The organism is Novosphingobium sp. 1529, assembly GCF_040544855.1.
Classification (GTDB): Bacteria; Pseudomonadota; Alphaproteobacteria; order Sphingomonadales; family Sphingomonadaceae; genus Novosphingobium; species Novosphingobium capsulatum.
In genome coordinates this window covers 113,206-168,058 of record NZ_JBEPKW010000008.1, presented here as the reverse complement: position 1 = coordinate 168,058, position 54,853 = coordinate 113,206, and the positions used below count along the sequence as shown (strand labels likewise).

Here is a 54,853-nt window from a genome sequence, read left to right as displayed (position 1 = left end):
CGATGAGCGGGACGAAACTGCCCCGGGCGAAACCCCCGCGCTGGCCACATGATGCCATGGTGATCAAGCGCGTGGTTCAGGCCGGCGCGCTGTTCGTGGTGCTGGCCTTGCTGTGCCTGGGCGTGTTGCGCCAGTGCTCGGCAGAAATCTCGCGCTATGCCTTTGCGCCCATCCACGCGTTCGAGCCGGGCGCACCGCCAGCGCCCAATGCCTATGCCGATCCTGCGATGTGGCTGGCGCGGCCCGGCATGGCCAATGACCCGGCACAGTGGCTGCCGCCGGGCATACCCGCCCCGCCCAGCGGGGATACGGCAGTGTTCTTCGTGCATTCGACCACCTATCTCAGCCGCAACCACTGGAATGCGCCGCTGGCCGATATCGATTCGCAGCGGCGCGCCAACATTCTGGTGGCGGCCACGGCCAGCGCGTTCAACGCAGTGGGGCCAGTATGGGTGCCGCGCTATCGCCAGGCCGCGTTGGGTGCCTTCCTGACCGACGGTGCCGATCGCCAGCGAGCGATGGACCTGGCCTATGCAGACATTCACGCGGCCTTTGCCGCGTTCCTGGCGGCCCTGCCCCCGCAGACGCCGATCATCATCGCCGGCCACAGCCAGGGCGCCTGGGCCGTGGCCCGCCTGCTGCACGATAGCGTGCAGGGACGCCCGGTGGCCCGGCGCGTGGTGGCCGCCTATGCCATCGGCTGGCCCATCGTGGCGGCAACGGCTGCGGCGGAAACCGGCTTTGCCCCGTGTACGGCGCCCGATCAGGCAGGATGCCTGGTCGGCTGGCTCAGCTTTGCCGAACCGGCCGATCCCACCCTGCTGATCGGCGCCTATCACCGCTGGCCGGATCACGCGCCCGGCCAGGGCCCGCTGATCTGCGTCAATCCGCTGACCGGCACGCAAGGCGGCGTTGCCACGCGCAAGGCCAACCGCGGCACGCTGCTGCCCGATGCAAACGACAGCGAGACCGAGCGCGCCGGGCCGCTGGTGGCTGGCCTCGTGCCGGCGCGGTGCGATGCGCGCGGGCTGTTGCTGATCGGGCCGCCGCCGCACATCGGACTGTTCGTGCTGCCGGGCAACACCTACCATGTCTACGATATCCCGCTGTTCTGGGCCAATCTGCGCGCCGATGCCCTGCGTCGCAGCGCCGCCTGGCACCAGGCCCGGGACGGAGGAACCCAATGATCACCCAAAATGTCGCCGACCTGCGCGCCGCCCTGCCAATGGGCGGGGTGCTGATGGGATTAGACCCTGGCACCAAGACCATCGGCGTGGCGCTGTGTGATGCCGGCTGGCACTTTGCCACCGCCGGGCAGACCGTGATCCGCCGCAAGTTTGCCCAGGACAAGGCAGCCTTGGCTGACATCATCGCGCAGCGCGGAGTCAAGGGCCTGGTCATCGGCCTGCCGCTCAACATGGATGGCAGCAATGGCCCGCGCAGCCAATCGGCCCGGGCCATGGCGCGCAACCTGGAAGACCTGGGCCTGCCCATCCTGATGTGGGACGAGCGCTGGTCGACCCAGGCGGCCGAGCGCACGATGATCGAGCAGGATTTCAGCCGGGCCAAGCGCGCCCAGCGCATCGATTCGCATGCCGCCGCGCTGATCCTGCAGGCAGCGATCGATACGCTGGCCGGCGGGGTGCTGTGATTTAACCAATCGGTTGAACCCCGGTCGACATTGCGGCAAGGAACAGCGATGGCAGAACACGAACCTTTCACCTGGCGCAAGCAGGGCCCCTTTGATCCGGCAGTGGCGGGCGAACTGCTGAGCAAGCTGGGCCACGGCGGCTTTCTCGGCATGCGCTATGGCGACCATGGTCCCGACTGGTTCGAAGCCGAATTGCCCTGGCGCGAGGATCTGGTGGGGGCGGGCAACAATGGCGTGCTGGCCTCCGGCCCGATCATCAGCCTGTTCGACAATTGCACATCGATGGCGATCTGGACGCGGCGGGGATGCTTCGTCCCCCATGTCACGCTGGACTTGCGCATCGACTATGTCCGGGCAGCCGTACCGGGGCGCAGCGTGATCGCGCGCGCGGAATGCTATCAGTTGCGCGGCGACCTGGCATTCGTGCGGGCGCTGGCCCACGATGGGGATATGGCCGATCCGCTGGCCCACGCTGCCGCCATCTTCATGGTGCTGGGAGACAGCGAATGAGCGAGGGCCAACGCGATGGCAGCGTCCTGTTCACCCTGCCACCCTTTGCCCTGGCCATGGGCATGACCCTGGCGGCGGATGAAGACAGCAGCCCGATCGTCACCATGCAGTTTGGCGCGCATTCGGAAGGGCGCCCCGGATTTCTGCACGGCGGCGCGATTGGCGGGCTGCTGGAAATGGCCGGGTTTGCTGCCCTCTCTGCCCATCTGGCGCGGAACGGGGTGAACCAGCGGATGAAGCCGATCAACATCTCGATCGAATACCTGCGCGCCGGGCTGCCACAGCCGGTCTACGCCATAGGCCAGGTGGTGCGCGCCGGACGGCGCGTGGCGAATGTGCGGGTGGAAGCCTGGCAGAGCGACCGCGCCGTGCCGATCGCCAGCTGCTGGATGAACTTTCACCTGGCCGCGCCCAAGGGCTGATTAACGGGGCAGTGGTGATCAGCCGGGCAGGCGCAGTTCCACGGTCAGGCCGGAGGGCAACGCTGCACCGGGCGGCAGGCGTTGCGCATCGGCGCGTGCGCGCACCAGGATAGCCAGCGGCACGGCGGCATCGGCCACCACGGCATCGGCCATGCCCAGAAGGCGCGCCTCGCGCAGGGTAAGGTCTTCCGGATCGTCCGAGCGCAGCACGATGACATGGTGCGCTGCCGCTACTTCGGCCGCACCTGCCAGCCATTCCTCCACCGCGGCGGGTGCATGCTCCACCATCGGATCGAGCGGGCCGCCCTCCGCCAGCGCGCCATCAAGCGCGCGGCGCCGATCGGCGCCATCGGGAAAGCGCGCGCGCAAGGCATCGCGCGCGGCAAAGAGCGCATTGGCCAGCGCGCCCAGCCCCTGGGGCAGCGCGCGTTCCAGCCGCAGCCGCACGTGCTTGGCCAGCCCCGCCGACGCGCCCGCCGTGCCGACAGCCACCACCACCGGGCTGCGATCGATCAGCGACGGCGTGGTAAAATCGCACAGCGCCGGGCGATCCACCACATTGACCAGCAAGCCGGCGCCCCGCGCGCGCAGGGCATCGGCCATGCAGGCATCGGCACTGTCATGGGCGATGAACGCCAGCCGCGCGCCGATATCGATGCCCTGGGCAAGATCATCCACCACCTGGCCGCCAGCGCGCTCCACCAGCCGCGCCTTGGCCTGCGCCGCATCGCCATGGCCCAGCACGATCACCGGCTGGCCGGCGATACGGTGGAACAGGGGCAGCGCGGGCAAGCTCATGGCAGCGGCCTAGCGGGTCACAGGCATGGCGTCAGGCCAGCCATTCGGGCACGCGTTCGGCCGCCAGGATCGTGGCTGGCTCGATCCGGTCGGCCACCACCGCCCACTTCGTGCCATCCACCATCACTTCGGGCACGAGGGGGCGCGAATTGTAGGTGTTGGCCATCGTCGCGCCATAGGCACCAGCCGTGCGGAACACGGCCAGATCGCCGCGCCTGACCGCATCGATCGTACGGCCCATGGCAAAGGTGTCGCTCGATTCGCAGATCGGGCCAACGATATTGGCCTCCATCGTGTCGCCATTGGGAGAAACCGCCGCGAAATCGTGCCAGGCATCGTAGAGCGCCGGGCGCGCCAGATCGTTCATGGCCGCGTCGACCACCACCCACGGGGCGCCGACGCCTTCCTTCACCCGCACCACCCGCGTCATCAGCACGCCGGTGTTGCCGGTGATCACGCGGCCGGGTTCGAACATCGCGGTAATGTCCCAGCCCTGCGTTACGCGGGCCACCATCGCGGCATAGTCTTCGGGCTGGGGAAAGACTTCCCCGGCCTTGTAGGGCACGCCCACGCCGCCGCCGAAATCGATGTGCGTCACGGCATGGCCCGCCGCGCGGATCGCCTGCATCAGCTGGCCGATCTTGGTAAAGGCTGCCTCCAGCGGATCGAGCCGCGACAGCTGGCTGCCGATATGCAGCGCCAGGCCGCGCATGGTCAGGCCCGGCGTGGTCGCCAGCCGGGCATAGATCGCCGCAGCGCGATCATACGGCACGCCGAACTTGTTTTCCGCCTTGCCGGTGGAAATCTTGCCATGCGTGCCGGCATCGACATCCGGGTTGACGCGCAGCGCGCAGGCCGCGGTCTTGCCCAGGCGGACGGCGATTTCCGCCAGTTCCAGGCCCTCTTCCTCGCTTTCCAGGTTGAACTGGCCGATGCCCGCCTCCAGCGCGCGGGCCAGTTCGGCGTGGGTCTTGCCCACCCCGGAAAAGACGATGCCCTCGGCTGCCATGCCGGCTGCCAGGGCGCGCTCCATCTCACCGCCCGAAACCACGTCGGCGCCATAGCCTTCGGCGGCCAGGACCTTGAGCACGGCAAGGTTGGGATTGGACTTGACGGCAAAGGCCAGCTTGACGCGCGGCAGGACCGCCAGCGCATCGCGGAACACGCGGGCGTGGCGCGTCAGCGTGGCGCGCGAATAGACATAGAGCGGCGTGCCCACGGCTTCGGCCAGCATGGGCAGGGCAATATCTTCGGCGTGCAGCACGCCGTTCACCTGGTGAAAGTGGTCCATCGAAACTCTCGAGAATGATCGTTGAAAACGCGTTATTCTTCGGGCGGCAGATCGAACGGGTCGTCTTCGCGCTCTTGCGAGCGGCTGCGCAATTCCACGTTGCGATCGGGCTTGGCCTGGATCGGCGCTTTCAACAGCGCGTCCGCCCCGCGGCTCTGCTCCCGGCCATAGGGCGCGGGCGGCAGGCCGTGCCCCGGCGCCGGTTTCAGCTCGCGTTTGTTGCCGCACCCGGCAAGGGCCAGGACGGCAAGACCAACGAGCACAATGCCAGCGGCTTTGGGGGCAGTGGGGCGGATCAAGCGATTACTCCTCCAGGCCAAGCGCTGCACGCGCCTGGGCCACACGCTTCCTTACCTCGGCCGGGGCGGTTCCGCCATGGCTGCAACGCGCCGCCACCGATGCTTCGACCGAAAGCGCGGCATAGACGCGTTCATCGATACGCGCATCAATGGCCTTGAGATCCTCTAGCGGCAGCTGATCGAGGGCGATTCCCCGGCTTTCGGCCAGTTTCACCGCGCTGCCGGTGATGTGGTGCGCCTCACGGAAAGGAATATTGGCCTGACGCACCAGCCAGTCGGCCAGGTCCGTCGCCGTGGCATAGCCCAGTTCGGCAGCGCCCCGCATGCGATCGGTGCGGAAACGCGCCTCGGCCACCATGCCGGTCATCGCCGCGATCGACAGCGCCAGCAGGCTGGCTGCCTCGAACACCGGCGGCTTGTCGTCCTGCATGTCCTTGGAATAGGCGAGCGGCAGACCCTTCATGGTGATCATCAGCGCGGTGAGGCAGCCGACGATGCGGCCCGAATGGCCGCGCACCAGTTCGGCCGCATCGGGATTCTTCTTCTGCGGCATGATCGAGCTGCCGGTCGACAGGCTGTCGGGCAGGGCAACGAAGCCAAACGGCTGGCTGGCCCAGATGATGAATTCCTCGGCCAGGCGCGAGAGGTGCAGCGAGCACTGCGCGGCGGCCATCAGGTAATCCAGGGCGAAATCGCGGTCGGATACCGAATCGAGGCTGTTGTCGGTCGGTCCGTCGAAACCGAGCGCCTGCGCCGTGCGGAAACGGTCGATCGGAAAGCCGGTACCGGCGAGCGCCGCCGCGCCCAGCGGCGAGCGGTTCATGCGCGCGCGAGCATCGGCGAAGCGCGAGCGATCGCGGCCGATCATCTCGTAATAGGCCATGAGGTGGTGGCCCAGCGTTACCGGCTGCGCGGTCTGCAGATGGGTGAAGCCGGGCATGATCGAGCCGGCATGCTCGCCGGCGCGCGCCACCAGCGCGGTCTGCAAGGCGAGCAGGCCCGAATCGACCTGGTCGATCGCATCGCGCACCCACAGGCGAAAATCGGTGGCAACCTGATCGTTGCGGCTGCGCGCGGTATGCAGGCGGCCCGCCGCCGGGCCGATCAGTTCGGCCAGCCGGCTTTCGGTGGTCATGTGGATGTCTTCAAGGTCCCAGTCTTCGGGCACGCCATTGGCTTCGTATTCGCCCGCCACCTGGTCCAGCCCCTGGGCGATCAGCGCGGCATCCTGCGCTTCCACGATGCCTTGGGTGGCCAACATGTCCACATGGGCCTTTGACGCGGCGATATCCTGGCGCCACAGCGCCTTGTCGAACGGGATCGAGGCGTTAATCTCGCGCATGATGGCCGAAGGGCCGGCGGCGAAACGCCCGCCCCACATCTGGTTGGAGCCCGAATTGCCACTCATGTCCGCTCGTCCGCCCTATCTGCCGTTGATTCTGGGTGCGCTGGCCGCAGCCACGCTTGGCGGCTGCGATAGGCAAGCAAACCCGCCGGCGCAACCGTCCAGCGCCGCCGCCACCTCTGCTGACGGTGGCGAGGCAGCGCCGGCTGCCGGCAAGGTTGATCTCAGCCACAAGGGATCGGCCATGCCGGCCTTTGCCTTGGCCACGCCCGAAGGCGGCAAGATCAGCGCCAAAGACCTGGCCGGCAAGCCCGTGCTGATCAATCTGTGGGCCACCTGGTGCGGCCCCTGCGTGGTGGAAATGCCCACGCTGGACAAGCTGGCTGCCGGTGGCCTGCGCGTGCTGACCGTCTCGCAGGATACCACCGGGCAGGTCGACAAGGTCAAGGGCTTCAAGGCCGAGCATGGCCTGGCCCATGTGCAGATGCTGCTCGACCCCGACAACGACCTGTCGTTCCACTATGGCACCGGCGTCTTGCCCACGACCGTGGTCTATGACGCGAAAGGCAAGGAAGTGGGCCGCGTGGTGGGCGCCTTCGATTGGACCGGGGCAGATGCCGCCGCCCTGATCAAGGCCGCAACGCAGGGCGGCGCCTGAGCCACCAGCGCCACAGCCCGGTGACATAGAGCGCGGCCGGCACCAGCCCGGCCGCGACCACCAGCATGCGCAACGGCAGCCCGGCGGCAGAGCCGTCGTGCAACGGGTGCAGCCACTTGAGCAGCACGTCCATCGGCCCGCCCTGCGCTACATTGGCCAGGCCAAGCACGGCGCCGCCATGCCGGTCGATCACGGCCCAGCTATGCGGAAAGCGCGGGGACGGATCAGCCGCCTGGGCCAGGCGGACGCGATAGGCGCCCTGCCCCTGCCCCGGCAATTCGATCCAGACCGCCCGCGCGCCGGGCAAGACCGCCTGGGCCAGGGCCACCGCACGGGACACGGCGATATCGGGCGTGCCGGGGGCGCCATCGGCGATCTGGCCCGGCACGTCTTGCGCGCCGCCCAGCACGGGCCGCAGCAGGTGGCCGGTTTCCTGCGGCAGGGCCAGCATGACGCCGGTAAGCGTGAGCAGCAGGAGCAGCGGCGCACCGGCCAGGCCCGCCAGCTTGTGCCAGTCATAGAGCCGGCGCACCGGCGCGGCGCGCGGTTTCATGCGCAGCGCCTTGGCCCAGCCGCCGCGCGGCCACCATGCCCATAGTCCGCTGGCCAAAAGCACTGCCAGTGCCAGCCCGGCCCAGCCAAAGATCGTACCCCCGACCGGCCCCAGTTGCAGGCAATAGTGCAGGTCATAGATCCAGGTCATGCCACCATCGCCCCAGAATTCGACGCGCAGCACGCGGCGGCCATCGGGCGAAAGCCAGGCCAGCAGCGGCGCATGGCCGGCGCCAGAACGCTCCGCCGGGTGGTAGTAGCGCGCTGGAATGGCGCCCGCGCCAGCGGTCAGTTCCAGCCGCCATGGCCCGGTGCGGGCGGGAAAGGCAGTGTGCAGGGTGGCGGCGGCGCGGTCCCAATCGGCCGGGCCGGCGCGCCCTGTCACCTGCACGGCCGGGTGCAGCGCGCGGTCGATCTCGACATAGAAGACCAGCAGCGCGCCGGTGATCCCGGCCAGGACCATCAGCGCGCCGAGCGACAGCCCCAGCCACAGGTGAAGCCGCCGCACCCAGGCGCGCGGCGAAAGGGTGCGGCGGGCCACGATCAGAACCGCACGCGCGCGCTGCCGGTCAGCCCCAGCCCTTCGGCCGGGCTGTGCGCGGTGGGAGAGCGGCTTTGCGCTGCCGTGACGCTGGCATCGTACCAGACATATTCATAGCGCCGGTTGAGCAGGTTCTTGCCCGTGAGCGACAGTTCCAGCTTGTCGATCGGGCGGAAGGCCACCTCGGCATTGAACACGGCATATTGGCCGAACTTGCCCACCGCCGGATCGTTGGCCGCAGTCAGCCAATAGCTGGACTGGCCATTGCCCCAGAGCGACAGGCGCCAGCGCGCGGCCGGGGTGAGATCCACCCCGCCCGACCACAGCCAGTGCGGCACATGGTCGATCTCGTGCCCCAGATAGCCAGGCGTGACCGGATCGGCGACGCGGATGCGCGAGGTTTGCCACGACAGCGCGCCCCAGGCCGACACGCCGTTGACCGGCTTGAGGTTGACCTGCACATCCACCCCGCGCCGGCGGGTCGCCCCGACGTTTTCGCTATCGCCCAGCGGATCGTTGAGCTTGCGCTTGATCTCGCCACTGGCATCCTGAAGCCACAGCGCGACGCGGGTTTCCACCCCGGCCATGGGGCGCAGCTTGATCCCCGCCTCCCAGCCGGCGTTGATCGAGGGCGCCAGGTTGGTGGTGCGCGGCGGGATCAGGTATGCGCCCGATCCGGTGCCGATCTGGAAGCTCTTGCCATAGTTGCCATAGAGCGTGACCTGATCGACCGGCGTGATCGCCACCTGCAGCTTGGGCTGGCTGATCGTGCCATAGGCGTTGATCGGCGCACTGGTGCCGGCCAGCCGGTTGTGAAACGTGCCGCCCACCCAGTCGAGCCGCCAGGCCGGGCTGATCGTCAGCCACCGCGTCGGCGCGAGCGTAAGCATCCCATAGACCCCGCCGACATTGAGCGTGAAGGCCTGGTCGCGCGTTTGCGCCGAAACCACCCGCGCCACCGTATTGTAGCGGCGCGAGACATTGTCCTGCCACTGCATGTCGCCGCCCAGCTCGGCCATGACCGGCGTGCCGGCCACGTGCGTGTGCCAGTGCAAGGCGCCGCTGATCCCGTAGTGGTCCTCGTCCGTCATCCGCCGCTGCTGCGACGTGGTGGCCGAGAATTTGACATAGCGATCATCGCGCAGCCGGTTGGCATAGGCCTTGGCCGTAAGATCGAGGCTGTCGCTGAACGTGGCGTCGAGATGGATGCTGCCCTGGGCCACGGTGCGGGTATCGCCATCGGTCTGGTTGTAGGCATTGGTCATGCGCGGATGGGCCGCGGCGTTTTCCAGGGTGAGATAGCCCGGTTCATCGGCCGTGCCGCGATACCAGCGGGCGATCGCGCCCACGCGCAGGGTGTCATTGGGGCGGAAGAACCACTTGCCCGCCAGGCTGCCCCGCGTCAGGGCGCCATGATCGCGCCACCCGCCGGCCTGCCGCCAGGCCGCCAGATAGTTCTGGCTGAAGCCACCGCGCTCGATCCCGGCCACGGCCTGCGCCTCATAGGTATCGAAGCTGCCGCCTGAAACCTTGCCTTCCAGGTAATTGCCGCCGATCCGCGTCTGGATATTGGCGCTGCCGGCAATGGCGTGCAGGCCATAGCGCGGATCGGACGTGCCGCGCACCACCTCGATCCCGGCGATATCGAGCGGAAAGACGCTGTCGATATAGGGCATGTTGCCATCGTTGCTGTTGGCCGGCACGCCATCGATCAACAGCTTGACCGCGTTGATTTCTCCCTCGCCGTTGAAGCCGCGAAAGCTGAACTTGCCGCTGGTGGTGCCCTGGTTGAAGTTGGTCAGCATCACGCCCGGCAGGCGGCCGACCAGTTCCCAGGCATAGTTGACGTTGGCATTCTGCGCGACATCGCCGCCCATGCGATCGATCGAAGTAAGCACGTTGCGCGATGAGGCGGCCATCGATCGCGCCGACACCACGATCTGTTCACCAATCGAAAAGCCGGTATCGACGGTATCGCTGCCGACAACCGGGCCTGGCGCGGCGTTTGGCGCAGGCGCTGCGGCCTGCGCGGGCATGGCGAAGACAAGCGCGCACGGCAGCGCGCCCAACGAAATCTGCATGAAACTATCCCCCGTCCGGCGCCAGTGGCCGGCCTGAACCTGATGATTGCGCCCGATCGCGGGCGGCACGTGTGGATCAGGCGATCAGGGGTGGGCCACGCAGTGGCGGCCAGGCATGCGCGCGCCGGCGCGGCGCAGGCACGGGGGTGGCGGCAAAGCCCAGGGCGAGAATGAAGGCCAGCGCCGCGGCCAGCAGCACGGGATCGGCCCCGCCGAGCAGGGCATGGCCCAGCGCGCCATAGGGACAGGTGCCCTGCGCCTTGGCATGGCTGGCACCGCCCTTTTCCGCGCCATCCTTCACCGGCACCACCACCTGGCGCACCAGGTCATGGCGTCCGTCGATCCCTTCGGAACAGAGCTGGATGGTAAAGCTGCGCGTCTGGCTGCCGGGCATGTAGCCAGCCGGAACCAGCGCCTTCATCGCCAACGACAGCGCGACCAGCCACAGGGCCAGCGCGGAATGCCGAAACAGAAAGGCGCGAAGGGCAATCATGCGACACGCGGCATAAGCGGCCGCCCCGCGATTGTCATCAGGACAAAATGTCGCGCCGCAATGGCAGGCGGCATTGCGGCCGCCTGCCTGCACCGTCAGATCGCGTGTTCGTCGTCTGCCGTCAGGTTGGCCAGGTCGCCCTCGATCGGCTGCTTGCCGGGCTTGGCGCGGCGATAGGCGTCAAAGCTCTTGCGATCGGCGTCGAAGGCCATGTCCCAGGGGATGTTGTCGCCGCGGAAGATCGCCGGGGCATTGGCCGCCCACAGCAGAGAGCCGAACTTGAAGTCCCACGCGCGCGGCACCCAGGCATCGTCGAGATAATCGGTATCGGCGTGGTATTCGGCCTCGCCGGCGTGGCCAGGCATTTCGCAATAGTAATAGATCGCCGAGGAGATGCGGTGGCGCGAGATGCCGCCGCTAGTGTTCATCGTGGTGTTCTTCCAGCCGCGGTTGTCCATGATGTTGGCGCCGAGCATGACCTCGTCGATATCATCGCAGCCAAAGGCGATGTGCATGAACTTGAAATGGTCCGGCGCGATTGGCAGGTCGCAGTTCACCCAGAAGATCGAGTGATGCTCGAACGTGCCGCCGGCGCGGGCGAAGATGCCGGTGCCCTTTGAGTGATCGACATAGCGGAAGCCGAGGTGGCGTTCGTAGAATTCGAAGCTGCCGACATAGTCGGGCGAGAAAAAGACGACGTGGTTGATCGTCTTGGGAATGGCGCGCTTGCGCCAGATGCGGTGCTGGTTGAAGCGCGGCCAGCTCGACGGCGTATTGACCGGGCTCGCTTCCGACACGACGGCGCGCTTGGCCCAGACACGCAGCGCGATCGGCTGGCCATCGGGGCAGACGCAATGCACGGTGCCATCGGCATCGCGGGTCACGGCAACCTCGGTCGCGAGGCTGGCGGCGATGCGCTCGAGGTTTTCAGCCGTATCGACACCCCAGACGGTTTCCTTGATGCCGTCACCAGCAAACGGATCGGGCACAGGCAGGCGCGGATCGCCATGGCGCACCACGATCACGCGGCTGCCCGATTGCAGGCGGAAAACGCTTTCATGCTCGCCCGTGCTTTCGAGCGGCAGGCCGAAATCTGCCCAGAAGCGGGTGTGTTCGGCAAGATCGGCCACGCCGAAGATGACGCTTTCAACGCCAAGGATGGCGGATGTGGACGAAAGGGGGCTGGATGCGATCGGCATGGGGTCTCCGCAGAATCTGTCACTGACCTTCATGCCGTGGATAGCTGCGGCGCGGAAACCGATGTTTCGGCAACCAAGCTATTCACCGCACGGATGGATCAGTTGCGGCGGAACAGCAGGGTGAGCAGGAACAGCACCGTCCTGAGATCGAGCAGGCGCAGCGCGGCACGGGCTTCGGCCGGGGTGAGCCGGGCAACCATCGGCATCGCGCCGAAGATCTTGCCGCGGATCACCAGGGTGTTGCCATCCGCCTCGATCTTGCGGATGGCCATGAGTTCCTTATCATTGGCGTCAAGAATCCGGGCGACGCGCGCCTTGGCCGCGCCCTTGTTCGGCAAGTTGGTCATTGCACGGCCCTTCCGCAAATCCGGTCGTAGTCCATTCCCAGGTCATCCATCATCTGGATCGCCGTGGCGCGCCCGGCCCCGAACACGCCGCCGCCGGGGTGCATGAACGGGCCGACGAGGTAGAGGCCCTCCACCTCCGGCACGCGCAGCGCGCCCAAGTCAGGCGTGGGGCGGTGGCCGGCGGATTGGTAGAAGAACGGCGCGCAGCCGTGGATATCCCCGCGCACGAAGCTCGCGGGGCTGTCACGCTCGTGGTCGAGCGGCGAGCGCACGAGGCGGCCGGTGATGTTGTCATCGCTCAGGTTGGCGTAGAACTTGCGGTATTGCGCCAGCGCGCGGTCGGCCACCTCGTCCTTGCAGGTGTCCCACGATTGCGGGCCGCCGGGGTGCAGGTCATACGGCGCGAAGTTGACGCCATAGAACACCCCGGCCCCGGCCGGCGCGCGGCTGGGATCGAAGATAGTGTTGTCACCGCCCGCGATCAGGCGCGCGCTCACCTCGCCACGGCGCAGCTTGTCGTATTCCAGCTGCATGTCGCGCACGGTGTAGAAGTCCATCAGCTCGGTCATCATCGCGTTGCAATCATTGCCAACGCGCAGTTGCAGGCGTTCCTTCAGCGTCAGGTGCGTGAGGTTGATCGAGAAGGTGGACTGGGTAACGCGTTCGGCGCGCTGCAAGACCGGCTCGGGCGCTTCTGCCACGAACGTGCGCAGGACATGCGGGTGGATCGCGCCGATCACGCCATCGCGGGCCATCACGCATTCGCCGTCGCGCAGTTCGAGCCCGGTGGCCCTGCCGCCCGAGACGATCACACGACGCACCTCGGCGTTGCAGCGCACTTCGCCGCCAAAATGCTCGATGGCGCGCACCAGGGCGTGGCTGAGCTGGCCCGAGCCGCCTTTCGGCATCGAACAGCCGAAGCTGTGGACGATGCCGGGCATGACGAAAGCGCCCATGCCGGTGCCGAGCTCATCGGGCATCTGCAGGTTTTCGGTGACCATGCGCACGATGTGCAGCTTGAGCAATTCGCTATCAAAGTAATGATCGACGATATCGAGCGCGCTGCGCTGCATGAGATCGAGCAGGAAGCGGCCTTCGTCCGACTGATCCATCATCGCCACGAACGCGCCGAGCGGAAACGGCGGGGCATACATCCCGCTCATCAGCATGGGCAGTGCCGTGGTGCTCATGCCGACAAAGCGGCGATAGGCTTCGGCGTCCTTTTCGCCGGCGACGCGGGCGAGTTCCTCGCAGGTGCGATCGAGATCCTTGTAGGACCGGATCACGGTGCCGTCTTCCCAGATCGAGACGTGGACGAGATCGGGATAGATATATTCGAGCCCGAACTTCGCGAGCAGACCCAGCTCGTCTTCGCGCAGCATGGGGTTGCCCTGGATCATGATGTGCACGTTGGAATGTTCATCGTGCCAGAATCCGGGGTGCAGCAATTCCCGCGTGGACACGCCGCCGCCGTAGTGCGGCTTGCGTTCGAGCACGAGGACCTTCTTGCCGGCCTTGGCCATATAGGCCGCGGCGACGAGGCCGTTGTGCCCCGCCCCCATCACGACGATGTCATGCTGGCTCATGCCGGCTCCTCCCCCAGAAAGGCGCGGAACCCGGCAAGCCCGGGGACATGCGACGCGCTGCCGCCATCGCAGACCAGCACCTGGCCGGTAATGTTGCGCGCAGCCTCGCTGGCGAGGAAGGCCACGGCCTCGGCGATATCCTCTGGCTCGCCAAGGCGATCGCGCAGGGTTTCGTCCTCTACCAGTTGGCGCAAGGCCGGGGGAAACGCCTCGCGCAGCGCCGGCGTCATCGTCATGCCGGGCGCCACCGCGTTGCAGCGCACGCCGGCGCGGCCATGGCTGGCAGCAATCGCGCGGGTCAGCTGGATCACGGCCGCCTTGCTGCTGGAATAGGCCGCCTGGATGATATGGCCCTGCAGCGCCAGGTTGCTGACGGTGTTGACGATGCAGCCGCGGCTTTCGCGCAGCGCGGGCAGCGCGGCGCGGCAGGCCATCATGGTACCGCGCACGTTGACCGCATAGGTGCGGTCCCACAAGTCTGTGTCCATGCGTTCCACGTCGCCATCGTTGCGCGCCACCTCGGGCCCCAGCAGCGCGGCATTGTTGTGCAGCACATCGAGCCGGCCAAAGTGGGCGACAACCTGCCCGACCATCGCCTGGATCGATGCTTCGTCGGCCAGGTCGAGCGGCACCGCAATGGCACCGGGCAATTGCGCAGCGAGCGCGGTGGCGCGCGCAACGGCAATGTCGGCCAGCGCCACGCGGGCGCCGCGCGCGGTCAGGAGGCGGGCAGTCGCCTCGCCGATTCCGCCAGCCCCGCCGGTGATGATGGCAACCTTGCCGTCCATGGCAATGGCATCTGCGGTCATGCGCATTCTCTCCCTGTTCGGTTGTGTCAGGCCGTTTTATGGTGATGGTGACAAAGCGGAAGACGGCACTTTTTTGTGCCCATGACAGGCGGGGGAGGCCGAGTTGGACAGCGCGCCATTGCACCAGGCCATCGCGCGGCTGGCCGCCGAGATGACCGCGCATGGCAAGCATCGCGATGACCCCGCGCGCGAAGTGATGGGCTTGCTGGGCGACCGCTGGTCCACGCTGATCCTGCTGGTCTTGGAAACGGGCGAATGGCGCCATGCCGACCTGCGCCGAACGCTGGGCCAGCTGTCAGCCGAGCAGGCGATATCGCAGCGCGTGCTGACCCTGAAGCTGCGCACGCTGGAGCGTGACGGCTTTGTGGCGCGCACGATTACTGGCTCGGTCCCGCCGAAAGTGAGCTATCGCCTCACGCCACTGGGCCGCGACCTCCACGGCCAGGCGCGCGCCCTGATCGACTGGATCAACACCCGCGCGGACAATATCCGGCTGGCGCGCGAAAGGTTCGACGCCACAGACAGTTAGCCTGAATCAGTGCTGGGGATGGTTCATCCGGTATTGCACTTCGATTTCATCAAGAGCGATCTTCGCGGCGCTGGGCAGTGGCACGACATTGTCCGCCACATCTGCCTTCGCACCCGCAGCCGCCTGGAGGCGTTCGACCACCCAGCGCAAGGCGCGGTCGTTGTTGTTGGCGATGTTCCACTGGATCGCTTCGCGGATCGGCGGGATGTCGAACGGAACTTCCCGCATGACCAGGGGCATCGCGCCAACGACGATTTCCGCCATGCGGCGGTGCATGGTGGCGATGCGCTTGGTGCCGAGGATAAGGCCGGGCAACGACAGGAACGAGGGCGCGATGACCTCTACCCGCCGCTGCTGCTTCTGGCGCCGCATGAACCAATCCTCGAACGCGGAAACCCGCGACTTGCCGAAACGGGGCGTGACGTGGCCCAGTTCGAGATACAGGTCACGCGTCATCGGCTGCGCCATGGCCGGATTGGCGGCATCGCCCACCACGACGTAATCGTCTTCGAACAGGACCTGGCTGGGATGATCGGCCGAGATCGCGATATCGATGGTAAGCAACAGGTCGATGTGTCCGCGCTCGATCGCTTCGATCGGGCTGTCGTTCATCGGCTGGATCTCGAAACGCAGATGCGGCGCATCCTTTTCGAGATCGGCCAGCACGCGGGTGAGCAGCACTTCGGTGGAATAGTCCGAGGCCATCATGCGGATGGTGCGGTCGGCAGTGGCAGGATCGAAGGGCGGCGCGACCGCCACGGTGGTGCGGATCTGTTCGAGCACGGCGCGCACCGGCTCGATCAGTTCTTCCGCCCGCGCAGTGAGGATCATCGCCCTGCCCTTCACCACCAGCAGTTCGTCCTCGAAATACTCGCGCAGGCGGCCCAGCGCGCTGGAGGTGGCGGATTGCGACAGGCACAGCCGATCGGCCGCCAGGCTGACGCTGCGTTCGGTCAACAGCACGTCGAGCGCCACGAGCAGGTTGAGATCGAGCCTTCCGTAGCGCATCGCCATCTCCCTCGCCCCTCAGATCATTGCGAGGGCGTTGGAGACGAGTGTAGCAGCATCGCCATCGTGTGCAAAACCGGCGCGGTCCGCCGCTGCCGTGGTCAGCGGGGGCTGCGCGGCAAAGGCTGCTTCGAGCGATGGATCGGGCTGGTAACTGACCAGATCGGCCGCCACCCCGCACTGACGGGCGATTTCCCCGGCCAGATCGCCCATGGCAACGCGCAATGCCGGAAGCGTCACCGCGCGGGTGTTCGGCATCAGCCCACTGTCGAGGTTGAGGGCATGGACCAGGTTGTCGACGCAGCGCGTCACCGATTGCGCCCAGATCGTTCCCTCGGCCGAGACCGGGCAGACAAAGCGCTCGCCGGCCTTTAGCGCATGGAACAGGTTGGAAATGAAGGCCGATTTCAATCCTGACGGTCCCTTGGGACGGGCCAGAATGCCCGACAGGCGAACAGTGACGCCATCGATCAGGCCGCGGTTGGAAAACATCGCGACGGCATGCTCCATCATCGCCTTGTGCCCGCCGTAGATCATCTTGGGGCTGAGCGGCGTGCCATCGTCCACCTGTGCCGGGAACGGATCGCCGAACACCGCGATCGAACTGGCATAGACCACGCGCAGGCCGGGATTGAGCGCAGCCGCCTCGAGCAGCAGGTCATACATCGCATCGACGTTGATGCGCCGCGACAGCGCGGGATCGGCTTCTGCCGCACCGCCGGGCACCGTGGCGAGGTGGACCAGCGCATCGCACCCCTGCGCCAGTGCCGCCCCCCGCACGGCAGCATCGCCCATGTCCCCCACGATCAGCCGCGCCGGCGCGGGCAGATCGGCGGGCATGGTATCGAGCCCGGTAACCTCGTGGCCGGCGCCGACCAGCCTGCCGACCAATGCCCGACCGACAAAACCGCCAGCGCCCGTCACCACGATATGCATTGCGAAACGCTCCTTAGAAATTGCCGGAAAGACGCAGGCCCCAGGTCCGCGGGGCGGAAAAGTGCCCGACGGCCATGCCGAGCGGCGAAGCCTGCGGCGCAAGGTCGCGGCGCTTGTTCTCGATGTTGCGAACAAAGCCGGTAAGCGCCAGGCTTCCGTTGGCGGCGCGCACCGTCAGCGACGCGTCGGTCGTCCAGTATGCGGGAATGCGCTCAAAATCGAGATATTCGAAAGCGCCCCACTGGCTGTCGCGCCAGGCAGTGTTGACGTTGGCCACCAGTTCGACGTCGGCGTTGAGCGGCACCACCTGCTCGGCGCCGAGGTTGACCGTCCACTTCGGGCTGAACAGCAACGGATTGCCCGAGCAGTTGAAGTCCTTGACCGGCGCACCGCCAGCGACGGCCCCGGTATAGGTGAACGGGCAACCGATGTTGTCACGCGGCGAGGCGGTATAGAGGTGGAGGTCGTTGTACTTGGTATCGAGGTACTGGACCTTGGCGCTGAGCGTGGTGCCACGGGTGGGCTTGACCACGAGATCGGCGTCGAAGCCCTTGATCGTGGAACGACCGGCGTTCTCGTTCGAGCTGATCAGGGTGCCGCTGGTGTCAACGGTGAAATAGGTGATCTGCTGGTCGCGGTACTTCCACAGGAAGCCCTCGAGATTGAGCTGGACGTGATTGTCAAAGAACCGGTTCTTTGATCCGATGGTGTAGGCGGTGATGAACTCGGGCAGATACGAGGTCTTGCTCTCGGTCATCTGCAGGCCGCCGGCGCGATAACCGGATTCCGCTGTGGCGTAGAGCAGGCTGGTGGGCGTGACATCGAATTCGGCCGAGGCCTTCCACGTTACGCGCGAATAGGTCCTGCTATCGACGACGGGGTTGTAGGTCTTGAGAATGGCGCCGACGCCATTGACCAGCGGAAATACCTGGTAGCCGGGCTGGTTGGTGCTGTTGCCAGCGATCCAGCCGTTCGACTTGAGCCAGTTGATCGTGTCGCCGGTGTTCAGGAAATTGGGATAATAGGGCATGTTGCCCGGCGTGGCGCAGCCAGCGCCGAACGAGGCCGGCGGCGTGATCAACGCGGGGGGCGGCCCACCGCAGAACGTGATAAAGTTGTTGATCAACCCATCGATCGACTTCTTGTCGTGGGTATAGCGCGCGCCGCCGATCAACCGGAACCGGTCGGACACATGGGCGGTCAACTGGCCGAACGCGGCATAGCTGTCGGTCTTGTGGCGATAATCCACGATCGGCAGCACGAATTCCTGGTTATACTCGTCGTTGGCCTTGATCTTTTCATTGAAGTAGTAGGCGCCCAGCACATAGTCGAGCATCCCGGTCTTGCCGGAAAGGCGGGCTTCCAGGCTGGTCTGCTTCACCTTTTCGACGGTGTGGGCCACGTTGAAAGCCGGACCATAGAAGAAGGAATTGTCGCTGCTTTCGCGATAGGCCGGGATCACCGTCAGCTTGCCGATGCCGGTCTTCCAGTTGATTTCGGCATTGACGCCCCAATAGGTGCTGTCCTGCCGCTGATCCTGGTTCATTGCGCTCAGGAAGCCGAAAGCCGGCGCGCCGATGTTCTGCGCACGGAAAGCGTTGGCGGCAGGGGTGTTGAAACCCTCGCTCGAATCCAGGTTGGCGGGGAAGAAGCTATAGCCCGTGGGGCCAGGAATATACCCGCCGATATAGCTGCCGCCCGCGCCACGGCCGCCCAGGTGGGTGTAATCGGCGCCGATGCGCACCGACAGGTCGCTGCTCGGCTCGACCAGGAACTGCGCGCGCAGCGAGCCGCGCTTGGCATCGTCGGTGCCATCGCGGTTGTAGCCATCGTGGGTGGAATAGGCTCCGCTTACGCGCAATGCGGAATTGGCGCTGGTGGCCAGGTTGACGTGGGCATCGGCATCCACGGCATTGTAATTGCCGGCAGAGATGTTGAAGCCCATCGAATTGCGGCCGATTTCGGGATGGGCCGGAATGATGTTGACCGCGCCGCCGGTCGCGTTGCGACCATAGAGGATGCCCTGCGGCCCCTTGAGCACTTCCACGCGCTGCAGGTCATAGAACGCCGCGCCGAACACGCCGCCGCCGCGGCCGAGCACCACGCCATCATAGCTGGGGGTGACCGCCGGATCGTTGTAGCTGCTGGTGGTGATGTTGCCGACGCCGCGAATGAAGATCGAGGCGATATTGCCGCCGGGCTGCGGGATCGAAAGCGAGGGCACCGCCTTGGTGATGTCGGCCGACGAGGTGATGCCGCGCTGGGCCAGATCGTTGCCGGTGACGGCATCGATCGCGAGCCCAGCCTTTTGCAGCGATTCCTCGCGGCGCTGGGCGGTGACGATGATTTCGCCGATCCCGCCATTGTCCGCCGGAGCCGCGGCGGTAGCCGTGGTCGTGGCCGCTGCAGGCTGGTCCTGGGCGGGCGTTTCGGCCGCGAATGCCGGCGTGGCGACAATGGCCAGGGCGCTCGTGGCGAGCAGAAGGGTGCGCATGGTTTTTCCTCCCCGTAAATGTGGCGCTTGAATTGCTTGATCTTGCGGTTAGCCCGGCCCGCCGCAAATATCTTACCGATTGAATCGATAGATCCCTATCCACAGTTCGGATTTGTACAGTGTGTCCGCTTCGTTAGGTCATGCCCCCTATGAACCGGGAGACAATCAGCAGCATCGCAACGGCGCTTGTCGTTGGCGGCGGTATTGGCGGCATGGCAACGGCGATCAGCCTGGCCGAGCGGGGAGTGAAGGTCGACCTGATCGATCTCGACCCGGAATGGCGGGTCTATGGCGCCGGGATCACCATCACCGGCCCCACCCTGCGCGCGTACCGCCAGCTTGGCCTGCTCGAACAGATCAAACAGCAGGGCGCCATCACCAGCAAGACGCGCCTGTTCCGCTATGACGGGCACCACATCCTCGACCTGGAAGAGCCGGTAATCGAGGAAGGCTTGCCCGCAACCGGCGGGATCATGCGGCCGATCCTGCACCACATCATGCAGCGCCGGGTTACCGAACTGCAGATCCCGGTCCAGCTGGGCCTGACCGTGTCCGCGCTGGAGAACCGCGACGATGGGGTCGACGTGCGCTTTTCCAACGGAACGGAAGGCCGCTATGACCTGGTAGTGGGGGCAGACAGCGTGGCTTCGGGCGTGCGCAGCATCGCCTTTCCGCACATGGGCCCGGCACAGCCGACCGGCCAGGGATGCTGGCGCATCTCGATCGCCAAGCCGCCGGGGCTCAACGCCAGCGAGTTCTTTCTGGGCCATGCCAATCCGGCGGGAATCACCCCCTGCGCGCCCGACAAGATCTATCTGTGGATGCTTACCCCGCATGTGGAGCGCGAGCAGCACATGGACGAGGAAGAGCTGTTCGTCACGCTCAAGGAGCTGCTGCGCGACTTCGGCGGCAATGCCGGGTGGATCCGCGACACGATGACGCGCGAGGACTGGATCAACTATCGCCCGCTCGCCGCCGTGCTGCAGCCGCGCGACTGGTTCAACGGGCGGATCGTGCTGGTGGGCGATGCCGTGCACGCGACCACGCCGCACCTGGCATCAGGCGCCGGGATGGCGGTGGAAAGTGGCATCGTGCTGGCCGAAGAGCTGGCGCGGACGCCGGACGTGGCCAGCGGGCTGCGCGCCTATCAGGAACGGCGCTTTGACCGTTGCCGCGACGTGATCGAGACCAGCGTGGCCGTGGGCCAGTTGCAACTGGAAAACGGTGACCCGCAAATCCACGCCAAGATGCTGGAAGGCGCGCTGCACCGGCTGAACGCGCCCTACTGATCCCGAAGCGTAAAAAGTCAGGTGGCGGCGCGGCGTGACACCACGAGCGCCGCCACGGCAACGCCCAGCCCGGCCAGGGCCGCATGGCCAAGCACGGCAAAGGCTGGCATCAATCCACCCCAGTGCAGCGACAAGGCCGTCACCACCAGTGGGCTGAGCCATTGGCCCAGCGCAAAGGACGATTGCCACACGCCCGTGCCCCGCGCCCGCACCTCATAGGGCAGCAGGCTGATCGACCAGACCAGCAGCGTGGGCAGCAGCATGCCCCCACCGACCTGGTTGACGAAGCAACCCGCCAGGAACATCGGCACGCTCGTGCTGTGCCCCATGATGGCAAAGCCTGCCGCGATCAGCGCAAATTCGGCACAGAGCAGGCGCAGCGGCCCCTGCCCCGCGATACGCGTGTAGACGAACGTGCCCAGCGGCACGCCCAGGCTGGCGAGCGAGGTGAACAGGCCGATGCGCGCGGCGCTGACAAGGCCAAGCTGGACCAGACCCGACGAAGCCTGGATCTGCACGGTGTAAAAGAACACCGAGCCATAGATGGTAATCGCCACGATGACCGCGAGGCGGCCCCAGGGGCTGGACGCCGCCGCCGGCGCGGAAGATGCCTTGGGCGTAGCGGCAGCGGGCTCGGTATCCCAAGTATAGCGCCAGACCAGCGCGAACATGACCAGCGCGGCGCCATAGACCCAGAACGAGGTGCGCCAGCCGAAATCGCCGAGCACGCCGCCAAGATTGAAGAACAGCAAGGCAGAGACCGAGGCAAAGGCGGTTTGCCCGGCCAGCCAGCGATCGCGCGCCGGGCCGGTAAAGTAATCGCCGATCATGGTGGTCGAGAGCACGTAGATCAGCGCTTCGGCGATCCCGACCGCCACGCGCGAGGCGAGAATGGCCCAGAGGCTGGTCAAGACCAGCGGCGCCATGCCGACCACCGCATAGAGCACGAACGCTATCAGCAGCAGGCGACGCCGGCCAAAGCGATCGCCCAGCAGCCCTGCGACCGGGCACAAAAAGGCGACGCACAGCGACGGCAGGGTCAGGACCATGGGCACAAGATAATCGTGGCCCGGAACATGGGCATATTCCGCCATGAGGCGCGGCAGGACCGGCGCGAGCAGAACCACCGCCATGGTCGTGAGGGTAATCGGCAACAGCAGGGATATTCCCGTCATCGTACCGGCTTGCTGTTGTCTCTCCACGCGCATGCTCTTTCCTGGCTTATGAGCCCGAGACCATTCCCGGCAGCGTAGAGCGCGTCCAATTGATAGCGCAGGGCCCAATCGATCGGTCTTGTCGATAGGCACGACAGGACCGATGGCAAGGCATCCAAAAAGCGAAATCCATGCGCAGAACAGGGGATGCTAGGATCGGGCAACGGCAGGGCCACACCTGCGATGGAGAGGAAAAAGACCATGACCCTTGCCGAAACGCCCTTTTCGGATCTGGCCCACGGACAGCAGCGGTTGGCAGGGCGCGTGGCCGTGGTGACCGGCGCGGGCGCCGGCATTGGACGCGGGATCGCGCGGATGTTTGCGGCGCAAGGGGCAACCGTGCACGCGCTGGATATCGATGCGGCAGGCATTGGCGCGCTGGCCGAAGAAACCGGCAGGGCCGTACGGGCCTGGCCGATAGACCTGCTGGACGAGGCAGCGGTGCAGCAGGCGATCACGACGATCGGCAGCGAGGCGGGACGGATCGATGCGCTGGTACCGGCAGCGGCGATGGCTGTGTTCAACTGGATCGACACGATGACCTATGCGCAGTGGCAGCATACCCTGCGCGGCGAACTCGACATCGTGTTTCTCTGCACGCACGCGGCCTGGCCCTGGCTGAAGGCGAGCGGACGCGCGGCGATCGTCAATTTCGCCTCGGCCAATGCGCACGTGGCGCTCAACGGCTCCCCGGCGCTGGCGCACTGCGCGGGCAAGGGCGGCGTGATGGCGATGACGCGCCAGTTGGCGATGGAAGGCGCGCCCCACGGCATCCGCGCCAACACGATCTCGCCCGGCCTGATCCTGACCCAGCAAACCGCGCGGCACATGGCATCAGATCCCGGGTTCGAAGCGTTTGCGCTGGAAAAGATGATGATCAAGCGCATCGGCCAGCCCGAGGATATCGCCTGGACGGCGACGTTCCTGTGTTCGGACGAGGCAGGCTATATCACCGGGGCGGATTTCCGCGTGGATGCCGGCTCGACCGCATGGTGAGGCAGCGCGACTGACCCTTCCCGGCAGATCGCGCGGTGTCAGCTGCCGTCGCTGATCAGGGTGCCGCCATCGGCGACGAGATTGTGGCCGGTGACGAACCCGGCAGCGGAGCTGGCAAGGAAGGCAACCGCGCCGGCAATCTCTGCCGGAGTGCCGGGGCGGCGCAGCGGCGTCATGGCCATGCGGCGGGCCATGAAATCAGCGTTGTCGAGCAAGGGCTGCGACAGCTCGGTGGCGACAAAGCCAGGCGATACGGCGTTGACGCGCACACCGCGCGGCCCCCATTCCACCGCCAGGTTGCGCGCCAGCTGCGCCACCCCGGCTTTGGCCAAGGCATAGGCATTGATCCGCCCATTGCCGCGCAAGCCGGCAAGGCTGGCGACCAGCACCGCTGCACCAGCGCCGCCCGGCGCTGCGGCAATATGCGGCAGCGCCAGGTTGCACAACACGACCTGGCTGCGCAGGTTGATCGCCATGACCTGGGCGTAATTATCCATGGCCAAATCGGCAAAGGTGCCGGGGCGGCCAGTGATCCCGGCATTGCACACCAGAATGTCGAGCCGACCGCATCGGGCCAGCGCGAAATCGACCAGCGCCGCCTGCGCGGCATCGTCGGTAACATCGCAAGCCATGCCGGGCATGCCAAGATCGGCAGCAACGCGGGCCGTGTCGGCCGCGCTTTCGCTGGAGATGACGACCTGCGCCCCTAGCGCGATCAGCGCCTGGGCAATCGCCAGGCCGATGCCCCGGGTAGAGCCGGTGACGATCGCGCATTTGCCCGACAGATCGAACATGGCCTCAGTCCGGCTTGTCTTCGGGCAGCGGCTGGCCGTTGTGGAGATAGGCCGGGGCCTCGATCAGGATGAAGGCAATACGGCAGGGCTTGTCGGTGGTGTTGCGCCACAGGTGATTGGTGCCGCGCTGGACGATGATGCCGCCCTGGCCGATCGTGCGCTTCGCGCCGTCGTCCAGTTCCAGCTCGATCTCACCCTCCAGCACGATGCCATAGTCGATCGAGTTGGTGCGGTGCATCGGGCTTTCCTTGCCCGGCAGCATGTCGACGATGCGGATGACCGAGCCGCCGTTGAGCGTGAGGCCCGCCGGACGATGGCGCCCATCGGTTTCGTCATTGTTGTCGGCCGGCACCGTCGCCGTGGTCCACACCAGCAGGAACGCCCCATCGCCCGAAGGGATCAGCTTGGTGGGCGACACGTCCTCTGACTTGAACACCGCCCGGCCGTTGGCATCATGGCCGGTAACAACGCGCTGCACAGGGGGAAGACCGGAATCGGAGATTGGCGAATTCATGGGCATGTTCCGTAGTTAATCAGATGAAACGGACGGGTTCAACCAGCAGGTGGCGCGTTGCCGCAGGAGCCAGCACCGGCTCCGCCAGATCGGCAAGAACGCCGGCAATCACGGTGGGATCGGCCCCGGCGGCAAGGCCGATTTCATCGAACTGGGTGAACGGAAAATCGCCTTCGACGACGCGGGCGAGATTGGTGACCACGCCGTGGACGTCGTCCCGCGCGGCGATCGCTGCCAGGGCCAAGGCCCACCGCTCGATATCCACGCCGCGCGCCGCACGAAATACCAGAAGCTTGGCCAGCGCATCATCAGCGCCGGGCGCCACGACGCGTTCGGCAGCGAAAAGCGCGATCGAGCCATCCCGTTCGCGGAAGTTGTCTTCATCGGGCCCAACGCGCAGGCGATAGGCTTCGCTTGCCTTGGACGCGGCCATGGCGGCGGGTTCGGCAAAGCGGATCACGGTGACCGCATCGCGATCGTCGAGCAGCGGCAGGCCCGCAAGGTCTTGCGCATAGTGGTGGACATAGCCGGTGAAACCGCCCGACACCGCGGGCTCTGCCACCACCATCGGGCCATGCACGGTTTCGAGATGACGACGCAACCCCCCGCGGCCAAGCCCCAGCCGCGTGCGCGGCAGGATGACCAGCTTGACCGGGCCGACGGGAGCGGCGTCAGCCACGGACCACGGTCTGGTTAAGCACGCCGAATGGCGCGCGGCCGGCTGCATCGACTGCTTCCATGCGCACGCTGTCGCCAAAGCGCATGAATGCCGTCTTGGCTTCGCCCAGATCGAGCATTTCGATGCCGCGCCGCTCGGCAATGCAGGAAGAACCGATCTCGCGGAAGTTGGGGTTGGACACGGTGCCCGAGCCGATGATCGTGCCCGCCACCAGATCGCGCGTGCGCGCCGCATGGGCGACGAGTTCGTGGAAGCCGTGGCCCATCGGCTCGCCATTGGCCGCGCCAAACCGTTGGCCGTTCCAGTCCACGCGAAGATCGAGGCAGACGCGCCCGTCGCGCCAGGCATCGCCCAGTTCATCGGGCGTGACGGCATAAGGCGCCATGCCGCACGGGGGCTTGGCCTGGACCCAGCCGAACCCGGTCTTCATTTCTGGCCCGGCGAGCGTGCGCAGCGACCAATCGTTGACCTGCACGACAAGCCGGATGTGGTTCATCGCCTCTGCAGCAGATGTGCCCATCGGCACGGCATCGACGATTACGCCGAATTCGCCCTCGAAATCGATGCCGAGCGCCTCGTCGGGGAACTTCACCTCGCTGATCGGGGCGTAGAAGCGATCCGACGTGCCCTGGTACATCAGCGGCGCGCCGGTCTTGATCGGCGTAATGCCGAGCACGGCATCCATCAGATCGCCATGAGACTGGAAGGCCGAGCCATCGAGCCATTGCCAGGCGCGCGGCAGGGGCGCGAGCACCTGCGCCGGATCTAGCGGCTCAGAAAACGTGGTGATCGCCGCGAGTTGCGGCGCAACATCGGTCCATTGCTCCAGTGCGGCCTGCAAGGTGCCCACCGGCGCGGGCGCGTGGGACCGGCCATCTGGCGATACGACCACGAGCCGTCCATCCGGCGTTCCATCCTGCAAGGTGGCAAGGCGCATCGATCGTGTCTCTCCAAGTTCTCGTTTCGCAACGACTATGCGGGAGGCGGGCCACGCACAACGGCATCTCATCGATAGCTTCGCATCGAAACTATGCGATGGTTCGGCCCCAAGGCGGCTGGCAGGGCACTGCAAAGACAAGCCGACATGGAGAGTTTGGTGGCGATTTACCTCAAGCGCGGTGCGACGGCGGAAGCCAAGGCGGACGCGGACCGCAAGGTGCGCGATACGGTGGAAGCGGCGCTCGCCGCGATCGAAGCCCGTGGCGACGCGGCCGTGCGCGAGATGAGCATTCGCTTCGACGGATGGGACCGCGATGATTACCGCCTGAGCCAGGCCGAAATCGACGCCGCGGTGGACAGCCTGACCGCGCAGGAGCGCAAGGATATCGAGTTTGCGCAGACCCAGGTGCGCAACTTTGCCCAGGTACAGCGCGAGTCCATGAAGGACGTGGAAGTGGAAACCATGCCCGGCGTGGTGCTGGGCCACAAGAACGTGCCGATCAACGCCGCCGGCTGCTATGTTCCGGGCGGCAAGTATCCGCTGCTCGCCTCGGCGCACATGTCGGTGATCACCGCCAAGGTGGCCGGCGTGAAGCGCGTTGTCACCTGCGCCCCGCCTTTCCAGGGCAAGGCAGCGCGGCATATCGTGGCAGCACAGGCACTGGCCGGGGCCGACGCGATCTATGCGCTGGGCGGCATCCAGGCGATCGGCGCCATGGCCATCGGCACGCAGAGCATCGACCCGGTCGATATCCTGGTTGGCCCCGGCAATGCATTTGTCGCGGAAGCCAAGCGCCAGCTGTTCGGCCGCGTCGGCATCGATCTCTTTGCCGGGCCGACCGAGACGCTGATCATCGCCGACGAAGTGGGCTGCGATGCCGAACTGGCCGCCACCGATATCCTGGGCCAGGTCGAACACGGGCCCGACAGCCCCGGCGTGCTGCTGACCAATTCAGAGAAGCTGGCGCGCGAGACGATGGCCGAGATCGAGCGGCTGCTGCAGATCCTGCCCACCGCCGACCACGCACGCAAGGCGTGGGAAACCTACGGCGAAGTGATCGTGGCGGAAAGTTACGAGGAGATGGTGCGCATCGCCGACGACATCGCCAGCGAACATGTGCAGGTGATGACCGCCGATCCCGATTACTTCCTGAACAACATGACCAACTATGGCGCGCTGTTCCTGGGCCCGCGCACCAACGTTTCGTTCGGTGACAAGGTGATCGGCACCAACCACACCCTGCCGACGCGCAAGGCCGCGCGCTATACCGGCGGCCTGTGGGTGGGCAAGTTCCTCAAGACCTGCACCTACCAAAAGGTGCTGACCGACGAGGCATCGGCACTGGTGGGCGAATATTGCAGCCGGCTGTGCGCACTGGAAGGCTTTGCCGGCCATGGCGAGCAGGCCAACGTGCGGGTGCGCCGTTATGGCGGGCGAAACGTGCCCTATGCCGGGCAAGCCGCCCCCAGCGAGCTGACGCGGGCATGACGGAGCGGCCGGTGTTGCCGACCACGCCATCGTTCCGGCTGGACGGGCGGCGCGCGCTGGTTACCGGTGCGGGCCGCGGGATCGGCCTGGCGATGGCCGCCGCGCTTGCCGATGCAGGCGCGGCGGTCACGCTGGCGGCACGCAGCGCCGACGAGATCGCGGCAGCCGCAGCGGCCATCCGCGATGCCGGTGGGGCTGCCGAGGCCGTGGTCCTCGACGTGGCCGACCATGCAGCGGTTGCGGCATTCTTCGCCGGCCGCCCGGCCTTTCACGTGCTGGTCAACAACGCCGGAACCAATCGCCCCATGCCGATGTGGCAAGTGGGCGAAGCCGATTACGATGCGGTGATGGATCTCAACGTGAAGGCGGCGTTCTTCGTGGCGCAGGCCTGCGTACAGGCGATGATCGCCCAGGGCGTGCGCGGCAGCCTGATCCACATCGGCAGCCAGATGGGCCATGTCGGTGGGCCCAACCGCAGCCTCTACTGCGCGAGCAAGTGGGCGCTGGAAGGCATGAACAAGGCCTTTGCGCTGGACCTTGCCCCCCACGGCATCCGCAGCAACACCATCGCCCCCACGTTCATCGAAACCCCGATGACGCGCCCGTTCTTTGCCGACGAAAGCTTCAGGGCGAGCGTGCTGGGCAAGATCAAGCTGGGGCGGCTGGGCACGGTGGAAGACCTGATGGGTGCGGTGCTGTTCCTGGCGGGCGACGCCAGCGCGCTGATGACCGGGACCAGCCTCGTGGTCGACGGCGGCTGGACCGCAGACTGATTTTTCACAAGGAATTTGCACATGTTCGAGCCGTTTCCCGGAAACTACATCTGGAACCTGGGGATCAACCTGGCGCTGATCGCCGGGGGCAACCATGGCGAACTGGACGAGGTATGCCGCCCGGTGCGCGAGGCCGCCAAGGCCGGCGCCGATGCCGGATCGGCACAACTGTTCGACAGCTGGATCGCGGTGGCAGACCAGGTGACGCGCAATGCGCAAGCCGACGAAGCGGAAGGCTTCCTGCTGTCCGCCGGAACCAAGTATCTGCGGGCATCGGGCTATTACCTGGGGGCAGAGCGACTGCAGAGCCGTGACTACGCCCCGCGCTGGGCGGCCTATGACAAGGGCCTCGAACTCTATCTAAAGGGTACCCGGCTGCGCGGGCAGCATGTCGAAAAGGTCGAGATTCCCTACGAGGGATCAAGCTATACCGCGCTGTTCTACCACGATGGCTCGGGCACGCCGCGGCCCACGCTGGTGTCGGTCAACGGGCTCGATTCGATGAAGGAACAGGTGGCCATGGCCGGCCACGCCGCAGTGAACCTGGAGCGCGGGATGAACACCCTGTTCGTCGACCAGCCCGGCACCGGCGAGGCGATCCGCAAGCGGGGCCTGCCGGCGGTCTATGACGCGGAGCGCTGGGGCAGCCCGGCGCTGGACTATCTGCTGACACGCAGCGACGTGATCCACGATCGCATCGGCATTTTCGGGCTCTCGTTCGGCGGCTATCACGCCCCGCGCATAGCCGCCAATGATCCGCGCTATGCCCTGTGCGCGGTCATGGGGGCAAACCACGTGTGGGGCCAGCGCCAGCGCGAGCGCGTGGCCAACGAGGGCGAGAACCCGGTGCCGCACTACTGGGACCACGTCATGTGGGTGTTCGGGATCGACGACCGGGATGCCTTCCTGAACTATGCCGACAGCATCACCCTTGACGGGCAGGTGGAAAAGATCCGGGTGCCATTCCTCGTCACCCATGGCGAAAACGACCGCCAGATTCCCGCCTTCAACGCCCAGCGCAGCTATGACCAGGCGGTCAACAGCCCGAAGCGCACGCTGCGGGTGTTCACCAAGGCTGACTTCGAGGTGGAGCACTGCGGCGCGGACAATGGCACGGGGATGCGCGACTACATCGCCGATTGGTGCGCACAGACGTTTGCGGAGATGGGATGATGGCAGCCAAAGCAGCAGCGCACTGATGGCCGACTTCGCCTTTCACCACGCCGGGGTCTCGGTGCCCGATCTGGATGCCGCGATCGACTGGTATCACCGGGTGCTGGGCTTCACCCTCGAAAAGCGCTTCTACATCGAAGCCGCGCGCAGCCACACCGCGATGGTGCGCAAAGGCCCGCTGCGCTTTGAAATCTTCGAGGTGGAAGGCGCGGCCCCCCTGCCCGAAGACCGGCGCCACCCGCCGCGCGATGTGAAGACCCACGGCAACAAGCATGCGGCGTTTCAGGTGCCAGACCTCGACGCGTTCCTGGCGGAGATGGAGCAAAAAGGCGCCGACATCGCCTTTGTCGTGCGCGAAAGCTTTGGCAAAGGATGTTTCATCCGCGATTGCGCCGGCAACCTGATCGAGTTCGTGGAAGAGCCCGAAGCCTGACGGACGTACCGCAGGCCCGCGCTGGGAAAGCAAACATCGCCAAGCGCAGGCTGCGGGGCAAGGAATATCGGCAATTTTACGCAAGCGGCCACGTGAGTTACCACTGTTAATCAGTGATTGAATCGGGTTGACCCTCACTCCATGCGACCCTACTGATCGCCGCTCGATAACGGGCTGCGACCGGCGGCGAATGGAGAGATGACGTGGCAGGCTTCCGCTTCAGCGTATCGCGCTATGGTATCGTACCTCTCCCTGCTGCGCGCCGCGCCGCCATGAAATGGCGTGCGCGTGGCGTGGCGGCCACCTCGGCTTTGCTGGCGGTGACGGCACTCCTGCCTGCTGGCCCCGCTGTTGCGCAGTCCGGGATTTCCACCGAAGCCGTGGCGACCCCCGCCCAACCCGACACCGTGCTGCTGCCCACGGCGGAACGCGTCGACCGCGAGGTCTGGCACAAGAGCGACGGCGGCAGGCTGGCGGTGCGCAATGTCAACCGGGCAACGCTGACCCTGTTTCGCCCGGCAGAGCCGCGCACGCGCGCGGCCGTCATCATTGCCCCGGGCGGCGCGTTCCTCGGCCTCGAAATGGACAAGGAGGGCTGGCTGATCGCCCGCTGGTTCGCCAGCCACGGGGTCACGGCGCTTGTTCTCAAGTACCGGACATTGCCGACGCCGCCAGACCAGAAAGTGTTTGTCGCCGAACTCGACAAGATGATTGCAGGGCAGCCCAGTGTTCTCGCACCGCCTGCCGATACGCCACCAGCAGCGCTGGCCGATGGCCTGGCCGCACTGCGCTATGTGCGCGGGCATGCGGCCGAACTTGGCATCGACGCAAAGCGCGTCGGTTTCATGGGCTTTTCAGCCGGCGGCTTCCTCACCCGCAGCGTGATCGAGCACGGCGGCGCCGACAAGCCCGATTTCGCCGCGCCGATCTATCCCAACATGGGGCCGATGCAGGTCCCGGCCGATGCGCCACCGATGTTCGTGGCGATCGCCGCTGATGACTTTTTGCTCGCCCGGCAGCAGGGCCTGCCGTTGCTGGAAAGCTATCGTGCCGCGGGGCGATCGATCGAGTTCCACCTCTTCTCGAAAGGCGGCCATGGCTTTGCCGCCGCAGCGGCCGGATCGCCGGAAGAGGGCTGGCTGGACCTGATGCTCCGCTGGATGCGCACCCAAGGCCTGCTGGCCGAACGAGGAGACAAGTGATGCAAACCGATCGTCGCAGCCTGCTCGCTTCGGCCATGGCACTCGGCGCTGCCGCCGGCACGCCGGTGCTGGCCCGGGCGGCGCAGGGCGCACCGCTCAACCCGGCTTTCCCGTCCGGCTTCCTGTGGGGCGCCTCGACCGCCGCGCACCAGGTGGAAGGCAACAACCTCAATGCCGACCTGTGGGTGATCGAGAATCTGCCCAACACCATGTTCGCCGATCGTTCGGGCGACGCGGCCAACAGTCTGGAGCTGTGGCCGGTGGACCTCGACTTGGTGAAGGGCCTTGGCCTCAACACCTATCGCTTCAGCCTGGAATGGGCCCGGATCGAGCCTGACAAAGGGCATTTCTCCAATGCCATGCTCGATCACTACAAGGCGATGATCGCCGGGTGCCGCGCACGCGGGATCAAGCCGGTCGTCACCTTCAATCATTTCACCACCCCGCGCTGGTTCGCCGCGCAGGGCGGCTGGGGCAACCCGGAATCGGTCACGCTGTTTGCCCGCTTCTGTGATCGGGCAGTGCGCCATCTTGGCGCCGGCATCGAGCTGGCCTTGACCTTGAACGAGCCCAACCTGGCCGGCTTGCTGGGCGAATTGCTGCCCGCCCAGCTGGTTGCCGGCGACAAGGCCATGCAGGAGGCCGCCGCCCGCCAGTTGGGCGTGGCGCGGTATGCGCCCGGCGTGGCGATCTGGGTGGAAGAGCCGGCCACCTATCGCGCCCACATGATGGAAGCCCATCGCCGCGGCGTGGCCGCCATCAAGAGCGTGCGGCCCGACCTGCCGGTCGGCGTCAGCCTTGCCATCATCGACGACCAGGCGATCGGACGCCATTCGCTGCGCGATCGCATGCGCGAACGCTACTATGGCGAATGGCTGCGCCTGGCCGCCCAGACCTGCGACTTTGTCGGGGTGCAGAACTACGAACGCAAAGTCTGGAACGACCGTGGCGTGGTCCCCCCACCGGTCGACGCGCGCAAGAATTTCACCGGCGCCGAGGTCTGGGCGGGATCACTGGCCGGCGCGGTGCGCTATGCCTGGGAAGCAACCAAGCTGCCGGTCTATGTGACCGAGCACGGCGTCAACACCACCGACGATTCCCTGCGCCAATGGCTGATCCCCGCCGCGCTGGCCGAACTCAAGCGCGCGATCGACGATGGCGTCCCGGTCCGCGGCTACATGCACTGGTCGCTGCTCGACAATTTCGAATGGGGTTTCGGCTACGCCCACCGCTTCGGCTTGCACAGCGTCGACCCAGCCACTTTCGCTCGCACCGCCAAGCCGAGCGCTGCCGTGCTGGGCGCCATCGCCCAACGGAACAGCCTGTAATCGCCGATATCTGGGGGACGCTCTGGAGCGTGGTCCTGGTGGGCGGTGACGGGCTCGAACCGCCGACCCTCTCGGTGTAAACGAGATGCTCTACCAACTGAGCTAACCGCCCCCGTGCGGGGAGGCCGGCCTTTGCGGGATTTGGTGGGCAAGGTCAATGGGTTTCACGCGCGCTCGGTTATCCGGAAAGCCAGGCGCGCGGTGCCGTGGGCGGGGACGGTTACGCGCCACAGCGGCTGGCCGTTCTTGCGGGTGAGCGGGCGCGATGGGCTGATCAGGCGCTGACCTTGGCCAAGCGGGATGGCCAGTTCCACGATTACCGGCTGATTGCGGCCATTGGTGACGGTAGCGGTGTGATCGTGCCCACGCGCGTCATCGTGCTGACGACCATCGGCCTCGGCCAGGTACACGGCGGTGGCCTCGCCCAGTTCGATGTCGATCTCTTCGCCCACGGCCTTGTCGTCGATACGGCCCTCGCCCACCGGCAGCGTCGACGCGCCGTGCGGTTCGAGGACTACGACGTGGCCCGCCGGCAGGGCCAGGCCCAGCCCCGCCGCCTTGCGATTGTTCAGCCGTAGCGCCTGGCGCAGAGGCTGGTCTTCGTGTTCGTCCAGTTGCAGCGTGCCTTTGTAGAATGGCTGCACCTTGACGGCGCGGCGATCGGCAAAGGCCACCTGCTTTTGCGCGCGCGGGGCGATCATGGTCGGCAATGGCAGGCGATAGAGCTTGAGATCACCCAGTGCCTCTTGCTGCGCCATGACCGGGGCGCGGCGCTGGGCAGTGACGACGATATACTCCTTCGCTGCTACCGGGGCGGGGGCCATGAACTCCACCATCGGTGGAGGTGGCGGCGGAGGAGGTGGCGGCAGCGCCGTCTCGCATGTAAACGACAGCGATTGGTCATCGTCGAACCGGTTTTCCCAGCCGCGCGCCTGCTTTTCGGGCTTGCCGGCGACCACCGCTGCGGCGGCCCCGGCAAATGCCGTATCGTCGCTGCTCGCCAGCGTGATCCAGGCGGCCAGATCAAGGTGGCGCCCGTCGCGCGCCATGGTCAGGACATAATCCGCCCGCCAATCGAATCCCCAGGCGAGATAGCTGAGCGTGACCCGGCCATGCATTGCGGCAGGCGCCCTGGTCTGCACCGACAGCGTGGGCTTGGCCACCAGCCCGGCGGGCAGATCGGCATAGCTGATATATTCATCGGGCCAGGCGCAGCGCGCGCTGCGGAAACCATCGCGCGTCTGGATCACGGCAGCGCCATCAGGGCCGGAGCGGATCACAGCCTGCTCTTCCACCACCGCGCCACTGCGCGGATCGGTATGGCGCAGGGTCACCGGGCGGCCGAAGCTGCGGGCATAGAGATTGCGGGCGCCGATCAGATCAGCATCGAGGTTCTGTTCGGCCACCCCCGCCGGCAAGCCACGGACCAGCGCGGTTTCCGCCAGCATGCCTGCCGCCACGCCCTCAAAGCGCACCGTGGCCGGCCCGGCGGGCAGGTCCACATCGCGGGTTTCGGTGACGAGGGCATAGCCGCGCAGCCAGCCGCGATCGAATGCAGCGTCCGGGCTGCGCCCCGGTTCGCGATAGATGGTGACGGCCACGCTAGCCGGCGCCGCGGACGTCACGGCCTGCTGCGCCAAGGCCAGGCCGGGCCACAGGGCCATGGCCGCGATCAGAGTGCGCATGATCGCGCCGCTCAATAGCGGGTGTCGATCGCGGCGGTCAGCGTTACCGCGCCGCGCGCCGGCACGGTGACGTGCCAGACCCGGCTATCAAGCGAAAGCTGGCGGCCAGGCAGGCTCTCGGCCGATACGCGCGTATCGTGCCAGCCCTCGTCCAGGCCGTCCTGGATCACGTCGACCTCAACCGGCACGGCGCGGGCGTTGGTAACCTTCCACGCCATCTGCGTGCGCCAATATGTGGGATGCTGCTCAATCGTGTAGGTGACCGGCGGGGCATCATTGCGTGTGATGCGCCATTGCGCGGTGCGTTCCCACTCGTCCGCCGTGATCCTTTCGCGCTTTTCGACAGTCGGCTGCACCTTTACATCAAAGGCAGTGCCGGTTTTCAGCGCCAAGTCCGATCCCATTGGCGTGTGCGGCAGCGGGCTTTCGCCCACGAACTGCGGATTGCCGCGCGCATCGCGCATATAGACGCGCATCGTGCCAGCCGGCAGGGCATCGCCGAGGCCGCCATCCTTGGCCGACGTAAAGGCGAGCACGGTATCGACGCTTTCGCCCTCTTCCGCGCTGTGCTGCCAGCCGTTGCAATATTGATAGACCTTGCGCGCCGGCACCCCGGCCACATTGAGGAAACTCACCTGCTTGGTCTGGGCATTGGCGACGGTGGTGCGCCCGGCCAGCGGATAGACATGGAAATCGCCCAGCGTCTCGCGCCCGTCGGCCCCGCCGGTGCCCGTGCGATTGCCGATGGGGCGGCGCGGTGGGCGGACATAGCGATTGCCATGGTCAGCCGCGTTGCCGCCCGGCTGCCCCGCCACCAGCATGACGCGGGCGTTGGGAAAGCCCGTGCCGGTCGTGTTGTTGAGCGTGATCCAGCCTTGGACATCGAGCTTGCCCGCAGTTTCATCGAACAGCGCCACATAATCGGCCTTCCAGCCGAACCCGCCCGACAGATAGCGCAAGCCCACCGCGCGCGTGCCGGCGCTGGCGGCATCGAGCGTGACTGACAGCGTCGGCCGGGCGCGCAGGCCAGCAGGCAGGCCCGGGTAGACCACGCGGCCGGGCATATCGCGCAGGATCTCGATCCGGTTGCCGACCTGGACCACGGCGCCATCGTTGTTGGCCAGCACATGCGCGCGCGTGACCACTTCCTGGCCATCGGGCGCGTTGCGCACCACGCTCACATCCTGGCCGACCGACTTGTCGAGCAGCTTATCGGGCGTCAGCAGGTCATAATCGAAATTCTGTTCCACCACGGCAGCGCCGGGCGCCGAAAGGGTGACGGTCTCGGGCCGGATCTGGGCAGACACATCGGGAAATTCCTGGCGGCTGATGCCCTTGGGCAGATCGATGCGCCGCACGTCTTCGACCAGGGCCATGTCGGCATAGATCGTGAGCGCCACATCACCCTGCGCGCTTGCGGCCTCCACCCCATTGGCGTCAGCCATCGCTGGCGCGGCGCCGAGCGCTGACGCCAGAGCCACGCCCAGCGTCGAAACCGTCAACCGTGGCCGCATCGCATTCTCTCCCGCATGGTCCGTGATGGCACGATAACCGATTGTTTCGCTTATACCATCGCCGATCGCACCAGCGCGGCGCAAAACGACGGCCATGCCTCTGCCGCCGCGCTTGAGCCAAAAGGCATGCGCGCCTAAAACCCCGGCATGGCCGATGCAGCGCATATCAAGATCAAGCTACAGCTCTATTGCGGCGAGGCGATCGCCATGGGGCCGGGCAAGGCCGACCTGCTCGATGCCATCGCGCGCGAAGGCTCGATCTCGGCCGGCGGGCGCGCCATGGGGATGAGCTATCGCCGCGCCTGGCAACTGGTGGATGTGATGAACCGCTGCTGGCACGGGCCGCTGGTGGAAACCTTTCCCGGCAGCGCCCATGGTGGCGGGGCCAAGGTAAGCGATCTGGGGCAGCGCGTGCTGGCGCATTATCGCGCGCTTCAGGCGCGGCTGGCCGGCGATGCCACCTGCGCCGATGCGCAGGCGCTTGCCGGCCTACTGCGGGCCGAGCCGCTGGAACGGCAGGACGAGCGCGCGGGTTAAGGAGGTAAACGCCCCCTCCGACGGCCTGCGGCCGCCACCTCCCCCACGGTGTGGGGGAGGATCTTTTGGGTTCAGCCTTCGCGGCGGCGCGGCGGGCCCTTGCGGTGCGTGCGGGGGCCATCGTTGCGCGGGCCATCACCGCGCGGCGGGAAGCCTTCGCGCGGGCGGTTGGGGCCATTGCCCTGGCGGCGGTTGGTGCGGGCCATTTCGCGCGGCGGTTCGCTCGGTTCGATGCGGATGCCGGTTTCATCCTCGGCGCCTTCGCGCGCGGTGCGCTGCAACGCGGCGCGGAAACGATCTTCCATCGCCTTGGGCACCTGGAAGTAGGTTTCGCTCGGGCCGATGCGGATCGCACCGATCTCGTTGCGGGTGATGTGGCCACGGCGGCACAACAGCGGCAGCAGCCAGCGCGGATCGGCGTTCTGGCGGCGGCCGATATCCATGCGGAACCACGACACGTCGTCAAAGCCCGTGCGGTGCGTGGCCTTGCGGCCTTCCTCGGTCGACAGGTCGATGAGGTCTTCGGGCTGCGGCATGGCCGAGCGATAGCTACGCACCAGCGCCAGCGCGATATCGCGCACTTCCATGCGTTCCATCAGCGTGTCGGCCAGGGCCACGTCATCTTCGAGCACGTCTTCGGCGTCGACCGGGGCCAGCAGCTTTTCGAGCAGGCGCTCGCGGTCACGCTCGCGAATCTGGGCAGCGCCGGGGGCCGGCATCCATTCCGCCTCGATCCGCGCGCGGCGCAGCATTTCTTCCAGGCGGCGGCGGCGCGGATAGGGCACCACCAACACGGCCGTGCCCTTGCGACCGGCGCGGCCGGTGCGGCCCGAACGGTGCTGCAGGGTTTCCGCGTCACGCGGCACTTCCACGTGGACCACGAGGCTGAGCGAGGGAATGTCGATCCCGCGTGCGGCCACGTCGGTGGCCACGCAGATGCGGGCGCGCCCGTCACGCAAGGCCTGGATCGCCTGGTTGCGCTCGTTCTGGCTGTGCTCGCCCGACAGCGCCACGGCGGCGAAGCCGCGCTCGACCAGCGTGGCATGCAGGCGGCGCACGTTGTCACGCGTGGCGCAGAACAGCATGGCCGTTTCCGCCTCGTGGAAGCGCAGCAGGTTGATCACCGCGTTCTCGATGTCGTTGGGCGAGACGGCGACAGCCTGGTAGCTGATGTCGCCATGGCCCTGGCGATCGTCGATCGTGGAGATGCGCAGCGCGTCGCGCTGATACTGCTTGGCCAGCACCGCGATCGGACGCGGCATGGTGGCCGAGAACAGCAGCGTGCGGCGCTGAGCCGGGGTGGCGTCGAGCAGTTCTTCCAGGTCTTCGCGGAAGCCCATGTCGAGCATTTCGTCGGCTTCATCGAGGACGACGAAGCGCAGGGCCGAAAGATCGAGCGCGCCGCGTTCGAGATGGTCGCGCAGGCGGCCGGGCGTGCCGACCACGATGTGCGCACCATGGTTGAGCTGGCGGCGTTCCTTTGACGGGTCCATCCCGCCAACACAGGTCGCGATGCGCAGGCCGGCCTTTTCATAAAGCCAGGCGAGTTCGCGGCTGACCTGAAGGGCCAGTTCACGCGTGGGGGCAATGGCCAGGGCCAGCGGCGCGCCGGCCGGCGGCACGCCATCGCCAAGGAGATCGGAAGCCATGGCCACGCCAAAGGCAACGGTCTTGCCAGAGCCGGTCTGGGCAGAAACCAGAAGGTCGCGGCCGGCCGCTTCCGCTTCGAGCACGGCGGCCTGGACCGGAGTCGGTTCGGCATAGCCACGGGCGGCAAGGGATTCGGCAACGGCAGCAGGGAGAGATGAAAAGGGCATGAAACTCAACGGGTCTGGGCCGGGCCGCAACGTGGGCAGGGACCGGCTGGGGATATTACACGGGTGTTTATAAGGCCAGACGACAGTGCCACGGCCTCACCACGCGAAGCCCGATATACCATCTCTCGGCCCCCGCCCCCTAGCGGGTTGTTCCTTTCGCCGCCATGACCAAATGCGAAAAATCGCCCTGATCGCGGCAATTCTTCGAAAAACTGCCTATTTCGGCACAATGGTCAGCGGTGGCAGCGGGTGCCAACCCCACGGATTGGGGGAAAACCCGGTCACGCGGCTGCGCACCAGCGACCAGCGCAACGGCCGCGCGATCGGGATGAAGCTGTTGGCCGCCGTGACGGCGGTTTCGGCCTGCGCCAGCAGGGCCATGCGCGCCTGCGGATCGCGCTCTGCCCGGGCCTGCGCGGCCAGGGCATCGCCTTGCGGGCTGCACCCCGCCGGGCTGACCGGACAGGCCACCTGATTGAGGAACCAGGCAGCGCGGGTATAGCGCGCCACGCTGTCGACCAGACGCAGATCGGCCGAGGCGCTGGCGTCAACCCGTTCCAGTGTCACGCCAATCGTGGCAAAATCGGCCGCCAGGTGCGCCAGGGCCAGCCGCGTGCCCGGACCATCGGGCGCGGCCACGCGCAGGCGCGGCGCGCCCTGCCCGGTTGCCAGCCAGGCCATGACCCGTTGGCGCGCCAGCGCGCGGCGCTGGTCGAGCGTGGTGCCGACCCAGCGCTCACCCACGCTGCCATCGCTATCGGGCACTTCGGGAGAGACCAGCCGCGTCGTGCCGCTCCACCCGCCGATGGCAAAGGCGCCGACCAGGCCATCGCGGTCGATCGCCAGGGCCAATGCCTCGCGCCGCAGCGGATCGGCCAGGAAGCCCTGCGCGCGCACCACCTGGAGGCCGAACAGCCCCATGACCGGATCGAGTTGCACGTTCCCGCGCGAGAGCATGGTGGTGCCGGCCAGTGGTAGCGAATCGATCGTGCCGCCCAGCGCCACGTCGACCAGCCCATCGTTGAAGCGCTGGGCGGCCACGGACATGCTTTCCACTTCCACGCGCAACGGCCGCACGCTGCGTGAAAAGCCGTCCTGCGCCGGCAGCCCGCGGCGCTCGGGCGGGATGGGAGACAGGCGCGCGACCAGGCCTTCGCGGCGCAGGCCGAGTGGGCCAGATCCGATCCGCGCCCGCGGCAGCCCCAGTTCGGGCTGGGCGAGCAGGGTCAGGAGATCAGGCAGCGGGGCGGAAAGATCCACTTCCACCACCCGATCGGTCATCACCCGGATTTCATCGATCGGGGCAAGATCGAGCCCCAGCGCGGTGCCGGCCAGCGCCTTTTGCGCGCGGCGCAGCGCGGCGGCAACGCTGGGCGCATCGATCGCGGTGCCATCGGGCCAGGTGCCATCGCGCAGGCGAAAGATATAGCTCAACCCGTCATCGGTCACGATCCAGCGTTCGGCAATGGCGGGCACCACGCGGCCTTGCGCATCAAAGCCCACCAGCCCTTCGACCGTGGCGGCACGCAAGACCTGCGCGGCCGGCGTGGGACGCAGCGCGGCGGTTTGAAAGGCGCTGTCGTCACCCGCCAGGGCCACCGGCAGGGCGCCGCGCCGATCGCCCCCGCAACTGGCCAGCATAAGGGCGACACCGGGCAAAAGCACCGCCGCAGCGCGGCGCAGATGGCAAGACGGGGGAGCCATGTCCCTTGCCTAGCAGATCAGCCGTGGCAGGCCAGCAAAGATGCCGGCGCCGGCGATTTCAGTATTTCAGCAGCAGCGGCAAGCCGAACGCGTCACAGCTTGCGCAGGCGCTTGCCCTCTGGCTGGGCGAGCGGCGGCCGGACATAGCGCGGCGCGTAATCGTCAGACGGCTGCGTGGCCACTGGCTCGCGTGCCAGCTTGGGATCGATCTGCTCGACAAAGGCGATGCCGAAGCGGGTATCCTGCACCCAGGCCACCACACCTTCGACCCAGCCGATATGGCGCAGGTTGGCCTCAAGCCGCATGCCGCGCACCACGCGCAGCGCGCCTTCGGCCATCATCCCGCCGGCCGAAAGATTGCGCACGCGCACGCGATGCTCACCGTCCTGGCCGTCTAGGCGCAGGTCGGCCATCAGGAAAAGGCTGTCACGCCCCAATTGCCGATGGTCGATATCAGTCACCGTCAGGTTCCGTTTCCAGCGTGGTGGGCCAAGCGGCATGGGCCCGGCGCTATGTGGCTGCCAGCGAGCAGCTTGCGCCCGCACCTGCCACCTTTCGCACCGATCCATGTGCAAAGGGATAAACGAAAACGGCAAAGAAATCTTTAAATTTCCCGCTCGCAGCGGCAAAAAGCCCCGTGCCATCGGGGGACAGCGGCCTTGGTGGTATTTACCGCAATGCCGATGGTACGCCTGTGCGGCCATCATGGGCTGGGCAGGACCACCTTGGCCCTGCCGGCGCCATCACATATCGCGCGAGATCTTTTCGCGACGCTCGTGCGCCTGCTGCGCTTCCACCGTCATCGTCGCGATCGGGCGGGCAATCAGACGCCCCAGGCCGATCGGCTCACCCGTCACTTCGCAGAAACCGTATTCGCCCTCGTCGATGCGGCGCATGGCCGAATCGATCTTGGCAATCAGCTTGCGCTGGCGATCGCGGGTGCGCAGTTCGATGCCCCAGTCGGTTTCGCTTGATGCGCGATCGTTGAGATCGGGTTCACGCAGCGGACCATCCTGCAAGGCCGACAGGGTGCCGGCCGAGGCCGACAGGATCGACTTCTTCCACTCGAGCAAAAGGCGCCTAAAATAGTCGAGCTGCTGCTCGCTCATATAGGGTTCGTCGTCATTCGGAACGTAATCACCCGGCATGGCCCGGCGGGCCTTTGCCAACACGTCAATTTCGTCACCCAGAACCCCAGCCATCCGGCCCTCCGTGTTGCGCCTTCCGACCACCAGGGCCAAAACGCGCCGCGATCGGCGCGACCAGCCCCCGGCTTGCCGCGCCTATAGGCAGGCAGGAAAGGGCGCACAAGCACTTCCTCAACGCTATGTCACATTGCAGCTGAACCTTTGTGAAACAGCGGCATCGTACATTTCGCGGATAAAGCGGCGCACGCGCGGGCACGGCCGCGATCATGCTTAACGGTTTGTTGACCTTAATTGGCGAGCCTTGCCCTGCCACCCGATGGGGAAAGGCAGATTCGCACAGGGGGAACCAAGGACCATGCCGCACGCGCCATCACCGATCACGCTGGTGCCATCCGCACCACTTCATGCCGGCCATGCCGCAGCAGACCGCGCCGACAGCCTGATCGCCGCCTGCCTCGCCGCTGCGGCACAAGGGGACAGCCACGCCTTTTTCGATCTGGGCGTGGCCTTTTCCACCGGCAGCTATGGCGCGGATTGCGATCTGGTCGAAGCGCACAAGTGGTTCAACCTCGCGGCCGTGGCCGGCCATGACGATGCTACCCGCGCCCGCGCCGATGTGGCCGAGGAAATGAGCGCGCGCGATATCGCCGAAGCCCAGCGCCGCGCCCGCGAATGGATGCGCGCCGCAACCCGCCACGCCGCCTAAATTTCAGGCTGCCTGATCGCGGCGCCTAGCCCTTGCGATAGGGCGTATGCCCGGCCAGTTCGAACTGGCCCTGCTCTATCCCGGCGCGCTCGCGCACCAGGAATTCGGCCACTGCGGCGCGAAATCCGCGATCGGCGATATAGTGCGCCGACCATGTCTGCACCGGTTCATAGCCGCGTGCCAGCTTGTGCTGTCCCTGCGCCCCAGCTTCCACCCGGCGCAGCCCCATGGCGATGGCGGCATCAATCGCCTGGTAATAGCACAGCTCGAAATGCAGGAACGGCTTTTCCACCACGGCGCCCCAATAGCGGCCGTAGAGCGTATCGCGCCCGATGAAATTGAGCGCGCCGGCGACCGGCTCGCCATCCTCCAGCGCCAGCACCAGCAAGACCTTGTCGGCCATGGTCTGCCCGATCAGGTCGAACGCGGCGCGGGTCAGATACGGCCGCCCCCACTTGCGCGCGCCGGTGTCCTGATAGAACACCCAGAACGCGTCCCAGTGGTCGGCCGTGATGGCAGCGCCGGTCAGCGTCACGATCTCCACCCCGGCCTGGGCAGCGGCGCGTTCCTTGCGCAGGTTCTTGCGCTTGGCCGAAGACAGCGCGCCAAGAAAATCGTCGAACGTGGCATAGCCGCGATTTTCCCAGTGGAATTGCAGGTCTGAGCGCAAGAGCCAGCCGGCTTCCTCGAACAGCGGCACCTGTTCGGGTGCAAGGAACGTGGCATGGGCCGATGACAGGCCGTTCTGGTCCACCAGCGCCTCGGCCGCGCGCAACAGGGGGAGCGCCAGATCGGGGCGGCCGGCACACAACAGGCGCGGGCCAGTCGCCGGCGTGAACGGCGCGGCGATCTGCAGCTTGGGATAATAGTCCCCGCCCGCGCGCTGCCAGGCATCGGCCCAGGCGTGATCGAACACATATTCGCCCTGGCTGTGCTGCTTCAGATAGGCTGGCAGCGCCGCCGCCGGGCGGCCATCGGCGTCGTCGATCAGCAGCGGCAGCGGCGTCCATCCGCTGCGCCCGCCGACCGAGCCGGATTCCTCAAGGAGGGAGAGGAATGCGTGTGACATGAAGGGATTGCCATCCCCGATCAGGCGATCCCAATCCGCCGCCGGGATATTGCCCACCGCTCCTTCGACGCGTGCGGTCAGCGTCATGGCGCCGCCCGCCTCACGCCGCTGGCGCCGCCAGCAGAACCGGGCCTTCGGCAATCGGCGCATCGGCATAGGTTGCCGCCCGGCTGGCATCATCGGGGGTGCGCACGGTCCAGGTCAGCACCGGAACGCCCCGGCGCCGGGCGAGGCGCACCACAGGATTGGCAATATCGGCAATGTCATAGGCCAGGAATTGGGGACGCGCGCGCCACAGCGCAAGATGCCTCTTGAGGCGGGCGAGCAAGGTGCGCCGCCCCGCCTCGGTCACTACCAGGCCATGCACCACGTGCGGGGAATAGCGGCGAAACCAGGCGGCAACGCGCGGATCGAAGCTCATTACCGCCACGGGCCCGCGATAGCCTTCAAGCAGGCGGCGCACCGCGAGGCACAGCGGCGCGATGCGCTGCGTGGGCGCGGATTTCACTTCGATCAGGAGGGGCACGCGGCCATCGATGCGGTCGAGCAACTGGCGCAGGCCAAGGATCGTTTCACCGCCCACCACCATGCCGGTTTCATCCAGCAGGGTCATGCCAGCAAGTTCTGCGGCGGTGTGGTCGGCCAGGTTGCCGGCCTGCCCGGTCAAGCGATCGAGCGCGCGGTCGTGGAATACCACGACCTGCCCATCGCGGCTGCGCTGCACGTCGCATTCGATGCCAAAGCCGCGCGCAATGGCGGCCTCGGCCGCGGCGAGCGAGTTTTCCGGCACACCCGGGCCATGCAGCCCGCGATGCGCATAGATGGCCTCGCGCAGCCAGCCGGCGCGGGCCGCTGCCCGCGCCGGCAGGAGAAAGCGATCAATGAGCGCGAACAGCAAAGATAGCATCGATTTCCACCGCAGCGCCCAACGGCAGAACCGGCACGCCCACGGCGCTGCGGGCATGGCGCCCAGCATCGCCGAACACCGCCTGCATCAGTTCCGAAGCGCCGTTGGCCACCTTGGGCTGATCTGTGAAATCACCGGTCGAATTGATGAAGGCGCCGAGCTTGACCACCTGCTCGATGCGGTCGAGCGAGCCCAGGGCAGCCTTGGCCTGAGCCAGCAGCATCAGCGCGCAGGCCTTGGCGGCAGCGGCGCCCTGCTCCAGGCTGACGTCTTCACCCAGGCGGCCGGTCACCAGCGCGCCGTCAATGAACGGCAACTGCCCCGAAACATGCAGCAGCCCGCCCGCCAGCACGGTGGGCACATAGGCCGCCACCGGCGCTGCGGCCTGCGGCAGTTCCAGGCCCAGTTCGGCCAGGCGGGCATCGATCGAAACAGTCATTCTCACTCACTCCAGCAAACGCGAAAAAATGGTCAGGCGGCCTCGTCCAGCCGGGCCATCAGCCAGGGCAGCGCATGGTCCCAGGTATCGATCCGCGCATGGGCGTGGCCAGCCTTGTGCGCACAATCGATATGCGGCGCGAGCAAGGGCTCTCCGCACAAGTGCAGGCGGATCACCTCGGGCGTCAATTGCGCGGCGGAATGGTGATGCTGGGGCAGATCGTCGATGAACACCGCGCGGGTGGGGTTGTATTCATCGAGAATGGCCTTGAGCGCCGGCCCTTTCGGCCCCTGGTTGGTAAAGACGCGGGCGTTGATGCCCACGCCTTCGAGTTGCGCGGTGCGGGCGTCGCGATAGCTGTGGCCCAGATTGGTCAGGATCACGAAGTCGGCGCGGTCGGCCAGCGCGCCTACAGCCTCCACCGCGCCGGCGATGGCCGGCTGCGTATGCATCTGCGTGTTGAAGAACAGGTCGAGCAGGCGCCAGATCTCGCGCGATTCCACCCCGCGCCCGTCATGGACATAGCGCATGGCCTTGCCGAAATCATTGCTTTCCATCACGAAATCGATGTCGTGGTTGGCTTTGAGCCAAGCCTGGAACGGCGCCACCATGTGCAGCAGCACTTCATCGCAATCGCTGATCACCAGCGGGCGGCTCATACCAGTTTCTCCCGTGCGGCGGCCAAGGCCTGAGGGCTTATATCGAGCGCGTCGGCCGCGGCAACAAGGTAAGGCTCGTAAGACAGCAGGAAATCGAGCACCCCGCCCAGCACCGCGTTCTGCCCGGCCGGATCGGCAAGCCCCGCGCGCAAGGTTTCGGGCGTCATCCCGCTCAGGGCCAGGAAGCGTTCGGCGCGCTGCCCATCGGCCAGCACCCAGCCGAGCGCGGCCAGCGCCAGATCCTGCGGATCGGGGACGGGGGACGAGGGTTCGCGGATGATTGTCAGAGCCTTTCGAGGTCAATAGAGCAGCGCAGGCGGCGGCCGTGCTGGACCGCGCAATAGAGGTGTTCCGTGGCAAAAAGAATTCTGGTTGTCGAGGACAACGACCTCAACCGCAAGCTGTTCTGCGATCTGCTGGTGGCCAATGGCTTTACCGTGGAGCCGGTAGCCGACGGGCGCGAGGCATTGGACCGCGCGCGCCAGTTCGTGCCGGGGCTGGTGATCATGGACATCCAGTTGCCCAACGTTTCGGGGCTGGAACTGATCGAGGCGCTCAAGGCCGATCCGGTGCTGCGCCAGATTCCGATCCTGGCCGTCACCGCCTATGCCGGCAAGGGCGACGAGGAACGCATTCGCGAGGCCGGCGCCGAGGGCTATCTGGCCAAGCCGGTGTCCATCAGCCCGTTCATGCAGGCGGTGATGAAACTGATTTAGATCGCGGCCTGTGCATCATCGTCACCCCGCTTTCCCACCGCCACCGCGCAGGAAATCGGCCTCATCGCCCGTTCAGGCTTGACAGGGCAGGCCACAGGCCGCTTTTCCGCCGCAATGTTCTGGCAGGGGCACCGCCCTGCCCCACGGAGTTAGAGAGACGATGGACCGCCCCGCCACTGCCGCTAAGATTGCCGAGCTGATCGAGCCCTTCAACAAGAAGGGCGTGGCCATCACCGATGCCACCACCTTTGCCGGCGACCTGGAGTGGGACAGCCTGACGGTGATGGATTTCGTCGCCGCGATCGAGGACGAGTTCGACATCATCATCAGCATGAACCAGCAGGCCGAGATCGAAACCTATGGCCAGCTGATCGACGCCGTGACCAAGCTGCAAGGGTAAGCGCCCCCATGACCGACCTGTTTTCCAAGTTCGACGGCCTGATCGAACAGCGCCGCGCGCTGCTGTCCACCGGCGTCACCGATCCGTTCAACCTGGTGATGGAAAAGGTGATCTCGCCCACCGTCGCGGTGTGCAACGGGCGCGAGACGATCCTGCTGGGCACGTACAACTACATGGGCATGACGTTCGACCCGGACGTGATCGCCGCTGGCAAGCAGGCGCTTGATGAATTCGGCTCGGGCACTACCGGCAGCCGCGTACTCAACGGCACCTATGCCGGGCACCGCGCCGTGGAAGACGCGCTCAAGGACTTCTATGGCATGGACCATGCCATGGTGTTCTCCACCGGCTACCAGGCGAACCTGGGCATCATCAGCACGATGGCCGGCAAGGGCGATTACATCGTCCTCGACATCGACAGCCACGCCTCGATCTGGGACGGCTGCAAGATGGGCGATGCCGAGGTCGTGCCGTTCAAGCACAACGATATCGAGGCGATGGAAAAGCGCCTCAAGCGCATTCCCGAAGGCGCGGGCAAGCTCGTCGTGCTCGAAGGCGTCTATTCGATGCTGGGCGATATCGCCCCGCTCAAGGAAATGATCGCCATTGCCAAGGCCCACGGCGCCATGGTGCTGGTGGACGAAGCGCACTCGATGGGCTTCATCGGCCCCAACGGGCGCGGCGTCGCCGAAGACCAGGGCGTGCTCGACCAGGTCGATTTCGTGATCGGCACGTTCTCCAAGTCGGTCGGCACGGTGGGCGGCTTCTGCGTTTCGAACCATCCCAAGTTCGAAATCCTGCGCCTGGTGTGCCGTCCTTACGTGTTCACCGCATCGCTGCCGCCCAGCGTGGTGCACACCGCCAGCACGTCGATCCGCAAGCTGATGCACGCCGCCGACAAGCGCGCGCACCTGTGGGAAAATTCCAAGACCCTGCACGCTGGCCTGACCCAGCGCGGCTTCAAGCTGGGCACGGCAACGCCGCAAAGCGCGATCATCTCGGTGATCATGCCCGATCTGGAGCGGGGCGCGATGATGTGGGAAGCGCTGCTGCACGAAGGGCTCTATGTGAACCTGGCGCGCCCGCCGGCAACGCCAGCGGGGATGACCTTGCTGCGCTGCTCGCTCTGCGCCGCGCACAGCGCCGAGCAGGTGCAGACGATCATCGGCATGTTCGAACGCGCCGGCAAGGCGGTGGGCATCATCTGATGCGCCGGGCAATTGCCGATCTGGCCGGGGCGGGCGCTGGCGCGCTGGCCCTGGCGCTGATGCTGTCGGCGTCGCCGGCACTGGCAGCGCAGGCCGGGCAGCCGGCCGTGCCCGCCCCGGCGCCCAGCGTGACCGTCGCCGTGGCGCCGATCGGCCCGACCGCGATGGTGACCGAGCCCTGCACGCCCAGCCGGGTCGGTGGCTATGACTGGGGCAACCTGTGCCGCTATCAGAAGGCCGATCGCCAGGTGCCGCAACCGCTGCGCGCGGTGTTCATCGGCGATTCGATCACCGAATGGTGGCTGACCACCGCCCCGGCGATGTTTGCCGGCGGCATCGTTGATCGGGGCATTGCCGGGCAGACCAGCCCGCAGATCCTGCTGCGGTTCTATCAAGACGTAGTACGCCTGCGCCCGCGCGTGGTGCACATCATGTGCGGCACCAACGACGTGGCCGGCAACACCGGGCCGACCAGCCCGGATGAATATGCTGCCAACGTGCTGGCGATGGTCGATCTGGCCAAGGCCAATGGCATTGCCGTGGTGCTGGGCAGCGTGCTGCCCGCCGGCGGTTTCAACTGGCGCAGCGAGATGAAGCCGGCCGCACAGATTGCCGCGCTCAATGCCTGGCTCAAAGACCTCGCCCGTGCCCGCGGCCTGGCCTATGCCGACTACTACAGCGCGATGGCCACGCCCGAAGGGGCGATGAAGCCCGGCTTGTCGAGCGATGGCGTCCATCCCAATGCCGCCGGCTATGCCGTGATGGAGCCGATCGCCCGCGCCGCCTTGGCCGAGGCAGAAAAGCCGCGCTGACACACCTACCGTTCCGGCAGACCTGCCTGGACGAAAATTGGACACTTGTCCTACCCCCGCCCTATCTGCTTAGATCACAGATAGGGCGGCACAGGGGGTGCCGCGCGATGTGCGAGGTGCCCGCATGCATTCCCTTCGCCTGATTTCGCTGCTGGCCGGTTCGGCCCTGGTGGCCAGTGCGGCGCACGCCGCGCCCGCGCCGGTGGCCGATACCGTGCTGCTGCACGGCCAGATCCACACTATCGACGCGCAGGGCAGCGTTGCCCAGGCGATCGCGATCAAGGATGGGCGCATCGTCTATCTGGGCAGCGACGCCGGGGCCAAGGCGATGGCCGGCCCGGCCACCCAGACCATCGACCTCAAGGGTGGCGTGGTCATGCCCGGCCTGATCGATGCACACATGCACCCGCTGGAAGGCGGCGCCGGCCTGCTTGCCTGCGACCTGCAGTACAAGCGACTGACCGTGCCGGAATTCCAGGCGGCGCTATCGGCCTGCGCTGCCAAGGATGGCAGCCAGGGCAACGATGGCAAGTGGCTGATCGCGGTGCACTGGTTCCAGCAGGAAATGCAGCCGCTGGGCGTGGACATGACCAAGGCCATGCTGGACGCGCTGCCGACGCAGCGACCCGTGGCGGTGTTTTCCTCGTTCGGGCATTCCGCCCTCGTCAACAGCAAGGCGCTGGCGCTGGCCGGTATCGATGCCAAGACACCCGATCCAGTGGGTGGCGCGATCCACCATGATGCCGCGGGCGCGCCCACCGGCCTCTTGGAAGACGCCGCGCAAGACCTGGTGCGCAAGCTGGTGCCCACGCCAACGCCGGCAGACGATGTGGTCGCCGCGCGCGCTGCCCTTGCCGCGATGGCAGCGCAGGGCGTGACCACGTTCCTCGATGCCGATGCGCCGCGCGAATCGATCCATGCCTTTTCCGTACTGTCCAAGGCCGGGGAATTGACCGCGCGCGGCCATTTCGCGCCTCACATCGCGCCCGAGGAAGGCCCGTCTCCCGAGCCGGCGCTGGCCCGCATCGTCGAATGGCGGCGCACCTATGACCAGGGCGCGGCGCAAGTGCAGCCCACGATCATGGTCCGCACGATCAAGCTCTACATGGATGGGGTGATCACCGCCCCGGCCTTTACCGGGGTGATGCTGCAACCCTATCTGGAAAACCACGGCACGCCGGAAAAGCCCGATTGGCAGCCCGGCACCAACAAGGGTCCGGCGCCCTATTTCCCGCCCGCCGTGCTGGCGCCGCTGCTGGAGCGCATCACCGCACTGGGCTTTGACCCGCACATGCATGCCGATGGCGATGGCGCGGTACGCATCGCGCTCGATGCCGTGGCGGCCCTGCGCAAGAGCCAGCCGGCGCGCGATGTGCGCCCGGCGATCGCCCATGACGAGATCGTCGATCCCACTGATTTCCCGCGCTACAAGGCACTGGGCGTCACCCCGGTGCTATCGCTGCAATGGGGCAAGCAGGCGGCTGATACCGTGGCCGGCGCCAAGGATTACCTCGGCCCCAAGCGCTATGCCTTCATGGAGCCTTCGGGCCTGCTGGCCAAGGCCGGCGCGCGCATCACCTTTGGCAGCGACTGGCCGGTCGATCCGCTGAACGAATGGTTTGCCCTGAAAGTGGGGGTAACCCGGCGCAACGATCCCTCGGCGGGGCCGGAATACAGCCAGCCGCTATCGGGCGGACCGCCGCTGTCGGTGATGCAGGCAGTGCGCGCGGCCACGATCAACGCGGCCTGGTCGCTACGCGCCGAGCATCAGGTGGGCAGCCTGAAACGCGGCAAGTTTGCCGATCTGATCTGGATCGATCGCGATATCTTTGCCGGCAACCCCGATGCCATTGCGCAAACCCGGGTGCTGCTGACCATGGTGGGCGGCAAAGTGGTCTATCGCGCCCCCTGACAACCTCGAACCGGCAACGCGGGGGCGTGAACCGCCCCCGCGTTGCCCCTCGTTCAATCTGCCGCGCGGTAGATCACCGGGGCGATGTCGGTGAAATTGGCCACATCGCCCAGCACTTGCGGCGTATCCGGGCTGGCCAGCGCGGCATCGATCGCCGCCTGGCTGGAAAAGCGCAGCAGGACCGACGCTTTCCACGGCTGGTCGCCCGCCGGAAACAACACTTCGGCCCCGGTAAAGCCGTGCGGGGTCCACAGCCGCTCCACCAGCGGGATATGCGTGGCGGTATAGTAGGCGGCATCGAACCGCGCGCCTTCGTGCGTGGGATAGCTGACGATCAACGTGGCCATGGCATTTCTCCTGTCAGTGGTTCTGATTGTGTTTCTGGTTTCAACGCATCACTTGTCGGGCACCGGCACGGGGGTTGCCGGCACCAGGTTGCCGCCGGCATCGTGCCATCCCTCAATCCCTTCGGCCAGCCAGCGTACGCCCGCAACGCCGCCCAGCGCCAGACGCCGGGCGGCGTTCCAGCTCATCCAGCAATCGGCGCGGCAGAACAGCACGATCGGCGCAGCCGGATGCTGGCGGCGGAAGGCTGCAACTTGTGTGGTCAGCGCCTGCCACAGCAGCGGGTCGGGCGGGGCGCGGCCGGTTTCCGGGTACCACAGGGCGCCGGGAATCGTCTCGTGCGGGGTGGCCAGCGTCCAGGCACCGCTGGCACCATCACGATGCGCGCCTTCGGCCGGCAAGACATCGATGAACAGCGCTGCGCCGGGCGCCAGCTGCCGCGCCTGCGCCAACGGGATTGCGCTGGCTGGCGCCGGATCACGGTCCACGGGCGCGCGGAATGCCGCGTTGCGATAGCCCTGAGCATCGAACGGCGCGGCCTGTTGCGCCCAGGCTGACGAAAGGACCGGCGCGGCCATCAAGGCCAGCACCATCCCTGCCCACGGGATGCGACGCAGTGCTGCGATCATTCTCTCCCATCCCTTGCCCAAGCTGGCCCTCGATCTTGGCCTATGGTGCAATTGTAGAATGCTGCCCGATCAAGGCAAATGGTGCCTTGGTATGAAGCGCCCCGCCCTCCTCGTGCCGATCATGGCTTTGCTGGCATGCGCAGCGCCTGTCGCCGCCGCTCCTGCGCCTGGGCTGGTGGCCGATCCGCTCGCCTCGCCAATGTGGGCCAACCATGCTGCCTGGCTGCTGGGCAAGGCGCCGGTGCGGTTTGATCCGGCGGTGATCGTGACCATGCCCGATGTGACGGAAAACCAGCATGTTTTCCCCGTTACCGTCGATGCCCGCGCGCTGGGCAAGGTGCAGCGCATCGTCGTGCTGATGGATCTGAACCCCTTGCCCGTGGCGATCGACTACCAGCCCCAGGGCGCGCTTCCCTATGTCAGCCTGCGCATCAAGCTGGACCAGCGCACGCCGGTGCGGGCGCTGGTGCTGACCGCCGATGGCATGTGGCACGTGGGCGGGCGCTGGATCGATGCGGCGGGCGGTGGCTGCTCGGCCCCGCCGGTCAGCCGGGTCAAAGGCGATTGGGCGCAGCATCTGGGCGAAATGCGCGGGAAGCTGTGGCACGAGGCCGCCGATACCCGCCTGCGCGTGAGCGTGCGCCATCCGATGGATACCGGCTATGTCGACAATATCGCCGCCTACAATATCGAGACGATGCAGGTCAGCGGCGCCGATGGCGCGGCGCTGGGCACGATGACGATCAACGGCTCGGTATCCGAAGACCCGGCATTCACCCTGCTCTTGCCGCCCACGCAGGCCGGGCCGGTCAGCATCCATATGGCCGACAGCAACGGTCGCACGTTTGACGGCAGGCTGGCACCATGACGCTATCGCGCCGCGCGATCCTGGGCCTGCTTGCCGCCGCACCAGTGGCATTGTCGGCGCGCATGGCCCGGGCGGAAACCTTTGCCGGTCGCTATGCCTATGATCCCCAGCCGATCGGGCCGGGGATCTGGCTGGTGCGCGGCGCGGACGAGGCCATCGTGTTCGGCAATGGCGGCGCCATCGCCAATGCGGTGATCATGGCCTGCCCGCAAGGCGGGGCCGTGCTGTTCGATTGCGGCCCGTCGCTGCGCTATGCCCAAGGGCTGGCGGCGGTGGCGGAAAAGCTGTGCCACGGCCCGGTGCGGCGTGTGTTCCTCAGCCATCTGCACCCCGATCATGCCCTGGGCACGGCGGCGTTCGATCCGGCGATCATGGCCGCACTGCCCGCCACCCGCACCGAACTGGAGCGGGACGGCAATGGCTTTGCCGATGCAATGTATCGCATCCTGGCCGACTGGATGCGCGGCACTGCCGTGGCCCTGCCCGGTGCGACGGTCATTCCCGGGCCGATCGAGATTGCGGGCCGGCGGCTTCAGGCCATGGCGCTCAAGGGGCATTCCGATGGCGACTTGGTGCTGGTGGACGAGGCGAGCGGCACGATCCTGGCCGGTGACCTGGTGTTTTACGATCGCGCCCCGGCCACGCCCGATGCCAACCTCGCGGCCTGGCGCGAAAGCCTGACGACACTGGCCGCCCTGCCCCATCACCAACTCGTGCCCGGCCATGGCCCGCTCGATCCCAGCGGGACGGCGGCCATCGCCCAGACCCGCGACTGGCTCGATTGGCTGGAGCAGGCGCTGAACCAGGCGGTCGCGCAAGGCCTCGACATGACCGAGGCGGGATCGCTGCCAATTCCCGACCGCTTCGCCACGGTGAAGCTGGCGCGCTATGAACTGCAGCGATCGGTGGCGCACTTCTATGCCGGCATCGAGGCGCAGCGCTTGCCGCGCATCGACGCCGGCAGTGGCAACGGAAACGGCTGACAAGCGACGTTTTTGCAGGAATAGTGCGGCCCTGACCAAATTCGGTGGGGGCACCATCATGAAACGTATCGCACGTCATCGTCTTCTGGCGCAGGCACTGGGGCTGAGCTTGGGCATCGGGCTTGGCCTCGCCAGCGTGCCGGCCCAGGCCGAGGATTTCCGCGTCACGCTGCCGGCAACGGCCAAGAATGCGCCGGTCGATGGGCGGGTGCTGGTGATCCTGGCGGCCAAGCCCGATCCGCAGCCGCGCGAACAGGTCAAGGCCGACTATGATTCCGCGCAGGTCTTCGGTGTGACGGTCGATGGCCTCAAGCCCGGTAACAGCATCACGGTGGGCAGTGGGGTGCTGGGTTTTCCCACGCTCGATCTCAAAAGCGTGCCAGCCGGGCGCTATACCGTGCAGGCCGTGCTGCACCGCTATGACACCTATCACCTGGGCAATGGCAAGACGGTGAAGCTGCCCGCGCCGCGCGGCGCCGGGCAGAATTGGCGGGCAGAGCCGGGCAACCTGTTCAGCACGCCGCAGACGGTCGATTTCGACCCGGCCAGGCCGGGCACGATCGCCCTCACGCTCGACAACGTGAACCCGCCGATCACCCCACCGGCTGACACGCCCTTCGTGCGCCATTTCAAGATGCGCAGTGCGCTGCTGTCAAAGTTCTGGGGGCGCGACATCTATCTGACCGCGCACGTCCTGGTGCCGCGCGATTTCGACAAGCATCCCGAGGCGCGCTTTCCGCTGATGATTTTCCATGGCCACTTCCCGGCCGATTTCGGTGGCTTTCGCACCACCCCGCCCGATCCCGACCTGAAATGCGAACGCAGCGAACGCTTCAACCTGCCCTGCTACAACCGCACCGAGCAGGAAGAGGCCTATGCGTTCTACCAGCAGTGGATCGGCGATGCCTTCCCCCGCTTCCTGGCGGTGGAGATCGACCATTCCAACCCGTATTACGATGATTCCTATGCGGTCAATTCGGCCAACCTCGGGCCCTATGGCGATGCCATCACCCACGAACTGGTGCCGGCGATCGAGAAGAAGTTCCGCGGCCTTGGCCAGGGCTGGGCGCGGTTCCTCTATGGCGGATCGACCGGCGGGTGGGAATCGCTGGGCGTGCAGATCAAGTACCCGGATGACTATAACGGCGCCTTTGCCGCCTGCCCCGATCCGATCGATTTCCGCCAGTTCATGCTGACCGATATCTATGCCGACAAGAACGCCTATGCCTATGAAGGACCGTTCGGGCGGGTGGAGCACCCCGGCAAGCGCGATTGGCTCGACCATGTGCCTTACACCATGGAGATGGAAAACCGCCTGGAACTGGTGCTGGGCGACAAGAACCGCTCGGGCGGACAATGGGATATCTGGGAAGCGGTGTTCTCACCCATGGCGGCCGACGGCTATCCGCAGCGCTTGTGGGACAAGCGCACCGGCGTGATCGATCCCAAGGTGGCCGGCTATTGGCGCGACAACTATGACCTGCGCCATATCCTGGAGCGCGACTGGCCAACCCTGGCGCCCAAGCTGCAGGGGAAGCTGCATATCTATGTGGGCACGATGGACAATTACTTCCTCAACAACGCCGTCTATCTGATGGACGATTTCCTCAAGAAGAGCGATCCGCCCTATCGCGGCGTGGTCGATTATGGCGACCGGGCCGAGCATTGCTGGAGCGGTGACCATACCCAGCCCAACGCGATTTCGCGGCTGCGCTATCACACGTTCTACCTGCCCCAGATCCTCAAGCGGATCGCGGAGACCGCCCCCGCCGGGGCCGATCTCAAGAGCTGGCGCTATTGAACCAAACCGGACGGGCGCGACGCAAAAGCGCGGGCCCGTCCAGCTCGATCAGCCCGGCTCGATCAGTTGATAGTGATCACGCCGTTGACCGCGCGGTATTCCTGCGGACCGATCAGATGCCGATGGGCGATGCGGATGGAATGCAGCGCGGCATCGATTTCGCGCCGCCAGTGATCGAGAAAACCACCCAGGCGCGGGAAGCGCGGGGCAAGATCATATTGCTGAAACGCAAACATCTGGAGCAGCGCCGGGTGATCGGGCATGTAATAATGCACCTCGATCGTGGTCAGGCCGTAGCCGGCAAGTTGCTCCAAGAAACCACTGTCAATCTGCTGAGTATTCGCTCCACCACGCGCCATGCCTTCCCTCCGCCAAAGCAAGGGGCCTGGCCCACCGCAACGCGGTCAGGCCCCGTGACAGCCTGAAGATCCAACACGGTGAACTTGGCACGTCGTGCGCCGCAGTCAAGACGGGGGCTTAACCGCTGCGGCGTTTACGGCTGGGTGAGAATGGCCTTTTCGCAGCGCTCCATCGCCGCATTCTTGGCGCCGCCGCCGCCCAGCAAGGTTGCAGCTGCGAAGCCAGCCACGACCAACACGACAAAGCCCGCCGTGACCAGGCC

59 protein-coding genes and 1 tRNA gene (2 of these 60 running past the window's edge) are annotated in these 54,853 nt (G+C 66.5%); 25 read left to right on the top strand and 35 right to left on the bottom strand.

Annotated features, from left to right (window positions below):
• The 5 genes in view from ABIC78_RS15685 to ABIC78_RS15665 are tightly spaced (at most 48 nt apart) and all read left to right on the top strand, a layout consistent with a single transcriptional unit that may run on beyond the window.
• A protein-coding gene (locus ABIC78_RS15685) for an AI-2E family transporter (RefSeq protein WP_354490677.1) crosses the window boundary here: on the top strand, positions 1-52 show its end. The gene continues 1,082 nt to the left of window position 1, outside the view; 52 of the gene's 1,134 nt are visible here — the last part of the coding sequence; the start codon falls outside the window, past its left edge; its stop codon occupies positions 50-52.
• A 4-nt stretch (positions 53-56) separates the two neighbouring features.
• Complete coding sequence (locus ABIC78_RS15680) at positions 57-1,187, top strand: DUF3089 domain-containing protein (protein ID WP_158271987.1); 1,131 nt, start codon at positions 57-59, stop codon at positions 1,185-1,187.
• On the top strand, positions 1,184-1,651 hold the full coding sequence (gene ruvX / locus ABIC78_RS15675) for a Holliday junction resolvase RuvX (RefSeq protein ID WP_022676863.1): 468 nt from the start codon (positions 1,184-1,186) through the stop codon (positions 1,649-1,651). The genes ABIC78_RS15680 and ruvX overlap by 4 nt, the downstream gene beginning before the upstream one ends.
• Before the next feature lie 48 nt (positions 1,652-1,699).
• Positions 1,700-2,161, top strand: coding sequence for a PaaI family thioesterase (locus ABIC78_RS15670; protein ID WP_022676862.1), 462 nt, complete (start codon positions 1,700-1,702; stop codon positions 2,159-2,161).
• Complete coding sequence (locus tag ABIC78_RS15665; protein ID WP_168353230.1) at positions 2,158-2,583, top strand: PaaI family thioesterase; 426 nt, start codon at positions 2,158-2,160, stop codon at positions 2,581-2,583. Before ABIC78_RS15670 ends, ABIC78_RS15665 begins: the two co-directional genes overlap by 4 nt.
• 18 nt (positions 2,584-2,601) lie before the next feature.
• Here ABIC78_RS15665 and ABIC78_RS15660 read toward each other — a convergent pair whose 3' ends face one another.
• Genes ABIC78_RS15660 through argH form a run of 4 tightly spaced genes read right to left on the bottom strand, consistent with a single transcriptional unit; the run spans position 2,602 to position 6,352 of the window.
• A complete protein-coding gene (locus tag ABIC78_RS15660; protein ID WP_168353229.1) occupies positions 2,602-3,381 on the bottom strand; it encodes a precorrin-2 dehydrogenase/sirohydrochlorin ferrochelatase family protein in 780 nt (259 codons plus the stop codon).
• Between the two features lie 31 nt (positions 3,382-3,412).
• A complete protein-coding gene (lysA, locus tag ABIC78_RS15655) occupies positions 3,413-4,672 on the bottom strand; it encodes a diaminopimelate decarboxylase (protein ID WP_171797577.1) in 1,260 nt (419 codons plus the stop codon).
• Positions 4,673-4,704: 32 nt separating this feature from the next.
• Entirely contained in the window at positions 4,705-4,971 is a 267-nt protein-coding gene (locus tag ABIC78_RS15650) for a hypothetical protein (protein WP_107718845.1), read from the bottom strand.
• 4 nt (positions 4,972-4,975) lie between these two features.
• A complete protein-coding gene (gene argH, locus ABIC78_RS15645) occupies positions 4,976-6,352 on the bottom strand; it encodes an argininosuccinate lyase (RefSeq protein WP_062788086.1) in 1,377 nt (458 codons plus the stop codon).
• Between the two features lie 25 nt (positions 6,353-6,377).
• On the opposite strand from argH, the gene ABIC78_RS15640 reads away from it, so the two are divergent.
• On the top strand, positions 6,378-6,974 hold the full coding sequence (locus tag ABIC78_RS15640; RefSeq protein WP_022676857.1) for a TlpA family protein disulfide reductase: 597 nt from the start codon (positions 6,378-6,380) through the stop codon (positions 6,972-6,974).
• Here ABIC78_RS15640 and ABIC78_RS15635 read toward each other — a convergent pair.
• The 7 genes from ABIC78_RS15635 to ABIC78_RS15605 all read right to left on the bottom strand — a co-directional run bounded on the left by ABIC78_RS15635 (position 6,946) and on the right by ABIC78_RS15605 (position 14,582).
• A complete protein-coding gene (locus ABIC78_RS15635) occupies positions 6,946-8,067 on the bottom strand; it encodes a PepSY-associated TM helix domain-containing protein (RefSeq protein WP_197279269.1) in 1,122 nt (373 codons plus the stop codon). The two genes, ABIC78_RS15640 and ABIC78_RS15635, sit on opposite strands and share 29 nt — an antisense overlap.
• A gap of 2 nt (positions 8,068-8,069) precedes the next feature.
• Complete coding sequence (locus tag ABIC78_RS15630) at positions 8,070-10,148, bottom strand: TonB-dependent receptor (protein WP_354490672.1); 2,079 nt, start codon at positions 10,146-10,148, stop codon at positions 8,070-8,072.
• 76 nt (positions 10,149-10,224) lie between these two features.
• The gene (locus tag ABIC78_RS15625; protein ID WP_022675224.1) at positions 10,225-10,641 is read right to left on the bottom strand and encodes a DUF2946 family protein; all 417 of its coding nucleotides are present in this window, start codon (positions 10,639-10,641) and stop codon (positions 10,225-10,227) included.
• Between the two features lie 95 nt (positions 10,642-10,736).
• Entirely contained in the window at positions 10,737-11,840 is a 1,104-nt protein-coding gene (locus tag ABIC78_RS15620; protein WP_022675225.1) for a VOC family protein, read from the bottom strand.
• A gap of 98 nt (positions 11,841-11,938) precedes the next feature.
• A complete protein-coding gene (locus tag ABIC78_RS15615) occupies positions 11,939-12,187 on the bottom strand; it encodes a hypothetical protein (RefSeq protein WP_022675226.1) in 249 nt (82 codons plus the stop codon).
• Positions 12,184-13,773: a phytoene desaturase family protein gene (locus ABIC78_RS15610; protein WP_022675227.1), complete on the bottom strand. Its 1,590-nt coding sequence runs from the start codon at positions 13,771-13,773 to the stop codon at positions 12,184-12,186. Before ABIC78_RS15610 ends, ABIC78_RS15615 begins: the two co-directional genes overlap by 4 nt.
• Positions 13,770-14,582: an SDR family NAD(P)-dependent oxidoreductase gene (locus ABIC78_RS15605; RefSeq protein WP_171797575.1), complete on the bottom strand. Its 813-nt coding sequence runs from the start codon at positions 14,580-14,582 to the stop codon at positions 13,770-13,772. Before ABIC78_RS15605 ends, ABIC78_RS15610 begins: the two co-directional genes overlap by 4 nt.
• Before the next feature lie 103 nt (positions 14,583-14,685).
• Here ABIC78_RS15605 and ABIC78_RS15600 point away from each other — a divergent pair, with 103 nt between their 5' ends.
• Entirely contained in the window at positions 14,686-15,111 is a 426-nt protein-coding gene (locus tag ABIC78_RS15600) for a winged helix-turn-helix transcriptional regulator (RefSeq protein WP_022675229.1), read from the top strand.
• Between the two features lie 6 nt (positions 15,112-15,117).
• Here the strand turns inward: ABIC78_RS15600 and ABIC78_RS15595 are convergent, their stop codons facing one another.
• Genes ABIC78_RS15595 through ABIC78_RS15585 form a run of 3 tightly spaced genes read right to left on the bottom strand, consistent with a single transcriptional unit; the run spans position 15,118 to position 19,549 of the window.
• Positions 15,118-16,119 (bottom strand): LysR family transcriptional regulator, encoded by a 1,002-nt coding sequence (locus ABIC78_RS15595; RefSeq protein ID WP_028657575.1) that lies wholly within the window; start codon positions 16,117-16,119, stop codon positions 15,118-15,120.
• Positions 16,120-16,137: 18 nt separating this feature from the next.
• Positions 16,138-17,055 carry an NAD-dependent epimerase/dehydratase family protein gene (locus ABIC78_RS15590; protein WP_022675231.1) on the bottom strand — a complete coding sequence of 306 codons (918 nt, stop codon included), beginning with the start codon at positions 17,053-17,055 and terminating at the stop codon, positions 16,138-16,140.
• Positions 17,056-17,068: 13 nt separating this feature from the next.
• Positions 17,069-19,549 (bottom strand): TonB-dependent receptor, encoded by a 2,481-nt coding sequence (locus ABIC78_RS15585; RefSeq protein ID WP_169049811.1) that lies wholly within the window; start codon positions 19,547-19,549, stop codon positions 17,069-17,071.
• 149 nt (positions 19,550-19,698) lie between these two features.
• Between ABIC78_RS15585 and ABIC78_RS15580 the strand changes: the two genes are divergently transcribed.
• Positions 19,699-20,838: an FAD-dependent monooxygenase gene (locus ABIC78_RS15580; protein WP_171797574.1), complete on the top strand. Its 1,140-nt coding sequence runs from the start codon at positions 19,699-19,701 to the stop codon at positions 20,836-20,838.
• Between the two features lie 17 nt (positions 20,839-20,855).
• Here the strand turns inward: ABIC78_RS15580 and ABIC78_RS15575 are convergent, their stop codons facing one another.
• Positions 20,856-22,013: an MFS transporter gene (locus tag ABIC78_RS15575; RefSeq protein WP_354490667.1), complete on the bottom strand. Its 1,158-nt coding sequence runs from the start codon at positions 22,011-22,013 to the stop codon at positions 20,856-20,858.
• A gap of 240 nt (positions 22,014-22,253) precedes the next feature.
• On the opposite strand from ABIC78_RS15575, the gene ABIC78_RS15570 reads away from it, so the two are divergent.
• A complete protein-coding gene (locus ABIC78_RS15570) occupies positions 22,254-23,048 on the top strand; it encodes an SDR family NAD(P)-dependent oxidoreductase (protein WP_354490666.1) in 795 nt (264 codons plus the stop codon).
• A 38-nt stretch (positions 23,049-23,086) separates the two neighbouring features.
• Here the strand turns inward: ABIC78_RS15570 and ABIC78_RS15565 are convergent, their stop codons facing one another.
• The 4 genes from ABIC78_RS15565 to ABIC78_RS15550 are packed head-to-tail and all read right to left on the bottom strand — an operon-like array spanning position 23,087 to position 25,972.
• Complete coding sequence (locus ABIC78_RS15565) at positions 23,087-23,842, bottom strand: SDR family NAD(P)-dependent oxidoreductase (protein ID WP_171797572.1); 756 nt, start codon at positions 23,840-23,842, stop codon at positions 23,087-23,089.
• 4 nt (positions 23,843-23,846) lie between these two features.
• Positions 23,847-24,356 (bottom strand): cupin domain-containing protein, encoded by a 510-nt coding sequence (locus ABIC78_RS15560; RefSeq protein WP_022675237.1) that lies wholly within the window; start codon positions 24,354-24,356, stop codon positions 23,847-23,849.
• Positions 24,357-24,375: 19 nt separating this feature from the next.
• Complete coding sequence (locus tag ABIC78_RS15555; protein ID WP_171797571.1) at positions 24,376-25,035, bottom strand: EthD domain-containing protein; 660 nt, start codon at positions 25,033-25,035, stop codon at positions 24,376-24,378.
• Positions 25,028-25,972, bottom strand: coding sequence for a fumarylacetoacetate hydrolase family protein (locus ABIC78_RS15550; protein WP_062788102.1), 945 nt, complete (start codon positions 25,970-25,972; stop codon positions 25,028-25,030). The genes ABIC78_RS15555 and ABIC78_RS15550 overlap by 8 nt, the downstream gene beginning before the upstream one ends.
• Before the next feature lie 147 nt (positions 25,973-26,119).
• Between ABIC78_RS15550 and hisD the strand changes: the two genes are divergently transcribed.
• The 6 genes from hisD (at position 26,120) to ABIC78_RS15520 (ending at position 32,372) form a co-directional block, all read left to right on the top strand.
• Entirely contained in the window at positions 26,120-27,463 is a 1,344-nt protein-coding gene (hisD, locus tag ABIC78_RS15545) for a histidinol dehydrogenase (RefSeq protein ID WP_211185612.1), read from the top strand.
• Positions 27,460-28,236, top strand: coding sequence for an SDR family NAD(P)-dependent oxidoreductase (locus tag ABIC78_RS15540; protein WP_171797570.1), 777 nt, complete (start codon positions 27,460-27,462; stop codon positions 28,234-28,236). Before hisD ends, ABIC78_RS15540 begins: the two co-directional genes overlap by 4 nt.
• A 21-nt stretch (positions 28,237-28,257) precedes the next feature.
• Complete coding sequence (locus ABIC78_RS15535; protein ID WP_171797569.1) at positions 28,258-29,409, top strand: alpha/beta hydrolase; 1,152 nt, start codon at positions 28,258-28,260, stop codon at positions 29,407-29,409.
• Between the two features lie 25 nt (positions 29,410-29,434).
• Positions 29,435-29,842, top strand: a complete 408-nt coding sequence (locus ABIC78_RS15530; protein ID WP_171797568.1) for a VOC family protein — start codon at positions 29,435-29,437, stop codon at positions 29,840-29,842.
• 203 nt (positions 29,843-30,045) lie between these two features.
• Complete coding sequence (locus tag ABIC78_RS15525; RefSeq protein ID WP_354490661.1) at positions 30,046-31,044, top strand: alpha/beta hydrolase; 999 nt, start codon at positions 30,046-30,048, stop codon at positions 31,042-31,044.
• Positions 31,044-32,372, top strand: a complete 1,329-nt coding sequence (locus ABIC78_RS15520) for a glycoside hydrolase family 1 protein (protein ID WP_171797567.1) — start codon at positions 31,044-31,046, stop codon at positions 32,370-32,372. The genes ABIC78_RS15525 and ABIC78_RS15520 overlap by 1 nt, the downstream gene beginning before the upstream one ends.
• 36 nt (positions 32,373-32,408) lie before the next feature.
• On the opposite strand, the gene ABIC78_RS15515 is transcribed toward ABIC78_RS15520, so the two are convergent.
• The 3 genes from ABIC78_RS15515 to ABIC78_RS15505 form a co-directional block, all read right to left on the bottom strand.
• Positions 32,409-32,484 (bottom strand) — tRNA-Val (locus ABIC78_RS15515).
• Positions 32,485-32,536: 52 nt separating this feature from the next.
• Positions 32,537-34,057: a DUF4139 domain-containing protein gene (locus ABIC78_RS15510; protein WP_171797566.1), complete on the bottom strand. Its 1,521-nt coding sequence runs from the start codon at positions 34,055-34,057 to the stop codon at positions 32,537-32,539.
• An 11-nt stretch (positions 34,058-34,068) separates the two neighbouring features.
• The gene (locus tag ABIC78_RS15505; protein WP_171797565.1) at positions 34,069-35,571 is read right to left on the bottom strand and encodes a DUF4139 domain-containing protein; all 1,503 of its coding nucleotides are present in this window, start codon (positions 35,569-35,571) and stop codon (positions 34,069-34,071) included.
• A 147-nt stretch (positions 35,572-35,718) separates the two neighbouring features.
• On the opposite strand from ABIC78_RS15505, the gene ABIC78_RS15500 reads away from it, so the two are divergent.
• A complete protein-coding gene (locus ABIC78_RS15500; protein WP_168353220.1) occupies positions 35,719-36,108 on the top strand; it encodes a winged helix-turn-helix domain-containing protein in 390 nt (129 codons plus the stop codon).
• A gap of 71 nt (positions 36,109-36,179) precedes the next feature.
• On the opposite strand, the gene ABIC78_RS15495 is transcribed toward ABIC78_RS15500, so the two are convergent.
• The 4 genes from ABIC78_RS15495 to dksA form a co-directional block, all read right to left on the bottom strand.
• Entirely contained in the window at positions 36,180-37,925 is a 1,746-nt protein-coding gene (locus tag ABIC78_RS15495; RefSeq protein ID WP_171797564.1) for a DEAD/DEAH box helicase, read from the bottom strand.
• A gap of 216 nt (positions 37,926-38,141) precedes the next feature.
• Positions 38,142-39,629 carry an ABC transporter substrate-binding protein gene (locus ABIC78_RS15490; RefSeq protein ID WP_171797563.1) on the bottom strand — a complete coding sequence of 496 codons (1,488 nt, stop codon included), beginning with the start codon at positions 39,627-39,629 and terminating at the stop codon, positions 38,142-38,144.
• 92 nt (positions 39,630-39,721) lie between these two features.
• Positions 39,722-40,090 (bottom strand): PilZ domain-containing protein, encoded by a 369-nt coding sequence (locus tag ABIC78_RS15485; RefSeq protein ID WP_022674814.1) that lies wholly within the window; start codon positions 40,088-40,090, stop codon positions 39,722-39,724.
• Between the two features lie 282 nt (positions 40,091-40,372).
• Positions 40,373-40,831, bottom strand: a complete 459-nt coding sequence (dksA, locus tag ABIC78_RS15480) for an RNA polymerase-binding protein DksA (protein ID WP_022674815.1) — start codon at positions 40,829-40,831, stop codon at positions 40,373-40,375.
• Between the two features lie 301 nt (positions 40,832-41,132).
• Here dksA and ABIC78_RS15475 point away from each other — a divergent pair, with 301 nt between their 5' ends.
• The gene (locus ABIC78_RS15475) at positions 41,133-41,483 is read left to right on the top strand and encodes an SEL1-like repeat protein (RefSeq protein WP_171797562.1); all 351 of its coding nucleotides are present in this window, start codon (positions 41,133-41,135) and stop codon (positions 41,481-41,483) included.
• Between the two features lie 25 nt (positions 41,484-41,508).
• Here ABIC78_RS15475 and ABIC78_RS15470 read toward each other — a convergent pair whose 3' ends face one another.
• From ABIC78_RS15470 to ABIC78_RS15450, 5 genes are read right to left on the bottom strand one after another with little or no spacing between them, the layout of a single operon-like run.
• A complete protein-coding gene (locus ABIC78_RS15470) occupies positions 41,509-42,639 on the bottom strand; it encodes a GNAT family N-acetyltransferase (protein ID WP_028657458.1) in 1,131 nt (376 codons plus the stop codon).
• 13 nt (positions 42,640-42,652) lie between these two features.
• Positions 42,653-43,459 (bottom strand): glycerophosphodiester phosphodiesterase family protein, encoded by an 807-nt coding sequence (locus ABIC78_RS15465; RefSeq protein ID WP_051146223.1) that lies wholly within the window; start codon positions 43,457-43,459, stop codon positions 42,653-42,655.
• Positions 43,431-43,898, bottom strand: coding sequence for a RidA family protein (locus ABIC78_RS15460; RefSeq protein WP_022674819.1), 468 nt, complete (start codon positions 43,896-43,898; stop codon positions 43,431-43,433). The genes ABIC78_RS15465 and ABIC78_RS15460 overlap by 29 nt, the downstream gene beginning before the upstream one ends.
• 32 nt (positions 43,899-43,930) lie before the next feature.
• Positions 43,931-44,557: an HAD family hydrolase gene (locus ABIC78_RS15455; protein WP_022674820.1), complete on the bottom strand. Its 627-nt coding sequence runs from the start codon at positions 44,555-44,557 to the stop codon at positions 43,931-43,933.
• Positions 44,554-44,796: a DUF3572 family protein gene (locus ABIC78_RS15450; protein ID WP_171797591.1), complete on the bottom strand. Its 243-nt coding sequence runs from the start codon at positions 44,794-44,796 to the stop codon at positions 44,554-44,556. Before ABIC78_RS15450 ends, ABIC78_RS15455 begins: the two co-directional genes overlap by 4 nt.
• Before the next feature lie 114 nt (positions 44,797-44,910).
• On the opposite strand from ABIC78_RS15450, the gene ABIC78_RS15445 reads away from it, so the two are divergent.
• From ABIC78_RS15445 to ABIC78_RS15425, 5 genes are all read left to right on the top strand, one after another.
• A complete protein-coding gene (locus ABIC78_RS15445; RefSeq protein WP_022674822.1) occupies positions 44,911-45,273 on the top strand; it encodes a response regulator in 363 nt (120 codons plus the stop codon).
• A gap of 160 nt (positions 45,274-45,433) precedes the next feature.
• Positions 45,434-45,673, top strand: coding sequence for an acyl carrier protein (locus tag ABIC78_RS15440; protein ID WP_022674823.1), 240 nt, complete (start codon positions 45,434-45,436; stop codon positions 45,671-45,673).
• Between the two features lie 8 nt (positions 45,674-45,681).
• Positions 45,682-46,881: a serine palmitoyltransferase gene (gene spt / locus ABIC78_RS15435; RefSeq protein WP_022674824.1), complete on the top strand. Its 1,200-nt coding sequence runs from the start codon at positions 45,682-45,684 to the stop codon at positions 46,879-46,881.
• Positions 46,881-47,693: an SGNH/GDSL hydrolase family protein gene (locus ABIC78_RS15430; RefSeq protein ID WP_354490654.1), complete on the top strand. Its 813-nt coding sequence runs from the start codon at positions 46,881-46,883 to the stop codon at positions 47,691-47,693. Before spt ends, ABIC78_RS15430 begins: the two co-directional genes overlap by 1 nt.
• 124 nt (positions 47,694-47,817) lie before the next feature.
• The gene (locus ABIC78_RS15425; RefSeq protein ID WP_171797560.1) at positions 47,818-49,605 is read left to right on the top strand and encodes an amidohydrolase; all 1,788 of its coding nucleotides are present in this window, start codon (positions 47,818-47,820) and stop codon (positions 49,603-49,605) included.
• 53 nt (positions 49,606-49,658) lie between these two features.
• Here the strand turns inward: ABIC78_RS15425 and ABIC78_RS15420 are convergent, their stop codons facing one another.
• Complete coding sequence (locus ABIC78_RS15420) at positions 49,659-49,952, bottom strand: EthD family reductase (RefSeq protein WP_171795304.1); 294 nt, start codon at positions 49,950-49,952, stop codon at positions 49,659-49,661.
• A gap of 48 nt (positions 49,953-50,000) precedes the next feature.
• Positions 50,001-50,579: a rhodanese-like domain-containing protein gene (locus ABIC78_RS15415; RefSeq protein WP_354490652.1), complete on the bottom strand. Its 579-nt coding sequence runs from the start codon at positions 50,577-50,579 to the stop codon at positions 50,001-50,003.
• A gap of 91 nt (positions 50,580-50,670) precedes the next feature.
• On the opposite strand from ABIC78_RS15415, the gene ABIC78_RS15410 reads away from it, so the two are divergent.
• From ABIC78_RS15410 to ABIC78_RS15400, 3 genes are read left to right on the top strand one after another with little or no spacing between them, the layout of a single operon-like run.
• Positions 50,671-51,447 (top strand): quinoprotein dehydrogenase-associated SoxYZ-like carrier, encoded by a 777-nt coding sequence (locus ABIC78_RS15410; RefSeq protein WP_171797559.1) that lies wholly within the window; start codon positions 50,671-50,673, stop codon positions 51,445-51,447.
• On the top strand, positions 51,444-52,430 hold the full coding sequence (locus tag ABIC78_RS15405) for a quinoprotein relay system zinc metallohydrolase 1 (protein WP_171797558.1): 987 nt from the start codon (positions 51,444-51,446) through the stop codon (positions 52,428-52,430). Before ABIC78_RS15410 ends, ABIC78_RS15405 begins: the two co-directional genes overlap by 4 nt.
• Positions 52,431-52,488: 58 nt before the next feature.
• Complete coding sequence (locus ABIC78_RS15400) at positions 52,489-54,231, top strand: alpha/beta hydrolase-fold protein (RefSeq protein ID WP_171797557.1); 1,743 nt, start codon at positions 52,489-52,491, stop codon at positions 54,229-54,231.
• A gap of 62 nt (positions 54,232-54,293) precedes the next feature.
• On the opposite strand, the gene ABIC78_RS15395 is transcribed toward ABIC78_RS15400, so the two are convergent.
• Both ABIC78_RS15395 and ABIC78_RS15390 read right to left on the bottom strand, forming a co-directional pair.
• A complete protein-coding gene (locus tag ABIC78_RS15395) occupies positions 54,294-54,590 on the bottom strand; it encodes an usg protein (RefSeq protein ID WP_062788142.1) in 297 nt (98 codons plus the stop codon).
• Positions 54,591-54,724: 134 nt separating this feature from the next.
• On the bottom strand, positions 54,725-54,853 hold the final stretch of the coding sequence (locus ABIC78_RS15390; protein ID WP_062788158.1) for a YqaA family protein. The gene runs 513 nt beyond the window's last position; only the last 129 of its 642 coding nucleotides appear in the window; its start codon lies off the right edge, out of view; the stop codon is at positions 54,725-54,727.

Bases quoted from the DNA above. Each gene is read 5' to 3' on its own strand.
- ABIC78_RS15680 (WP_158271987.1), top strand. From the start codon at position 57: ATGGTGATCAAGCGCGTGGTTCAGGCCGGCGCGCTGTTCGTGGTGCTG.
- ruvX (WP_022676863.1), top strand. From the start codon at position 1,184: ATGATCACCCAAAATGTCGCCGACCTGCGCGCCGCCCTGCCAATGGGC.
- ABIC78_RS15670 (WP_022676862.1), top strand. From the start codon at position 1,700: ATGGCAGAACACGAACCTTTCACCTGGCGCAAGCAGGGCCCCTTTGAT.
- ABIC78_RS15665 (WP_168353230.1), top strand. From the start codon at position 2,158: ATGAGCGAGGGCCAACGCGATGGCAGCGTCCTGTTCACCCTGCCACCC.
- ABIC78_RS15660 (WP_168353229.1), bottom strand. From the start codon at position 3,381: ATGAGCTTGCCCGCGCTGCCCCTGTTCCACCGTATCGCCGGCCAGCCG.
- lysA (WP_171797577.1), bottom strand. From the start codon at position 4,672: ATGGACCACTTTCACCAGGTGAACGGCGTGCTGCACGCCGAAGATATT.
- argH (WP_062788086.1), bottom strand. From the start codon at position 6,352: ATGTGGGGCGGGCGTTTCGCCGCCGGCCCTTCGGCCATCATGCGCGAG.
- ABIC78_RS15640 (WP_022676857.1), top strand. From the start codon at position 6,378: ATGTCCGCTCGTCCGCCCTATCTGCCGTTGATTCTGGGTGCGCTGGCC.
- ABIC78_RS15630 (WP_354490672.1), bottom strand. From the start codon at position 10,148: ATGCAGATTTCGTTGGGCGCGCTGCCGTGCGCGCTTGTCTTCGCCATG.
- ABIC78_RS15625 (WP_022675224.1), bottom strand. From the start codon at position 10,641: ATGATTGCCCTTCGCGCCTTTCTGTTTCGGCATTCCGCGCTGGCCCTG.
- ABIC78_RS15620 (WP_022675225.1), bottom strand. From the start codon at position 11,840: ATGCCGATCGCATCCAGCCCCCTTTCGTCCACATCCGCCATCCTTGGC.
- ABIC78_RS15615 (WP_022675226.1), bottom strand. From the start codon at position 12,187: ATGACCAACTTGCCGAACAAGGGCGCGGCCAAGGCGCGCGTCGCCCGG.
- ABIC78_RS15610 (WP_022675227.1), bottom strand. From the start codon at position 13,773: ATGAGCCAGCATGACATCGTCGTGATGGGGGCGGGGCACAACGGCCTC.
- ABIC78_RS15605 (WP_171797575.1), bottom strand. From the start codon at position 14,582: ATGACCGCAGATGCCATTGCCATGGACGGCAAGGTTGCCATCATCACC.
- ABIC78_RS15595 (WP_028657575.1), bottom strand. From the start codon at position 16,119: ATGCGCTACGGAAGGCTCGATCTCAACCTGCTCGTGGCGCTCGACGTG.
- ABIC78_RS15590 (WP_022675231.1), bottom strand. From the start codon at position 17,055: ATGCATATCGTGGTGACGGGCGCTGGCGGTTTTGTCGGTCGGGCATTG.
- ABIC78_RS15585 (WP_169049811.1), bottom strand. From the start codon at position 19,549: ATGCGCACCCTTCTGCTCGCCACGAGCGCCCTGGCCATTGTCGCCACG.
- ABIC78_RS15580 (WP_171797574.1), top strand. From the start codon at position 19,699: ATGAACCGGGAGACAATCAGCAGCATCGCAACGGCGCTTGTCGTTGGC.
- ABIC78_RS15575 (WP_354490667.1), bottom strand. From the start codon at position 22,013: ATGACGGGAATATCCCTGCTGTTGCCGATTACCCTCACGACCATGGCG.
- ABIC78_RS15570 (WP_354490666.1), top strand. From the start codon at position 22,254: ATGACCCTTGCCGAAACGCCCTTTTCGGATCTGGCCCACGGACAGCAG.
- ABIC78_RS15565 (WP_171797572.1), bottom strand. From the start codon at position 23,842: ATGTTCGATCTGTCGGGCAAATGCGCGATCGTCACCGGCTCTACCCGG.
- ABIC78_RS15560 (WP_022675237.1), bottom strand. From the start codon at position 24,356: ATGAATTCGCCAATCTCCGATTCCGGTCTTCCCCCTGTGCAGCGCGTT.
- ABIC78_RS15550 (WP_062788102.1), bottom strand. From the start codon at position 25,972: ATGCGCCTTGCCACCTTGCAGGATGGAACGCCGGATGGACGGCTCGTG.
- hisD (WP_211185612.1), top strand. From the start codon at position 26,120: ATGGAGAGTTTGGTGGCGATTTACCTCAAGCGCGGTGCGACGGCGGAA.
- ABIC78_RS15540 (WP_171797570.1), top strand. From the start codon at position 27,460: ATGACGGAGCGGCCGGTGTTGCCGACCACGCCATCGTTCCGGCTGGAC.
- ABIC78_RS15535 (WP_171797569.1), top strand. From the start codon at position 28,258: ATGTTCGAGCCGTTTCCCGGAAACTACATCTGGAACCTGGGGATCAAC.
- ABIC78_RS15530 (WP_171797568.1), top strand. From the start codon at position 29,435: ATGGCCGACTTCGCCTTTCACCACGCCGGGGTCTCGGTGCCCGATCTG.
- ABIC78_RS15520 (WP_171797567.1), top strand. From the start codon at position 31,044: ATGCAAACCGATCGTCGCAGCCTGCTCGCTTCGGCCATGGCACTCGGC.
- ABIC78_RS15510 (WP_171797566.1), bottom strand. From the start codon at position 34,057: ATGCGCACTCTGATCGCGGCCATGGCCCTGTGGCCCGGCCTGGCCTTG.
- ABIC78_RS15505 (WP_171797565.1), bottom strand. From the start codon at position 35,571: ATGCGGCCACGGTTGACGGTTTCGACGCTGGGCGTGGCTCTGGCGTCA.
- ABIC78_RS15500 (WP_168353220.1), top strand. From the start codon at position 35,719: ATGGCCGATGCAGCGCATATCAAGATCAAGCTACAGCTCTATTGCGGC.
- ABIC78_RS15495 (WP_171797564.1), bottom strand. From the start codon at position 37,925: ATGCCCTTTTCATCTCTCCCTGCTGCCGTTGCCGAATCCCTTGCCGCC.
- ABIC78_RS15490 (WP_171797563.1), bottom strand. From the start codon at position 39,629: ATGGCTCCCCCGTCTTGCCATCTGCGCCGCGCTGCGGCGGTGCTTTTG.
- dksA (WP_022674815.1), bottom strand. From the start codon at position 40,831: ATGGCTGGGGTTCTGGGTGACGAAATTGACGTGTTGGCAAAGGCCCGC.
- ABIC78_RS15475 (WP_171797562.1), top strand. From the start codon at position 41,133: ATGCCGCACGCGCCATCACCGATCACGCTGGTGCCATCCGCACCACTT.
- ABIC78_RS15470 (WP_028657458.1), bottom strand. From the start codon at position 42,639: ATGACGCTGACCGCACGCGTCGAAGGAGCGGTGGGCAATATCCCGGCG.
- ABIC78_RS15465 (WP_051146223.1), bottom strand. From the start codon at position 43,459: ATGCTATCTTTGCTGTTCGCGCTCATTGATCGCTTTCTCCTGCCGGCG.
- ABIC78_RS15460 (WP_022674819.1), bottom strand. From the start codon at position 43,898: ATGACTGTTTCGATCGATGCCCGCCTGGCCGAACTGGGCCTGGAACTG.
- ABIC78_RS15455 (WP_022674820.1), bottom strand. From the start codon at position 44,557: ATGAGCCGCCCGCTGGTGATCAGCGATTGCGATGAAGTGCTGCTGCAC.
- ABIC78_RS15440 (WP_022674823.1), top strand. From the start codon at position 45,434: ATGGACCGCCCCGCCACTGCCGCTAAGATTGCCGAGCTGATCGAGCCC.
- spt (WP_022674824.1), top strand. From the start codon at position 45,682: ATGACCGACCTGTTTTCCAAGTTCGACGGCCTGATCGAACAGCGCCGC.
- ABIC78_RS15430 (WP_354490654.1), top strand. From the start codon at position 46,881: ATGCGCCGGGCAATTGCCGATCTGGCCGGGGCGGGCGCTGGCGCGCTG.
- ABIC78_RS15425 (WP_171797560.1), top strand. From the start codon at position 47,818: ATGCATTCCCTTCGCCTGATTTCGCTGCTGGCCGGTTCGGCCCTGGTG.
- ABIC78_RS15420 (WP_171795304.1), bottom strand. From the start codon at position 49,952: ATGGCCACGTTGATCGTCAGCTATCCCACGCACGAAGGCGCGCGGTTC.
- ABIC78_RS15415 (WP_354490652.1), bottom strand. From the start codon at position 50,579: ATGATCGCAGCACTGCGTCGCATCCCGTGGGCAGGGATGGTGCTGGCC.
- ABIC78_RS15410 (WP_171797559.1), top strand. From the start codon at position 50,671: ATGAAGCGCCCCGCCCTCCTCGTGCCGATCATGGCTTTGCTGGCATGC.
- ABIC78_RS15405 (WP_171797558.1), top strand. From the start codon at position 51,444: ATGACGCTATCGCGCCGCGCGATCCTGGGCCTGCTTGCCGCCGCACCA.
- ABIC78_RS15400 (WP_171797557.1), top strand. From the start codon at position 52,489: ATGAAACGTATCGCACGTCATCGTCTTCTGGCGCAGGCACTGGGGCTG.
- ABIC78_RS15395 (WP_062788142.1), bottom strand. From the start codon at position 54,590: ATGGCGCGTGGTGGAGCGAATACTCAGCAGATTGACAGTGGTTTCTTG.